The organism is Lichenibacterium minor (assembly GCF_004137685.1).
GTDB classification, from domain to species: domain Bacteria; phylum Pseudomonadota; class Alphaproteobacteria; order Rhizobiales; family Beijerinckiaceae; genus Lichenihabitans; species Lichenihabitans minor.
Genome location: NZ_QYBB01000004.1, coordinates 170,272 through 220,239 on the forward strand (window position 1 = coordinate 170,272; position 49,968 = coordinate 220,239).

Here is a 49,968-nt window from a genome sequence, read left to right on the forward strand (position 1 = left end):
CGGGCCAGGACGTTGGCGACCAGGGGGAGGGCGGGATCGGCGAGGCTGGCGCCGTCGAGCGCTTCCGCCATGGCGTCGGCGGCGGGGCGCATCAGCCCGCAATGGAACGGGGCCGACACGGCCAGGAGCACGGCGCGCTTGACGCCCCGCCCCTTGGCGATCGCGATGGCGCGGTCCACCGCGGCGGCGGAGCCCGACAGCACCACCTGGCCGCCGCCGTTGTCGTTGGCCACGTCGCAGGTTTCACCCTCGGCGGCCTCCGCCGCGATGGCGGCGGCAGCCTCGGCTTCCACGCCGATCAGCGCCGCCATGGCGCCCTGCCCCACCGGCACGGCGGCCTGCATGGCGTCGCCGCGGATGCGCAGCAGGCGGGCGGCTTCCGCCACCGTGAAGGTGCCGGCGGCCGCCAGGGCCGAATATTCGCCGAGCGAGTGTCCCGCCACGAAGGCGGCGCCAGCCTTCAGGTCGAGCCCGGCCTCGGCTTCGAGCACCCGCAGCGCCGCGAGGCTCACCGCCATCAAGGCCGGCTGGGCGTTGGCGGTGAGGGTCAGCTCGGCCTCGGGGCCGTCGAACAGCAGCCGGGACAACGGTTGGCCCAGCGCTTCGTCGACCTCGGCGAAGACCCGGGCCGCGACGGGATGGGCGTCGTTGAGCGCGCGGCCCATGCCGACGGCCTGGGAGCCTTGCCCGGGGAAGATGAAGGCCGTCGTCATGGGTCGAGCTGCCGCCTCAAAGCCGAGTCCGTCCTGACTCGGCGGATTTCGAGCGAGCCCGAGAGCACGCCCCCCTCCGGCCTGTCAAGCGAGCCGGGGCGGAACGGCGCGGGCGGAGGGCGACGGGACGCTTTGGACTTGCATTGCCGCCGACGAGCCTTTATCGAGCGCCCTTCGACAGCGACCTGGCCGGGAGCTGAACGGATATCCGCATGCCCGGGGCCTCACAGGCGCTGGCCCCGCGGACAGGGGCTTCGGCCCCGCATCCCGTGTTCCCGCCTTCGGTTCCACTCGAGCCTTCCCGAGGCTCGAAGGGCTTCGCGCCGGGCGCCGCCGATGTAACAGGAAAGGCAAAGCTCATGGCTCTCTACGAGCACGTGTTCCTTGCTCGCCAGGACGTCACGGCCCAGCAGGTCGAGACGCTCACCGAGCAACTGAAGTCCATCATCACGGCCGGCGGCGGCAAGATCGCCAAGTCGGAATACTGGGGCGTCAAGTCCCTCGCCTACCGCGTCAAGAAGAACCGGCGGGCCCACTTCACCCTCCTGAACATCGACGCCCCCGCGGCGGCGGTGGCCGAGATGGAGCGGCAGATGCGCATCAACGAGGACGTGATCCGCCTCCTGACCGTGCGCGTCGAAGAGCACGAGGAAGGTCCCTCGGCCATGCTGCGCAAGCGCGAAGACAGCGACCGCGACGATCGCGGTGAGCGCGGCGAGCGCCGCGGCGGTGGCGGCGGCCGGTTCGACCGCGAGCGTGGCGGCGGCGGCGACCGCGGCGGCCGGTTCTCGGGTCGTCCCCCCGCGGCCGCGACCCAACCCGCTGGAGAAGCCTGATGTCCACCGCCCCGCGTCGCCCCTTCTTCCGCCGTCGCAAGACCTGCCCGTTCTCCGGCCCGAACGCGCCGAAGATCGACCACAAGGACACCCGTCTCCTATCGCGCTACATTTCCGAGCGCGGCAAGATCGTCCCGTCCCGCATCACGGCCGTGTCGGCCAAGAAGCAGCGCGAGCTCGCCACCGCGATCAAGCGCGCCCGCTTCCTGGGCCTGCTGCCCTACGTGATCCGCTGAGGATCACGGGACCGAGCCCGATCCGCTGAGGATCGCGGCTCCAAGCCCGATCCCTTGAGAATCGCGGCGGTGGGGGCGCCCTTCGGGGTCGCTCCGATCGCCGCGGTCCCATGACGACGAGGGGCGCCGGACCGCGTGGTCCGGTTCCTCGACCTGGCAGGGGCCCGTCGGCGGGCCCCGGCGTCGTCCGTCCCGCCCCGTGGCGGGCCGGATCGGTTGGGACGGGTCCTCCGCTCCCTAACCCCGTGAACCACGGCGGGACAGCTCGACGATGACCAAGCTTCTCGGCATCGCGCTCGGCGCGGGTGTCACATCGGCGGTCCTGTTCGCCGTGGCCAGGACCGGTTCGCCGGCCGCGCTCCTCCTCGCCTATCTGGCGCCCCTCCCCATCATGATCGCGGGCCTCGGCTTCACGCATGCCGTGGGAGGAGCCGCGGCCCTGATCGGCGGCGGCGCGATCGGGGTCGCGATGGGGCCCCTCGCCGGCCTCCTCTTCCTGGTCGCGTTGGGCATGCCGGCCTGGCACCTGTCGCGCCTGGCGGGCTCGAGCCGCCCCGCGCCGGGCCAGCCGGCCGCGGCGCCGCTCTGGTATCCCATCCCCAAGCTGCTGCTCCACCTCGCCGGTGTGGCTGTGGTGCCGGTTCTGGTCATCGGGGTCGCGCTGGTGTGGCGCCTCGGCGGCTACGAGAAGGCCGTTTCCGTCCTCGCCGCGAAGCTGGAAGCGCTCCTCGCGCGAGAAACGATCCCGAACGCCTTTCCGTTCGCCGACCTCGTGCGGCTGGCGCCGGTCGCCATGGGGGCGTCGAGCGTGCTGATGCTCGCCGTCAACCTGTGGCTCGCGGCGCGGTCCGTTCAGGTCTCGTCGCTGCTCGTCCGGCCCTGGCCGAACCTGCCGGACGCGCTTCGCCTGCCGCGCCTCGTGGTGGCGCTCTTCGCGGCGGCGGGCGCGGCGTCGCTGCTGCCCGACCCCTACGGCATCGCCGCCGCGGTGGTGGCCGCCGCGCTCGGGATCCTGTTCGCGTTCGAAGGGCTCGCGGCCGCGCATGTGCTGACCCGCGGCCTGTCGGCGCGCATCGTGGTGCTCACCGCCATCTACCTCGCGACGGCGCTGCTGATGCCGTGGCCGCTCGTCGCCTTGGCCCTGCTGGGCTGCATCGATTGCCTCGTCCCCGCGCTGCGGCGGGGATCGGGTCTGACCATCACCAAACTGCCAACAAGGAGACAGTGATATGGACGTCATTCTGCTGGAGCGCGTCGCGAAGCTCGGCCAGATGGGCGAGCGCGTCAAAGTGAAGGACGGCTTCGCCCGCAACTTCCTGCTGCCGCGCGGCAAGGCCCTGCGCGCCACCGAGGCCAACGCCAAGCGCTTCGAAACCCAGCGCGTGCAGCTCGAAGCCCGCAACCTGGAGCTCAAGGGCGAGGCCCAGACGGTCGCCGAGGGCCTCGACGGCCAGAGCTTCACGATGATCCGCCAGGCCGGCGAGAGCGGCCAGCTCTACGGGTCGGTGTCGACGCGCGACATCGCCGAGGCCATCACGGCCGGCGGTTTCTCGGTCAACCGCGGCCAGATCTCGCTGCGCACGCCGATCAAGGGCATCGGCCTGCACACGGTGCCGGTGGAGCTCCATCCCGAGGTCGACGCCAAGGTGACGATCAACGTCGCCCGGTCGCCCGAGGAGGCCGAGCGCCAGGCCAAGGGCGAGGAAGTCCTGGCCCGCGAGGAAACCTCGATGGACGAGCTCGGCCTCGAGGTCGGCGCCGCGCTGGCGGACTTCGAAGGCGACATCAGCCGCTGATCGGCGGCCGCGCGCTTCCCGGCAACGGGAAGCGCGCCATCATGATGCGACAGGGGGCGCCACGGCGACGCCCCCCGTCCCACCCGGCTTCGCGGAGGCGGCCTCCGGCCCCACCCGCCTGCCCCGTTTCGGCGACGGGCCGGACGGGAGGGCGAGGTTCAAGCGAAGCGGTATTCGGAACGCTGCCGGTAGGTCTGCCCCGGCCGCAGCTCCGCGGACGGGAAGTGCCGGCGGTTCGGGGCGTCGGGGAAGACCTGGCATTCCAACGCGAAGCCGCCGTGGGAATCGTAGCGGGCGCCGTCCAGGCCCGGCACCGGGCAATGGAGCTTGGCGGCGTCGTAGAACTGAACGCCCGGCTGGTCCGTGTGGAGTTCCAGCGTCAGGCCGTTCTTGGGCGACCGCACCGTGGCGGCGTGCGCCAGCCCGGTGGACGGATCCGCCTGCGGCGCGATCACGAAATTCATGTCGTAGTTCTGGTCGGCCTCGTTGCGGATCGGCCGCATGGTCGTGAAGTCGAACGGCGTTCCCGCCACGCTGCGGATCTCGCCGGTCGGGATGAGGTTGGCATCGGTCGGCGTCATGAACGGGCAGTTCAACATCACCTCGTGGTCGAGCACGTCCGGGCCGCCGTCGAGGTTGAAGTAGGAATGGTGCGCCAGGCTCAGCACCGTCGGCGCGTCCGTGGTGGCCGTGAGTTCCACGACCAGCGTGCCGGGCTCCGCCAGCGTGTAGGTACAGGTGGCCCGCACGGCGCCGGGAAAGCCTTCGTCGCCATCGGGGGACTCGAGCACCAGCGCGACCGACGCTTCCTCGACGCGCTCCACGCGCCACGGCACCGCGCCGAAGCCCTTCGGGCCGCCGTGAAGCGTGTTGCCCGCCCGTTCGTTGGCGGGAAGCGTGTGGACCTGGCCGTCGAGCGTGAACCGCGCCCCCGCGATGCGGTTGGCGAAGCGGCCCGGGATGGCGCCGAAATAGGGCGAGTGGGTCCGATAGTCCTCGATCGAGTTCAGGCCCAGCACCACGCGCTGGGGCCCGCCCGCCGCGGGCACCACGAGGTCGCGCAGCACGGCGCCCCAGGTGATGACGGAGGCTGTGGCGCCCGCCGCGTTGCGCAGCGAGATCTCCTGGATCTCGACCCCGTCGGCGTGACCGAACGACCGAACCTGCATGGCTTCCTCCAACGCGCGTCCTTCGGCGAACGCCGCCGGGCCGGAAGGGTTCAGCGCGAACCGCGCGCCGTGCCCATCAGCTCGTCTGGGCGCAGGCGACGGCCGAGGCTGTCCAGCACGCCGTTGATCATGCCGACCTCGTCGCCCTCGAAGAAGGCGCCGCCGATGTCGGTGTATTCGGTGATGACGACCCGGGCCGGCACGTCCTTGCGGCTCAGCATCTCGTAGGCGCCGGCGCGCAGGATGGCGCGGAGCACGGCTTCGACGCGCCGCAGCGGCCAGCCCTCCTGCAGCGAACGGTCGACGAGCACGTCGATCTCGCCCTGCTCGGCCAGCACGCCTTCGAGGACGTTGCGGAAGAAGGCGTTCTCGGCCTTGTTGTACTGATCGCCCTCGACCTCCTGGCCGATCCAGTGCGATTCGAACTCCGCCAGCACGTCGTTGATGCCGCTCTTGGCGACGTCCATCTGGTAGAGCGCCTGCACGGCGGCGAGGCGCGCGGCCGCCCGGCGTTCCTGGCGGCTCACGTCGCGGCTCCCGCGTCGGCGGGTCTGGCCTTCAAGCGCCACAGCGCCAGCATGGCGCGCGCGGCTTCGCCGCCCTTGTCGCCGCGCGACGGCTCAGCGCGGGCGAGGGCCTGGTCGGCATCCTCGACGGTCAGGATGCCGTTGCCGAGCGGCAGGCGCCGCGCGATCGCCAGGTCCATCAGGCCGCGCGCGCTCTCGTTCGACACGACCTCGAAGTGGTAGGTTTCACCCCTCATGATGCAGCCGAGCGCGACGGCACCGCCATAGGGCCTGCCGGCCGCCGCGGCACCGTCGATCGCGATGGCGATCGCGGGCGGCACTTCGAGGGCGCCCGGCATCGTCACAACGTCGTAGGTCGCGCCCGCGGCGTCGAGCGCCGCCTTGGCGCCCGCCAGCAGCCGGTCGCCGATGTCGTCGTAGAAGCGGCCTTCGACGATGAGGAAGCGGCCGTCGGCCGCGACATGCGGCTCTGCGTCGGTGCGGCGCTGAGGTTCTGCCATGGAGGGGGACTCGTCGGAGAAAGGTCGGCGGGAAGCCGCCGTGAATAGAGGCGCCGGGGGCGCCCGGCAAGCGATCAGGCGATGCGGGTCAGCCCACCGAAGCCGACCTCGAGATAGAAGGGGGCGAGGTCGAGCGCCGGCGCCGGCGCGCCGAGGCCCGTCAGCACCGCGTGGCATTGCCCGCGGTGGTGGGTCTGGTGGTTGAACATATGGTCGAGCGCGGGCCCGACCTCGCCGACGTAGCGGCCGGGCAGGGTCAGCGGCCGGTACGTGAAGCTCGACCGCAGCGCCGCCTCGTCGAGCCCGTCGACGAAACCGATGATGCGGGTGTCTTCCGCGCCGCGGGCGGACCGGAGGGCGTCGAAGTCGTCGTGCAGGATCGAGTCGAGCCGCAGCGCCGGCGCGGAGCCTCCGGACAGGCGCTCCATCCAGATCATGTCCGACACGAGGATGTGGTTCAGCGTGCCGACGAGGCTGTGGAAGGCGACGCCGCGGTCGGCCCGGCGGTCCGCGTCCGGCAGCGCTTCCACGGCGTCGTAGAGTTTGTGGTTGGCCCAGGCGTTGTAGCGCGCCAGGACCGAAAGGCGGTCGCTCACAGGACGAGGCCCTCGTCGGCGCCGGCGTCGACGGCCGCCGCCCTCGGGAACTCGGCCAAGCGCGCCGCGTAGCGCGCCATCGTGTCGATCTCGAGGTTCAGCGCGTCGCCTTCGCGCACCTCGCCCCAGGTCGTCACCGCCAAGGTGTGGGGGATCAGCAGCACGGAGAAGGACCGGCCCTCGACCGTGTTCACCGTGAGCGACGTGCCGTCGAGCGCCACGGAGCCCTTTTCGGCGATGAAGCGGGCGAGGCGCTCGGGTGCCGCGATGTCGAAGCGCGTGGTTTCGCCGATGCGCGTGACGCGGGTCACGCGCGCCATGCCGTCCACGTGGCCGGACACGAGGTGCCCGCCGAGCTCGTCGCCGAGCTTCAAGGAGCGTTCGAGGTTGATGCGCTTGCCGGGCCCCCATGAGCCCAGCGTGGTCCGCTCCAGGGTTTCGGCCCCGGCGTCGATGTCGAACCATGTCCGCCCCTCCGCCGTGCCGGTCGCCACCGCGGTGAGGCAGGGGCCGGAGCACGCGATGGAGGCGCCGAGCGCGATGCCGGCCACGGGGTAGGAGCAGGCGATGCGCAGGCGCCGCACGCTTCCGCGCTCCTCGCCGGACACCACCTCGCCGACGTCGCTGATCAGGCCCGTGAACATGTGCGCCGCCTCAGTAGATGGGGAAGCGGGCCACCATGGCCTTCACCTCGTCGCGCACGGCGCTTTCCGCCTCGGCGTTGCCGGCTTCCCCGGCGTCGGCCAAGCCGTCGAGCGTGCGGGCGATCAGCCGCCCCACCGCCTCGAACTCGGACGTTCCGAAGCCGCGCGACGTCGCGGCCGGGGTCCCCACGCGGATGCCCGACGTGACGAACGGCTTCTCGGGGTCGAACGGGATCCCGTTCTTGTTGCAGGTGATGTGGGCGCGGCCGAGCGCGGCTTCGGCGGCCTTGCCGGTGAGGCGCTTGGGCCGGAGGTCGACCAGCATGAGGTGGTTGTCGGTGCCGCCCGACACGATGTCGAAGCCGTTCGCGCGCAGGCTGTCGGACAGCGCCCGGGCGTTGGCGACGACCTGGTGGGCATAGTCCTTGAAGGCGGGCTGCAGCGCCTCGTGGAAGGCGACGGCCTTGCCGGCGATGACGTGCATCAGCGGGCCGCCCTGCAGGCCGGGGAAGATGGCCGAGTTCAGCTTCTTCGCCAAAGCCTCGTCGTCGGTCAGGATGATGCCGCCGCGGGGGCCGCGCAGCGTCTTGTGGGTCGTGGAGGTGACCACATGGGCGTGGGGGAAGGGCGACGGATGCGCGCCGCCGGCGACGAGGCCCGAGAAATGCGCCATGTCGACCATGAAGATCGCGCCGACCTTGTCGGCGATGGCGCGGAACCGCTCGTAATCCCAATGGCGCGAATAGGCTGAGCCGCCCGCGATGATGACCTTCGGGCGCACCGCATCGGCCTTGCGTTCGACGGCATCCATGTCGATGAGGTGGGTTTCGGGGTCGACGCCGTAGGGCTCGACCTTGAACCACCGGCCCGACATGTTCACCGGCGCGCCGTGGGTGAGGTGGCCGCCGGCCGCGAGGTCGAGGCCCATGAAGGTGTCGCCGGGCTGCATCACGGCCAGGAACACCGCCTGGTTGGCCTGGGACCCGGAGTTCGGCTGGACGTTGGCGAAGCGGCAGCCGAACAGCTCGGTGGCGCGGCGGATGGCGAGGTCCTCGGCGATATCGACGAACTGGCAGCCGCCGTAATAGCGCTTGCCCGGATAGCCTTCCGCATACTTGTTCGTCATCACCGAACCCTGGGCTTCCAGGACGGCGCGCGACACGATGTTCTCGGAAGCGATCAGCTCGATCTCGTCGCGCTGGCGGCCGAGTTCGAGCTCGACCGCGCGGGCGATCTCGGGGTCCGCTTCGGTCAGGCTGGCGCCGAAGAAGCTGTTGGACAGGGCCGGGTTCGAGCGGGTGGCGTTGAAGGTCGGGACGGCGCTCATGGGGCTCTCGATCGGGGCGGCGGCCCTGGATCGGCCGCGAGGGGGAGGACGGAGTGCTGTCGTCTCCGATCCATGTCGGGGCCGTGATAGCGCGTCGCCACCCCCGCGTCACGGTGCGACGCAAAAAAGGCGTCCCCGGCGGGGACGCCTTTTTCTACCGGCCTCGCCGTCGCGGGAAGGCCGGCGCAGGTCCGTCGTCGGGACTCAGTCCTGTTGGAGCGCGGGCTCCACGGCGGAATTGTCGTCGCCCTGGTCCGCCGCCGACGCGACCGTGCCCGGCGCGCCGAGCCCGTCGCGGTTGTAGATGTCGTCGCGGAACTGCACGACGCCGTCCGGCGTCGCCCAGGCGGTGATGTACACCCAGTAGACCGGGATGTTGGCGGCCAGCTTCACGTCGATGCGCTCGCCCGAGCGGATGGCGGCGTCGATCTTGTCGCGATCCCAGCCGGGGTTGTCCTTGAGGAGCCAAGCCACGTAGTCGCGCACGTTCTGCACGCGGATGCAGCCCGACGACACGAAGCGGAAGTCGTCGCCGAACACGCCCTTCGTGGGCGTGTCGTGCATGTAAACGCCGTAGGGGTTGCCGATGTTGATCCGCACCACGCCGAGCGAATTGTTGATGCCCGGGTCTTCGCGGTACTTGTAGTTCGTCGCGTCCATCGAGTGCCAGTTGATCGAGCTCGACGCGACCTCCTGGTTGTCCTTGTTGAAGATGCGGATGTGGTTGTCGGTCAGGTAGTTCGAGTCGGCCTGCATCTTGGGGATCAGGTCCTTGCGGATGATCGAGGCCGGCACCGTCCAATAGGGGTTGAAGTTGATGTCGGTCGCCTTGGTCTGCATGACGGGCGACTGACGGTCGACCTTGCCGACGCCGGCGACGTGGTGGCTGAACACCACGCCGTTCTCGACCGTTTCCACCGAAGCGGCGGGGATGTTGGCCATGACGAAACGCTGGCCGAGGTCGCCCGAGAAGGAGCGCAGGCGGATGAGGTTGGTTTCGAGCTGCTTCAGCCGGAGGTCGGCCGGGATGTTCAGCGCCGTCACGGTTTCGCGCGACACGATGCCGGTCTGGCCGAGGCCGTGGCGGGCCTGGAAGCGCTTCACCGCCGCCTCGACATAGGCGTCGAAGACGGGCGACATGCCGGCGGCCGCTTCGAGGTCTCCCGTGACCTGGAGGCGGTGGCGCAGCGCCGCCACGGCCTGGCCCTTGGAGCCGACGTGGAGGTTCGCGACGTTGGGCACGGAGCCCCATCCGCCCTGGGCCACGATGGCCTGGTACTGCGTGACGGCCGCCTCCGTGGCGGCCACGGTGGCGGGCGACAGGGTGGGGGTCGATTCCTTCTTCACCTGCTGGCGCGCGTCCGAGTCGTAGCGCTGCGCCCATTCGGCCTGGCCGCTGCCCGCGCCCTCGTCGTCCTGCGCCACGGCGGTGCCGGCGAAGCCGGCCAGGGCGGCGGTGGACAGCATCAGGGCCGCCACCCGGCCCGCGATGGCCTTGGACGCGCGGAAGCCTCGATCGTCGTTGCTCAACAGCATGCTCCAAACCCTCGGGGTCGCGCGGGGATGACGGGTCGCAGGCCCCTGCCCCGCCGTGTCGATCGGTCCCGGTCGAGCCCTCGAACCGACGGCCGATCGACCTTTTCGACCCGCAAAACGCCGTTTCAGTTCGACCTTTTTAAGGCGTCGCCCTGGTCCGAAGCTTTCGCGGCGCTCATTCGACTTGCGACGGTTGATAAGCAGTTAAGACGTGACATTTGCGCCACGTTTGACGCCTAACCGGCTTTCATCGGGCGCCGTGCCATGGTCAACCCCGGCGCGCGGGATGCGGACGGGCGCGCGGGCGGTGCGGCGGAGAAGGATGTCGAGACTCGTCAAGCTGATGGCGGTGGCCCTGGTGGTCGGCGGCTTCGCCGCCGCGGCGGCGCCGTGGCGCATCGCGCGCGCCACGGTGTCGGGCGCCTTCAGCGGAGGCCTCGCCAGCGATGCCGGGGCGAAGGCCGTCGTGGCCGGGCCGGTCACCTTCAAGCTGCTGCCCCGCCCCCGCCTGCAGGCGGCCCAGGTTTCGGTTTCCGCCGAGGACGGCGCCGTCCTGCTCGACGCGCCGCTGCTCAAGGCCGACCTCGACATCCCGGCGCTCCTGCGCGGCGCGTGGCGGATCAGCGCCGCAACCCTGGTCGAGCCGACCCTCACGGTCGACCTCGACCGTTTGGCGGCCCGCGCGCCGGGCGGCCCCGCCGCGGGGCGCGGCGCGCCGGTGATGCTGCGCCTGCGCTCGGGGCTGCTGAGGACGCGCTCGGCGACCGGGTTCGCCGACCTGGTCGCCACGGGGATCGACGCGTCCGCGACCTGGTCGGGCGACGGCGGAAACCTCGTCCTGTCCGGCACCGCCACGCTCCGCGGCACCACGGCGCATTTCGCGGGCGCGTTGCAGAGCCCGGCACAGAGCCTGACGCCCGCGGGGTCGTCGGCGTCGCTCCAGGTGGCTTCGCCCTTGTTCGAGTTTTCCGCCGACGGCGTGCTGTCGGGCGGCACGCAGGAACAGTTCACGGGCCGGGCGTCGCTGGCCACGGCGTCGCTGCCCAAGCTCATGCGCACCCTCGACGGCTTCCCGGTGTCGCTCGCGTCGAAGCGCGCCCAGATCAGCGGCGACCTGGTGGCGAAGCCGCACGACCTGTCGCTGTCGAACGCGCAGCTGCGGCTCGACCGAGCGCGCTTCGAAGGAACGCTGGCGTGGCGCCGCGACGCCGGACGCGGGCTCGTCGCCGGCACGCTCGCGACCGACCTCCTCGACCTCGACGCGCTGGCGGGCGACAGCCTCGACGCCCCCAAGGTGGGCGACCTGTACGGCGCGCCCCTCACGGCTTCGCCCTTCGGCACCGACCTCGACATGCGCGTGTCCGCCACGGTGGCCCGGTTCGGCCGCGTCACCCTGGAAGACGCCGCCCTGGCGGCGCTGGTGCGGGGAAACCGCCTGGAACTGACGCTGGACGAGGCCGCCGCCTACGGGGGCACCGTGAAGGCGCGCGCGGTCGCGACGCTCGGCGCCGATGGCATCGACGCGCATGCGGACCTGTCGTCGAAGCACCTCGACCTCGGCCTGCTGTCCGAGGGGCTGAGCGGCCACGAGCGCGTCGGCGGCGCCATGACGGCACATGCGGCGCTCGACGGGCGGGGCGACAGCCTGCGCGACGTGGTCGCCGACCTGAAGGGCGACGGGCAGATCGGCGTCGAGGGCGGCCGCCTCGCCGGGCTGGCGCTCGCCCAGGCGCTGCGGCGGCTCGGGCGCCGGGTGCCGCTCGACGCCGACCGCCGCGGCACGCCGACCACCTTCGACCGCGCGCATTGGGACGTGTCGATCCGCGACGGCGTGGTCCGCATCCCGGACGGGAAGCTGACCGCCCCCGGCGTCAGCCTGTCCTTCGGCGCCGAAACCGGCCTGCCCGACGGGCGCGTCGACGTGCACGCCGTGGCGGCGCAGACGGACGCGTCCGGCGCCCCCCTGCGCGACGGGCAGACCATGCCCTTCGACATGCGCGGGTTCTGGGCCGGCCCCCTGACGCTGGTGGGCCGGGGTGCCGGCGGGCCCGCGGTGGCGCTTCCGCTGGTCGACGGCCTCGCGGCCGGGCGATGACCCGCATCCCCGGCATCGTCCTCGCCGGCGGCGCGTCGCGCCGCATGGGGCGCGACAAGGCGCTGGTCCCGCTCGGCGGCCGCCCCCTGGTCGCCTGGACGGTCGAGCGACTGGCCCCGCAATGCGGCGCGCTGGCGATCAGCCGCCACGACGGGCGCCTCGACGGCATCGACCTCGGCCTGCCGCTGCTCGGCGACGGGGAGCCGGGCCGGGCGGGGCCGCTCGCGGGCGTTCTGGCCGGCCTCGACTGGGCGGCGGCCGTGGACCCCGACGCGACCCACGCCGTGACGGTGGCGGTCGACTCGCCCTTCCTGCCGTCCGACTTCGTGGCGCGGCTCGCCGCGGCGCGCAAGGCCGCCGCCGGCGAAGCGGCCGTCGCGTCGTCGTGCGGGCGCCGGCATCCCGTGGCGGCGCTGTGGCCCGTCGCGGCCCGCCACGCGCTTCGGGCGGCGCTGCTCGGCGAAGGCCTGCGCCGCGTCGGCCTGTTCCTGGACCGCTTCCGCCCCGTGGCGGTCGACTGGCCCTCAGCCCCGTTCGACCCCTTTCTGAACCTCAATGCGCCCGCCGACCTGGCGGCGGCGGAAGCGGTCCGTGCTACGACGGTGCCGTGATCGAAGGAGAGCCGGACCGTGCAAGTCGCCGACGTGATGACGCGTGACGTGGAATTCGTGGATGCCGCGACGACGGTCGCCGAGGCCGCCATGGCGATGGGCGACCTCGGCGTCGGCGCCCTGCCGGTCGGCACGGCCGACGACCTCCAGGGTATCCTGACCGACCGCGACATCCTGTTCCGCGTCGTCGCCAAGGGGCTCAGCAACAAGACCGTGACGGTCGGCGAGGTGATGACCACGACGATCTTCTCCTGCCGTCAGGAAGACTCCATCACCACGGCATTGAACCTGATGGGCGCCCGCAACCTGCGGCGCCTGCCCGTGCTCGACCTCAATGGCCGCACGATCGGGCTCGTGACGCTGTCCGACCTGTCGCGCCGCATGCTGCTCGACAGCGGGGTGGTGCAGCGCGCCGTGGCGGAAATGTCGGGCGCACCGGGGTGAGGTTTCGTCCGGGCGCCGCCTGAACCCTCGCCGGCGAGCCCGCCCGGTCGGGGCGCCCCTGCGATCGGGTCGACGCCGACCGCCATGCCCGGCTTCCGTCCCCGGTCCTTTCGGACCCTCCACCCTTGGGTCCTTGCATGACGCAGCCTGACGACCGCCATTTCGCCCCGCTCCATCGCGCCTGGGATGCGGACGAAGCCATGGACGGCATCGAGGAGATCGTCGACGACGCTCTCGAACACCTGCATCCCGACAGTCTGTGGCCGGCACACCCCGACGATGAGGACGTGCCGGACGGGCATGGTTCGATATATTTCGGCGCCGCGGGGGTGATCTGGGCACTACACCGCCTCGGCACGGCAGCGTTCGAAGGTCCGCGCAGCCCCGATTTGCCACCTCGTGACGTCGCGCACGCACCCACAGAGCCGTCCACGCGCCGCCGTGCGGGCACGCCGCGCGTTCCGGCCGGGATCGATCACGCAGGGCTGCTCGGGACGGCGTTGCGCCGCAACGCCCCCTGGTTTGCGGAAGGCCCCTATCCCGCCCACGCATCACTGCTGTTCGGCGACCTCGGCATCCTGCTCGCCCGGATGCGCGTCGCGCCGAGCGAGGAGCTCGCGGAGACCATTCACGCCCGCATCGCCGCGAACGAGTCTCTGCCGACGGTCGAGCTGATGTGGGGGCTGGCAGGCTCCATGCTGGCCTGCGTGTCGATGCGGACCATGACGGAGGACGCGAGGTTCGAACACCGGTTCAGGGCGCAGGCGACACGGCTGTTGGCCGAGTTGGACGACACCGACGACGGGCGCCTGTGGACGCAGGATCTGTACGGGCAGCGGCTCCGCCTTCTGAGCGCCGTGCACGGCTTCGCCGGCAACGCCCTCGCCCTCCTGCGCGGCTGGGACTGGCTCGATGCCGGGCAGCGCGCGAGCCTCGCCGAGTTCGTGCCCCGAACCCTCGCCGCGACGGCGGTGCCGTCGAGCTCCGGCGTCAACTGGCCCCAGTCCCTGCCGGCCTCGCGGCCGATCGAGCTCTGCCAACACTGCCACGGTGCGCCAGGCATCGTCACGGCCCTCGCCGATGCACCGTTTTCCACGCCGTCCTTCGAGAACATGCTGGTCGCGGGCGGTGAGCACGTGTGGGAAGCCGGCCCCCTGCGGAAAGGGGGGAACCTGTGCCATGGGACGGCCGGAAACGGATATGCATTCCTGAAGCTGTATCGCCGGACGGACGACCGCCTCTGGCTCGATCGCGCCCGGTGCTTCGCCATGGTGGCCCTCGACCAAGTGCGCGAACGCCGATCCGCGCTGGGACGGGGCCGGTTCTCCCTGTGGACGGGGGACATCGGCACGGCCCTGTACCTCCGCGGCTGCATCACGGGCAACGCCGCGTTCCCGACGGTCGACGTATTTTGACGGCCGCGGCAGGAACGCGCTCGCCGTTCGCTCAGGTGCCCGAGTCCGGCGCGTAGCCGTACTGGCTGTGGAGGCGTTCCAGCACGGCGTGGGGCAAGCGCAGCCGGGTCGCGAGGTAATGCAGGTAGGCGCGGTTGATGTCGCCGTGCTTGTCGATCGCCAGCAGCGAGGCCGCGTAGACCAGCGAAGCGAGATGCGGGTCGCGGACGTCGCGCAGCAGCACTTCCAGCGGCAGGGGTTTCTTGATCGCGGCGGTGATGAAGCCGCCCTCGCCAGCCTGGGATTCCAGCGTCGACAGGGCCGAGCGCAGCATGCGCTCCTCGTTGTCGTCGAGGTGCCCGTCCGCCATGGCGGCCGCCACCGCGGCGCGGATCAGCAGCTCCGCCTGGTTCTGGTCCAGGTGGCCCAGCGTCGTCGGCGGCGGCCCGAGCAGCTGCTGCCGGTTGCGGAGGTGGCTGTAGGCGAGCTTCGACGCCAGCACGTCGAGCGGCGCGTCGCCGAGCCCGGCTTCGGTGTCCGCTTCGGCCGAGGCGGCGGGCTGGGCCGCGGCGAGGCCGAGGCGGCGCGCCGCCGCGGCGAGGAGGTCGATGAAGGCGCTCATCGCAGGGGCCACACCGTCAGGATCGACGCCGTGCCGACCACGGCCACGACCAGCATCAGGGCGAAGCCGAGCCGCCGGGGCGGCCGCGGCGCATGGCGATCGGCCCCCAGCGACAGGATGTTGGCGCGGGAGCCGATCGGGCTGAAGAAATCGCAGGACGCCCCGACCGCGACGGCCATCAGGTAGGGATCGGCGGAGACGCCGAGCCGCCCCGCCAGTGCGGCCGCGACAGGGCCCAGCATCAGCACGGTCGCGGCGCCGTTGATCGCCGGCGAGGCCAGCAGCGCCACCGCCAGCGTGAGGCCCACGGTCCAGCCCGCCGGCACGGTCTGGGCCAGCGCGGCGAGGTGGCCCGCCAGCATGTCGGCGGCCCCCGACCGGCGCAGTGCCGCACTGATCGGCAGCAGCGTGCCGAACAGCACCACCATCGGCCAGGCCACGCTGCCGTAAACCTCCGCCATGGTGAAGACCCGCGCTCCCACCAGCGCCGCCACGGCGCAGAGCAGCGCGACGGCGAGCGGCAGCGCCCCCAGGGCGGCCAGCGCCAGGGCGCCCGCGAGCAGCAACGCCGGCACGGCGACGAGGCGGCGGCGGCCGAGCCGGAGGCGGCGCTCGGCGAGGGTCAGGCAGCCCAGCGTCGACAGGGTCGGCGCCATGGCGTCGAGCTCGCCCTGCAGCACCAGGACGTCGCCGGCGCGCAGCTTGGTCCGGCGCAGGCGCGCCACGATGGCGCCGCCGCGCCGGCCGATGGCGAGCAGGCCCATGCGGTGGCGCTCGTCGAGCCCCGCTTCCCCGGGCGAGCGGCCGACCAGCTCCGAGGTGGGCGTCACAACCGCTTCCACGACGCCGATGCGGTCGGGGTCGAGCCCGGCCGTGCCGCCGCCCACGATGAGCGACCCCGCCCGCTCCATCAGGGCCTGCAGGGCATCCGGCTCGCAGTTCAGCACCAGCACGTCGCCGGCCGCGATCTCGAAATCGCGGCGGGGCACGATGCGGCGGTAGCCTTCCCGGATGATGGCCGCCACCGCGACGGTGCGGTCCGCGCGCGCGCGCAGCGCCGCCACGGTCTGGCCGACGAGCGGCGACCCCGCCGGCACCGCGACCTCGCTGGTGTAGCTGTCGCCGGCGAGCGAGGTTTCCTCGTCGCGCTCGCGGCGCTGCTCGCCCGGCAGGAGCCGCCACGCGACCGCGAGGAACAGCACGCCCGCCACCGCGACTGCGGCGCCGACGGGCGCGAAGTCGAACACCCCGAAGGGCGCCCCTACGACGTCGCGCCGCAGGCTCGACGCGAGCAGGTTCGGCGGCGTGCCGATCGCCGTCACGAGGCCGCCCAGCAGCGACGCGGCGCCGATGGCGGCGACGAGCGGGGCGGGCGAGCGGCGGCTGCGGCGCACCGTCGCGCGGGCGGCGGGCAGCATCGCCGCATAGGCGTCGAAGTTGTTCATCACCGCCGACAGCGCCGCCGCGACGCCGCCGATGACGCCCACCTCCAGCCCGGTCCAGCGCGGCAGCAGCGCGAAGGCGGGGCGGGGCGCGTCGAGCAGGCCGGAGTCCCGCACGGCGGCGCTGATCACCAGCACGGCGGCGATGGCGGCGACCGCCGGATCGGCGAAGCCCGCGAAGGCCCCGTCGGCCGGCACGGCGCCGAGCAGCACGGCGGCGACCAGGGACAGCAGGCCCACGAGGTCGAAGCGCCAACGTCCCCAGGCGAAGAGCAGCATGGCCACCGCGCAGACGGCCAGGATGGCGGACTGGTCGTGGGTCACGGCGCCCACCGGACGGGGGGTGCCGGCCGCGGCATCGGGCGGGGACGCGCGGCGCGGCGCGGCGACGCCATCGGGTCGACGTTCCTCACGCGGTGCGGCGCCGTCGCATCGGGGCGGAAATATGTCGATCGGGACCGTTCATCTGGCGGGGGCTCGGCGTTGGGTGCGGTGGTGGATTGTGGGAAAGCGGCATGGAATTCGTCGAGGTGCTCATCGGTCTGCTGGCGGCCAGCGTGGCCCTGGCTTACGCGGCCCGGCACGCCCGCATGCCGGCGGCGGTCGCCCTGGTGCTGGGCGGCATGGCGCTGGCCTTCGTGCCCAACGTACCCCGAGTCGAACTCGATCCCCACATCGCGCTCGCATTTTTTCTGCCGCCGCTGCTCCAGGTCAGCGCCTACCGCACCGATTGGACGGCGTTCCGCTCGGCGCTGCGGCCGATCCTCCTGCTGGCGCTCGGCGCCGTCGTGTTCACGGCCGCCGCGGTCGCGGCGGTGACGAAGTGGCTCGCGCCCGAACTGCCCTGGGCGGCCTGCGTGGCGCTGGGCGCCATCGTGGCGCCGCCCGACGCCGTCGCGGCCTCGGCGGTGCTGAAGACCACCCGCATCCCGCGCCGGCTCGTCACCATCCTCGAAGGCGAAAGCCTGCTCAACGACGCGTCCTCGCTGATCCTGTACCGCGCCGCTATCGCCGCCACGGCGGCGGGCTCGGTGTCCTTCGGCGAAGCGGGCTCCTCCTTCGTCCTGTCCGCGCTGGGCGGCACCGCCATCGGCTACGCGGTGGGCCGCCTCGCCATCATGGCGACGATGGCCCTGGAGGACACGCTGCTCGAGATTTCGGCCGGCGTGCTGGCCGGCTTCGCGGGCTATTTCGGCGCCGAAGCCTTCGGGCTGTCGGGCGTGCTCGCCGCCGTGGCCTGCGGGCTCGTCACCGGGGTGCGGCAGCACGAGGTCCTGTCGGCGCGCACCCGCGTGGCGGCCACGGCCGTTTGGGATTTCATCGAGTTCGTGCTGACGAGCCTCGTCTTCATCCTGATCGGGCTGCAGCTCCGCGACGTCGTGGGGCGGCTCGGCGCCTTCGGGTTCCGGGACCTGGCCGTGCTGGCCCTGGCGACCTCCGCGGCCCTCATCGCCAGCCGGTTCGTGTGGGTCTACGGCACGTCGGGCATCCCCCGGGCGCTCGGGTTCAAGCGGGCGACGCTTCGGCCCAGCCACCTCGCCGTGATCTCCTGGGCGGGGATGCGCGGTGTGGTGAGCCTCGCGGCCGCGCTGGCGCTGCCCGTCGAGTTCCCCGGGCGCGACCTCATCATCTTCCTGGCCTTCTGCGCCATCCTGGTGACGCTGGTGCTCCAGGGGACGACGCTGGGCTGGGTCATCCGGCGGCTCGGCGTGGTGGAAGGCCCGGCCGAGGAAGGCGTCAGCCCGGAAGCGCGCGTGCGCCACGAGGCGGCCGCGGCGGCGCTGCGCACCATCGAGCACCGCCTCTACAACGGCCGCGTCCTGGGCCTGCCGGACGCCGACATGCTGCGGCACTACCGCCAGCAGCGCGACAACGCCGAAGCGATGATCGCCGGGCACGGCCTGGCGGCGAAGCGGCGCGAAGCGCGCCTGCAGCTGGAACTCTCGGCCGCCCACGCGGCGCGCCGCGCCGTGCTCGACCGCGCCGGCACCATCGACGGCGAGCTGCTGCAGTCGCTGGAAGAAGAGTTCGATTTCGACGAGGGGCGCCTCCGCCGCGCGCTCGGCGGCGACGAAAACCGAGGCTGATCGGCGGCCGGAGGACGCCGGGCCTTCCGCGCTGCCTCGGCGCCCGCGGTGCCCGTCATCGCATCCGCGAGCCGCGGGCATCCGGACCGGCACAGGCGCGACGGCCCGCGGCAGGGCCGTTGCTCGGGATCGCGCGCCGGCCCACGGCAGGGCGGCGCGCGCCCATGTCCCCCAGGGAGCCCGCCGAAAGCCCGCGGCTTCCGGCGGACCCGGTCAGTAGAGGCCGCCGGTGCCGTCGCTGGCGGAGCGTTCCGCCGGGGCGGAGGGGGCGGAGGTTTCGCCGCGCGACGCCGTGCGGCCCGCGCTGCCGTCAATGACCGAATAGCTGTCCGGCGGCGCCGTCCCGGGCTTGAAGGCTTCGATGATGGCGTCCTTGCCGTTCGACCGCATGCCCGAGCGATAGTCGACCTGGATCAGCTTGATGTTCAGCGGCGCGCGGAACGGCACGTCGGGCTTGTCCTTCAGCGCCGCCGCCATGAAGTCGCGGAACACCGGCGCGGCATATTCGGCCGCGAAGGCGGTGGCGCCGAGCGAGCGCGGCTGGTCGTAGCCGAGGTACAGCCCCACGGTCAGGTCGGACGAGTAGCCGACGAACCACACGTCCTTGGCGTCGTTGGTGGTGCCGGTCTTGCCCGCGAGGTTGCGGTTCAGCACCTTGATGGCCGAGCCGGTGCCCCGGGTGATGACGCCCTGCAGGATCGAGGTGACCTGGTAGGCCGTCATGGGGTCGATGACCTGCTCGCGCTTGTCGACCAGCTTGGGCTCGGCCTGGTCGGTCCAGGTTTGGGCGTCGCAGCCCTCGCAGCTTCGCTCGTCGTGGCGGTAGATCGAGTCGCCCCAGCGGTCCTGGATGCGGTCGATCAGGGTCGGCTTGATGCGCTTGCCGCCGTTGGCCAGCATCGAATAGGCCGTCACCATGCGCATCACGGTGGTTTCGCCCGCGCCGAGCGACATGGGCAGGTAGGGCGGCAGCTCGTCGTAGATGCCGAAGCGCTTGGCGTATTCGACGATCAGCGGCATGCCGATGTCCTTCGCGAGGCGGATCGTCATCAGGTTGCGCGAATGCTCGACCCCGTAGCGCAGCGTGTGCGGACCGGGGGGCGCATCGTCGTCGTTCTGCGGCCGCCAGGGCTCCTGGCCCGGGCCGCCGGGCAGCTCGATGGGGGCGTCGAGCACCGACGAGGAAGGCGTGTAGCCGTTGTCGAGCGCGGTGGCGTAGACGAAGGGCTTGAAGGACGACCCCGGCTGGCGTTGGGCCTGGGTGGCGCGGTTGAACTCGGACTGGTCGAAGGAGAACCCGCCCACCATGGCGAAGACGCGGCCCGTGTAGGGATCCATGGCGACGAGCGCGCCGGAGATTTCCGGCACCTGCTGCAGCCGCCATTGGCCGGCCTTGCCCTCGGCCGGCGCCACGTAGACGACGTCGCCCGGCGTCAGGATCGAGCGGATCGAGCGCTTGCCGGTCCACTTGATGCCGTCGAGGTTGAGCGTGCCGGTGTCGCGGTCCATGACCACCTCGCCGCCCTTGTCGCGGCCCGGCTGCAGGCCGATCCGGACGGCCGCGTCGCTGCCGTCGAGCACCACGGCGAGGCGCCATGGCTGGACGTCGCCGAGGACCGGGATGGCGGCCAGGGACGGGCCCCAGTCGCCCGTGAGGTCGATGTGGCGGACCGCGCCGCGGAACCCATGGGCCTCGTCGTAGCGCACGAGGCCGTCGACCAGGGCCTTGCGGGCCATGACCTGCATCTTCGGGTCGAGCGTGGTGCGGACGGACAGGCCGCCCTCGTAGAGCTTCTTGTCGCCGTAGCGCTCGAGCAGCTCGCGGCGCACCTCCTCGGCGAAATAGCCGGCCGCGTAGGTGTTGGGCGTGAGCACGCGCGGGTTGATGCCGAGCGGCTCCGCCCTTGCCTTGTCGGCGTCCGCCCGGGTGATGTACCCGTTCTCCGCCATGCGCGACAACACGTAGTTGCGGCGATCGATGGCGGCCTCGCGATGCAGGAACGGCTGGTAGTTGTTGGGGCCCTTGGGCAGGCCGGCGAGGTAGGCCACCTCGGAGATCGACAGCTCGTTGACGGATTTATCGAAGTAGTTCAGCGCCGCCGCCGCGATCCCGTAGTTGCCGAGGCCGAGATAGATCTCGTTCAGGTACAGTTCGAGGATCTTTTCCTTAGGATAGGTCTGCTCGATGCGCAGCGCCAGCAGCGCTTCGCGGATCTTGCGGCTGAAGCTCCGCTCGCTGGTCAGGAAGAAGTTCTTGGCGACCTGCTGGGTGATGGTGGAGGCGCCCTGGGCGCGCTTGCTGCCCTGCACCAGGACGCCGAGCGCGCGCAGGATGCCCTCGGGGTCGACGCCGTTGTGGGTGTAGAAGTTCTTGTCCTCGGCCGAGATGAAGGCCTCCTTCACCAGCGGCGGGATGGCCGCCGAGGGGAGGTACAGCCGGCGCTCGTGGGCGAACTCGGCGAGCAGGCTGCCGTCGCCCGCCTGCACGCGGGTCATCACGGCCGGCTCGTAGTTCTTCAGCTGGGTGTAGTCCGGCAGGTCCTTCTCGAACTTCCAAACGGTGCCGGCCGCCACGCAGGCGAGCACGACGAACACCAGCGCGCCGGTGGCGAACAGGAAACCGAAGAACCTGGCGACATGCCGCATCGGGTAACGCCTCGCGAGCGAAAGCTCTGAACATCGGGGCGGCGGCCGGGGCACGGCTGTCGCCACGGCGGTGGATTACCCGATCCGATGAGAAGATGCTGCGGCTGTTTTGTGGTCCGAATACGACCACCCCGGCCCGAGCCCTCGATTGGGCGCGCGGGTTTCAGGCTTCCTTCACACCTGTGTCGCCCACGCCACAACGAAGGGGCGTCGCCGCGGGGCCATCACCGCATCGCCGCCGCGCCGGGCGGCACCGGGGCCGGGGCCTCGCGCCCGGCGAAGAAGGCGTCCACCGACGCCGACACGCCGTCGGCCGCCTTGGCGCGCCAGTCCGGCGATTCGAGCGACCTCACGTCCTGCCCGCTCGACAGGTAGCCGAGTTCCAGCAGCACCGACGGCACGTCCGGCGCCTGCAGCACCTTGAAGCCGGCCGAGCGTTCGGGGTTGTGGTTCAAGCGCGCGATCTTGGCCCAGTAGCCCGCCAGCGTGCGTTGAAACCGGTGCGCGTAGCTGCGGGTTTCGCGCCGCGTCAGGTCGAAGAGGATGTCGGACACGTCGGCGGAAGCCTTCGGCGCCTCGTCGAGCCCCGCCGCGGCATCGCTCTGATTCTCGGTCGCGGCGACGCGAGCCGCTTCGGCGTCGCTCGCCCCGTCGGAAGCCGTGTAGACGGTGGCGCCCGACACGCTGCCGTCCGACAGCGTGTCGGCATGGACCGAGATGAACAGCGCCGCGTCCGAATCGCGCGCGACGCGGACCCGGTCGCTCAGCGACACGAAGCTGTCGTCGCGGCGCGTCATCACCACGCGGTAGCGGTCGCCGGCCGACAGTTTCGCCGCCAGGACGGTGGCGAACCGCAGCACCACGTCCTTCTCGACCGCGCCCGACACGCCGCTGGCGCCGGGGTCGACGCCGCCGTGGCCGGGGTCGATCACCACCACGGGCCTCGGATCGGCGGTCGGCGCCGGGGCCGCCGTGACGGTCACGGTCGCGGCCTCGTCCTGCGCCGGGCGCCGCGCCGCCGCGTGGAAGGCGGCACGGTCGGTCGGCACGAGCTCGACCGTCAGGCGGGACGCGTCCCCGCCCGCGATGCTGGCGACGTCGGCGCGGCGCAGCGCGGCCGGCCCGCCGAGGTCGACGACGATGCGGGAGCGGCCGGGCGCGAACAGGCCGAACCGGAATCCCCGGATCACGCCGACGCCCCCGGGGCCGAGCCGGCCCGCCGCCGGGTCGACCTGGAAGTTGACTTCGGGGAGGTCGAGGACGAGGCGGTCCGGCGCTTCGGTCAGGGCCGCCTGGACGGCCGCCCTGGCGCCGAGGTCCACGACGAGGCGCGTGACCCCGCCCACCACCGACACCCGGGCGTCGACCGCGACGGGCACGCCCGCCGGCAACGCCCCGGACGACACCGACCCGGACGGCGGCACCGCGCCGGACGACACTGGGATGGGCGGGTGCCAGCTCGGGTTCCTGACCGAGGCCGAGGCCGGCGCCACGGGGGCTGTGGCGAGGGCGGCGGCGGCGATCAGTGACGCGGCGCGGCGATCGATCCCCATCCTCAGCCCCGCCCCCCGGCACCCCGTCGCCCGACGGGATCGCCCGTCGGTGAGGATAGGCGGTAGCGGCCCGATGGTTAACCGCCCGTTGCGCCCGGGTCGCCGTTCCCACCCCGCTGTTGCCGGAAAGCGACGGTGGACCGCCAACTTGCCAAACTGCCGCGGCTGGCGCTATATTTCGCATGTCAAGGTCCCGACTCGGGCACGCCTCGCGGCGGCTCGCCTTCCAGGACCGGCTCGGACACCGATGGCCCGGCGCGCGCGCAGGGCATTCGCTTCGCGCGATTATCGGCCCGGGCTCGATCGGGCGGCACTCCGAACCTTCGGGCTCGCGTCGGACTTCCTTGGCAACGCGGCCGCAGTCGTCGGCCGTGCCGAGAGAGTCACCGCTCATGGTCCGCCCGCTTCGGGGTCGTCACGCTTCCGCACCATCCGTCCCCGGCGCCGACGAGCGCCGGGGCGGCTGCGGGCCGCGCGCCGGCGCCGTTCGGACCCCCGCGCCGCCCGCGACGGCCGGCGCATCCGCATATCGGGAGCCGGTCCGGCTGCCGTGTCCCCCCATCCGGCCCTCAGCCTCCGCGCGACAGGCCGCTCCCACCCTCCGCCGCGCACCCCGCTCCACGCCCCTCGACGTCTCGCCAGCATCGCGCCTGCGGTCGACCCGTCGAGCCCCCGCGTGCGCCGCCTGACGAACAGAGCCCCCATGTCCAACAGCAAGATGCTCATCGATGCCGCGCACCCGGAAGAAACCCGGGTCGTCGTGCTCAAGGGTAACCGCATCGAGGAATTCGACTTCGAATCCGCCAGCAAGAAGCAGCTGCGCGGCAATATCTACTTGGCCAAGGTGACCCGCGTCGAACCCTCGCTGCAGGCCGCCTTCGTGGAATACGGCGGCAACCGCCACGGCTTCCTGGCCTTCTCCGAAATCCATCCCGACTATTACCAGATCCCGTTCGCGGACCGGCAGGCGCTGCTGGAAGAGGAAGCGCGCGCCCACCGCGACGAGGACGACGAGCCCCGCGAAAGCCGCGGCGGCGAGGGCCGGAGCAACGAAGGCCGGAGCGGCGAAGGTCGCGGCGGCGAGGGCCGGGGCGACCGCAACGGGCGGCGCGGCGGCGAAGGCCGGAGCGGGCGCGGGGAAAGCCGCGGAGACCGCGAGCCCCGGGCCGACAAGGAGAACGGGGAAGCCGGCGAGAAGAGCGTCGAACGCTCCGCCCGCGAAGGCCGCGGGGACCGTGACGGAAGGGGCGGGCGCGAGGGCCGCGGCGAGCGCGGCCAGCGTCGCAGCCGACGCCATCGGCGCGACAATGCCCCGGCCACGGCCCTCGACCGGCGCGGGCCCGCCGACGAGAGCATCTCGGAGCCGGCCTTCGAGGCCGACGACGTCGTGACCGCCGCCGCGGTCGACCAGGACGCCGCCGTGTCGATGGACGCCGCCGCCGAAAGCGGCGAGTCCGCGCGCCTGGACGCCGATGCCGAAGCGCACGACGGCGCGGTCGCGCTCGGCACCGACGACGCCGTCGCGGACGAGCGGGTGTCGACCGCCGAGGGCGAGCCGGCCACGGGCGCCGACGAGACCACCGCGGACGACGGCGCGCCGCGATCCGAGATCGCCGCCGTCGAAGCGCAGGGCGCCGAGCCGCCCGCCTCGGACGTCGACGTCGTGGCCGCCGAAGCCCCGGCCGAGGATGCCGCCGAAACGGTGACGGCCGCCGCCGAGGAAAGCTACGTCGCCGAAGCCCATGCCGACGATGCGCCGCATGCCGGCGAGGCGCCCCATGAAGACGAGGCTGCCGACGTCGAGCCGGCGGTCGGGTCGGACCTGGCCGACGGCGGCGCGGCCCCTGCCGACCCCGTCGCCGAGGAGGCGGAGGTCGTCCCGGCCGAAGCGCGCGACGCCGACGAGGCGCGCGCCCCCGAGGGGGATGGTGCCGAGCACGAGGAGGAGCACGTCGAGCAGATCGGCGGCGACGCCCTGTCCGACGTGGCGCCGCGCCCCGTGCGCCTGCGCCGCCACTACAAGATCCAGGAGGTGATCAAGCGCCGCCAGATCCTGCTGATCCAGGTCGTCAAGGAGGAGCGCGGCAACAAGGGCGCGGCCCTCACCACCTACCTGTCCCTGGCGGGCCGCTATTCCGTGCTGATGCCCAACACCGCCAAGGGCGGCGGCATCTCGCGCAAGATCACCGACGGCGAGGACCGCAAGCGCCTCAAGGCCATCGCGGGCGAACTCGACGTGCCGGAAGGCATGGGGGTGATCCTGCGCACCGCGGGCGCGTCGCGCTCGCCGATCGAGGTCCGGCGCGATTTCGAGTACCTGCTGCGGATGTGGGAATCCGTGCGCGAGCTGACGCTGAAGTCGTCGGCGCCGACGCTGGTCTACGAGGAAGGGTCGCTGATCAAGCGCTCCATCCGCGACCTCTACTCGAAGGAGGTCGAGGAGGTCGTGGTGTCGGGCGAGGCGGGCTTCGCCGAAGCGCGCGACTTCATGCGCATGCTGATGCCCGGCAACGTCAAGGCCGTGCAGGAATACCGCGATCCCCAGCCGATCTTCGCCAAGTCCGGCGTCGAAGCGCAGCTCGACGCGATGTTCTCGGCCCATGTGACGCTGAAGTCCGGCGGCTACCTGGTGATCAACCAGACCGAAGCGCTGGTGGCCATCGACGTGAACTCGGGCCGTTCGACGCGCGAACATAACATCGAGGACACGGCGCTGCGCACCAACATGGAGGCCGCCGACGAGGTGGCCCGCCAGCTGCGCCTGCGCGACCTCGCCGGCCTCATCGTGGTCGACTTCATCGACATGGAGGAGGGCCGCAACAACCGCGCCGTCGAGCGCCGCATCAAGGAAGCGCTGAAGAACGACCGGGCCCGCATCCAGATCGGCCGCATCTCCCACTTCGGCCTGCTGGAGATGTCGCGCCAGCGCATCCGCACCGGCGTGCTCGAAGGCTCGACGGTGGTGTGCCCGCATTGCGCCGGCGCCGGCACGGTGCGGTCGACCGCCTCGATCGCGCTCCACGTGCTGCGCCTCGTCGAGGACGCCCTGATCAAGGACGCGGCCTACGACCTCGTGGTGCGCAGCCGCGGCGAGGTGGCGCTCTACATGCTGAACCAGAAGCGCGCCAAGCTGGTCGAGCTCGAGCAGCGGTTCGGCGTCACCATCACGGTCGAGGGCGACCCGGCGCTGACCGGCATGGTCTACCATGCCATCGAGCGCGGCGAGCTCGCCACCCCGGCCGAGGCGCCCGCGCCGCGGCAGGACCTCGTGCGCGTCGACTCCATCGCGCCGATCTTCGAGCCCGGCAGCGAGTTCGAGGACGAGGCCGTCGAGCCGGCGGCCGAGGAGGTCGAGGCCGAGAGCGACGCCGGCAGCGAGGGCGGTGAGACCGCTTCGGCCGACGCGGCCGAGGGCGGGGAGCGCCGCCGCAAGCGCCGCCGCCGGCGCCGCGGGCGGGACCGGGACGACGCGGGCGAGGTGTCGGGCGACGCCGCCCAGCCGTCCGACGAGGGCTTGGCCGCAGCGGCGGAGATCGACGGCGACGTGGCGCCGGAGCCCCTGCCGGCCATCGGCTTCTCGGCCGAACCGGACGGGACCGACGCCGTGGACGCGGAGGCGACCGTCGGCCTCGCCGACGACGCCGTCCCGGCCGAGGCGGCGACGGCGGACACCGCCCGCGTCGACGCGGCGGTGCCGGATGCGGTCCCGGTCGAAAGCCCCGCGTCGCCCGTCGAGGCCGAAGCGCCCGTGGTCGAGGAAGCGCCGAAGCGCCGGCGCTCGCGCCGCACCGCCGTGCGCGTCGAGGACGAGGCGGCCCCGGCCGCCGAGCCCGAGGCGACCGTCGAGGAGGCGCCGAAGCGGCGCAGGCGCCCGTCCCGCGCCCGGGATGCCGAGGTCGAGGCGACGCCCGCCGTCGAAGCCGCGCGCGAGGAGGAGCCCGTGGGGGCCCGCCCGTCCGCGGACCGGGACGTCGGAGCCGACACGGTCGAGCACCACGCTCCGGCGGACGACGCGGCCGTGACCGCGGCGCCGGCGGAATCGACGGTCGACACCCTCGCGACCGCCGCCGATGCCGCGCCCGATGCCGCCTCCGCCGAGCCGCAGCCGGACCAGCCGAAGCGCTCGGGCTGGTGGCAGCGGGCCAAGTCGTCCTTCGGCGCATGACCGGAGCCGCCGCGCGGGGAGCACCTCCCCGCGCGGCGGGCTCGCGGCGGATCGCGGCGGCGAGCCTTGGAAAGGCCGCATCGGCGCATCATGGACGTGAGCGAATCATCCGGGCCTGTCGCCCGCGCGGCACCTGAAGGGACGAGAATGATGGAAGCTCGAAGCCGGCCGATCCCGGCGATCCGCTCCGCGCTCGCGGGACTGGGCCTGCTGGTCGCCGGCGTCCTCGGCACCGGTCCGGCCGCGGCGGCCGAGTTCACCCCGGCCCAGAAGGCCGAGATGGGCGGCGTGATCCGCGACTACCTGTTGCAGAACCCGGAGGTGCTGCAGGACGCGATGGCGGAGCTGGAGCGCCGCCAGAAGTCGCAGGAGGAAGCGAAGCGCTCCCAGGTGGTCGACGGCAATGCGGGCCAGCTGTTCGGCGGTCCGGGCGACGTCGTGCTCGGAAACCCCAAGGGCAAGGTCACGCTCGTCGAGTTTTTCGATTACAACTGCGGCTACTGCAAACGCTCGCTCGACGACATCGCCAAGCTGATGAAGACCGAGCCCGACATGAAGCTCGTGCTGAAGGACTTCCCCGTGCTCGGCCCGGGCTCCGTCGAAGCCGCCTACGTGGCCGGTGCGGCGCGCAACCAATTCAAGGGCGAGCAGTTCTGGCAGTTCCACCAGAAGCTGCTCGGCGGCCAGCACGGTCCCGTCGGCAAGGCGCAGGCGCTGGCCGTCGCCAAGGACATGGGCGCCAACATGGACCAGCTGGCGAAGGACGCGGCGAGCCCCGAGGTCAAGAGCTCGATCCAGGGCACCATGCAGCTCGCCGACGCCCTGGCCCTCACCGGCACCCCGTCCTTCGTGGTCGGCCACGACGTCGTGGTCGGTGCCGTCGGCTACGACGAGCTGAAGAGCCGCGTCGACAGCGTCCTGAAGTGCGGCAAGGCCGTCTGCTCCTGACCGCGGCACCGGTTGGCTTTGTGGCCGATCATTCATTATGAGGACGTGACGCGCGCCGGGGCTTCCGCCCCCGGCGTCCTTCCATCCTCGCGGGGCTCCGCAGGCGGCCCGCCCACCCCCATCAGAAGACCTTTATGCCCATGATCCGAAACGGCCTGCGGACGCGCCCCAAGGGGACCAAACCGACGCCCGCCGGCACCGGCCCGACCGCCATCGACCCCGACCTGGTCCGCACGCTCGCCACGCTGCTGTCCGACAGCGACCTGGCCGAGATGGAGATCGAGAAGGGCGACCTTCGCATCAAGCTCGTGCGCCACACGGCCGTGACCTACGCGCCGCACATGCAGCAGCCCGTGATGGTGTCCGCCGCGCCCGCGCCGGCGTCCTTCCCGGCCGCCTCGGCTCCCGAGGCTCCCGCCGCCGACCACCCCGGCGCGGTGAAGTCGCCCATGGTGGGCACCGTTTATCGCCGGGCGAGCCCCGACGCGAAACCCTTCGTCGAGGTGGGCAGCGCCGTGAAGGCCGGCGAGAAGATCCTGCTCGTCGAGGCCATGAAGACCTTCAACGAGATCGTGGCGCCGCGGGCCGGCACCGTTTCCGCGGTGCTGGTGGAGGACGGGCAGCCGGTCGAATACGGGCAGCCGCTGCTCGTGATCGAATGACGCGGCCCATGTTCGACAAGATCCTCATCGCCAACCGGGGCGAGATCGCGCTGCGCGTCCTGCGGGCCGCGAAGGAGCTCGGCATCGCCACCGTGGCGGTGCACTCGACCGCCGACGCGGACGCCATGCACGTGCGCCTCGCCGACGAGAGCGTGTGCATCGGGCCGCCCCCGGCCCGCGACAGCTACCTCAACATCCCCGCCCTCCTGTCCGCCTGCGAGATCACCGGCGCCGACGCCATCCACCCCGGCTACGGCTTCCTCAGCGAGAACGCCCGCTTCGCCGAGATCCTGCAGGACCACGACATCGCCTTCATCGGCCCGAAGGCCGAGCACATCCGCACGATGGGCGACAAGATCGAGGCGAAGCGCACCGCGCGCGCCCTCGGCATCCCCTGCGTGCCGGGCTCGGACGGCGGCATCACCGACGACGAGACGGCGCAGGCCGTCGCCGCCGAGATCGGCTTCCCGGTCATCGTCAAGGCGGCGGCGGGCGGCGGCGGGCGCGGCATGAAGGTGGCCCGCACCGAGGCCGACCTGTCGGACGCGCTCGGCACAGCGCGCTCCGAGGCCAAGGCGGCCTTCGGAGACGATGCCGTCTACATCGAGAAATACCTCGAGAAGCCGCGCCACATCGAGATCCAGATCCTCGGCGACGGCCAGGGCAACGCCATCCACCTCGGCGAGCGCGACTGCTCGCTGCAGCGCCGCCACCAGAAGGTGTGGGAGGAAGGTCCCTCGCCGGCGCTCAACGCCGCCCAGCGCGCCGAGATCGGCGAAACCTGCGCGGCGGCGATGCGCAAGCTCGGCTACCGCGGGGTGGGGACGATCGAGTTCCTGTACGAGGACGGGAACTTCTACTTCATCGAGATGAACACCCGCATCCAGGTCGAGCATCCCGTCACCGAGATGATCACCGGGATCGACCTCGTCAACGAGCAGATCCGCATCGCGGCGGGCTCGCCCCTCACGTTGAGCCAGGCGGACGTGCGGCTCGACGGCCACGCCATCGAGTGCCGCGTGAATGCCGAGCACCCGGACACGTTCAGGCCCTCGCCGGGGCGGATCAGCTACTTCCACCCGCCGGGCGGGCTGGGGGTGCGGGTCGATTCCGCCGCCTACCAGGGCTACACGATCCCGCCGAACTACGATTCGCTCGTCGGCAAGCTGATCGTCCACGGCCGGACCCGGACGGAAGCGCTGATGCGGCTGCGGCGTTCGCTCGACGAGTTCATCGTCGACGGCATCGACACCACGCTGCCGCTGTTTCGCACGCTGGTGCGCAACACGGACGTCCAGAACGGCGACTACGATATCCACTGGCTGGAGCATTTCCTCGCCGCCCAGAACGGGTGATCCCCGGTCTCCACGCCCCTGGGCTGTGGACGACCGGGCCGGACCGCCCCGCGACCGGTGCCCGCGGGCGCGCGGCGTGGCATGGGTTTCGCTCGACGCGACGGAACGCGTCCTCCGGGTTCCGCCCGCAGGATCCCGGAAGCCGGCGGCTTCCGGGTGCCGAGCCATCGCAAGGGGAGAACACCGTGAAGCGCGAAGACCTGACCGAGAAGCTGCTCGACATCAAGCGCGAGAAGGGCTGGACCTGGAAGCACATCCAGGACGAGATCGGCGGCCTGTCGCCCATCCTCATCACCGCCGCCTGCATGGGGCAGATGAAGTTGCCCAAGGCCCAGGCCCGCAAGGCGGCCGAGCTGTTCGGCCTCACCCTGTCCGAGGAGCGCATGCTGAACGAGCCGCCCTACCGCGGCTCCATCCCCAGCATGCCGCCGACCGACCCCCTGATCTACCGCCTCTACGAACTCGTGATGGTCTACGGCACGACCTTCAAGGAGCTGATCCAGGAAGAGTTCGGCGACGGCATCATGTCGGCCATCGACTTCAACATGACCATGGAGCGCGAGCCCAACAACAAGGGCGACCGAGTGAAGCTCGGCATGTCGGGCAAGTTCCTGCCCTACAAATACTACGGCAACGAGGACGGCGTGCCGGACTACGGCTTCAAGGAGCCGTGATCGACGCGGCGCGGCCGCCCTTCTCAGGCCGCGCCCCGTTCTTTATCGTCGCGGCGCCGGGGCCGTCCCGGCGCCGACGAGGCCGCGACGCCATGGGACGATTGTCCACGCATGTTCTCGACACGGCGCGGGGCCGTCCCGCGGCCGGCATCCCGGTCGCGCTGCACCGCATCGCCGACGACGGCGCCCGCATGCCGCTGGCCGACGCCGTCACCAACCGCGACGGCCGCACCGACGCGCCGCTCCTGGCCGGCGACGCCTTCGCGCCCGGCACCTACGAGCTGACCTTCTCGGTGGGGGCGTATTTCGAGGCCATCGCGCCCGGCGCGCCCTTCCTCGACAGCGTGCCGCTCCGCTTCACGCTGTCGGAGGCGGACGGCCACTATCACGTCCCGCTCCTCGTCTCGCCCTGGAGCTACTCCACCTACCGGGGATCCTGATGGCAGACGGCTACCCGCGCGACCTCGTCGGCTACGGCGAGCACCCCCCGCACCCGCGCTGGCCCGGCGACGCGCGCATCTGCGTGCAGTTCGTCATCAACTACGAGGAGGGCGGCGAGAACAACGTGCTGCACGGCGACGCCGCGTCGGAAGCCTTCCTGTCCGAGATCGTCGGTGCCCAGCCCTGGCCGGGCCAGCGCCACGCCAACATGGAGTCGATCTACGAATACGGGTCCCGCGCCGGCTACTGGCGCCTGCACCGCATGTTCACGGAACGAGACATTCCCGTCACCGTCTACGCCGTGGCGTCGGCCCTCGGGCGCTACCCGGGCATCGTCGAATCGATGCAGCGTGCCGGGTGGGAGATCGCGTCCCACGGCCTGAAATGGATCGACTACCGCGACCACGCCCCGGAAGCCGAGCGTGCCGATATCGACGAAGCCGTGCGGATCCACACGGAGCTGACCGGCGAGCGGCCGCTGGGGCTGTACCAGGGCCGGACCTCGATCAACACGCTGGGGCTCGGCTGCGAGGAAGGCGGTTTCCTCTACCTGTCTGACGCTTACGCGGACGAGCTGCCCTATTGGATCGAGGGCGCGCCGGGGCCGCAGCTCGTGGTCCCCTACACGCTCGACGCCAACGACATGCGCTTCGCGACGCCCCAGGGCTTCAACAGCGGCGACCAGTTCTTCGCCTACCTGAAGGACAGCTTCGACACGCTCTACGCCGAAGGGGCGACTGCGCCCAGGATGATGTCCGTGGGGCTGCACTGCCGCCTCGTGGGGCGGCCGGGCCGGGCCGCCGCCCTGGGGCGCTTCCTCGACTACGTGCGCGCGCACGACCGGGTGTGGCTGGCGCGGCGCGTCGACATCGCCCGTCATTGGATCCGCACGCATCCGCCCGCCGGTGGCTATCGCCCGAGCCGCATGGGCGAAGCGTTGTTCGTGGACGTGTTCGGGGACGTCTTCGAGCACACGCCGGAGATCGCCCGGCGAGCTCACCGCGCCGGGCTCGGGGCGACCCAGGACACGGCCGATGGGCTCCACGCCGCGATGGTCGGAGCGCTGCGCACCCTGCCGCGCGACGCCCAGCGCGCCCTGCTCGACGCGCATCCCGATCTCGCCGGCCGCCTGGCGCTGGCGAAAGGGCTGACGCCGGACTCGACGGGGGAACAGGCCGGTGCCGGGCTCGACCGCTTGAGCGCCGTCGACCTCGCGCGCTTCACGGACCTCAATCGGCGCTACCGCGAGCGCTTCGGGTTTCCCTTCATCATGGCGGTGAAGGGCCGGAAGGCGGACGACGTCATGTCCGCCTTCGAGGAACGGCTGGAGAACGAGGCGGGCGAGGAGTTCAACCGCGCCGTCCTCGAAGTGGAGCGCATCGCGCTCCTCAGGTTGAGGGACCGCCTGCCCGCGACGGGATAGGATCCCAAACCTCCTCCGCGACGGACAGGCCGATGCGCCTCCGTCGCGCCTCGCGAGCGGCCGCGCGCGTTCGCGCCTGCCGCCCGTCGAGACCTTCGACCGCTGGTATCAGAGCGCGCGCAGGATGCGGCGGATCGGGTGGCCGGGGAGACCGCGGCGGTAGCCGTAGCGGCGATGGCCGAAGGGACGGCGATAGCCGAAGCCGCGACGGAAGCCGAAGCCGCGGCGGTGGTAGCCGCGGCGGAAGTAGACCTGCTCGGTGGCCGCGGAGGCGGCAGGAGCGGCGGCTTCGATGGCGGCGGCACCGGCCATGGGCGTGGCGGCGGCCGGCTCGGCAGCCAGGGCGGCGGCGCCGAGGGCGAGGGCGGCGATCAGCGTTGTGGCGAGGGAACGGGACAAGGTCGAACACTCCATCATGGGACAGCGCCCATCGAATGCCCTGCCCCGAAGGTCAGTTCCCGGTTCCTCCACGGCATGACGCGGAATGTGCCACTTCAGTAGACGTCATTGCGCACGAACCATTCAGCGGCGGGCCTGTGCCCCTGCCCCAGCGCGTCCTCGTAATAGGTCGTGATCGATTCGACGGCACGCGACAGGGCATGGTGCGGGCCGGCATGCGTTTCGGCGGTCAGCACGTTCGCGGATTCCTGCACCGGCGTCCGAATGTAGTGGCTCTGCTCGAAGAAGTAGCGACCGTCGTCGGTCTCGTAGACCCTGATCGATACCCGGAACCGTTCGGCCCCGGTCTGAAAATAGATATGGTATTCGGAGAAGAATTTATGGAACGCGACGACGTGCGGGTGTCGCAGCGCGTGCAGTTCATGGGCGGACATCATCTTCGCTCTCTCGACATCCCGCCATCCTTCCACACGCGGCGCGGGTTGAAAAGCCGAGCTCACGTCTTCAGGCGATAACCGGTCCGGAAGATCCAGGCGATCAGCCCGGCACACAGCGCCAGGATGGCCAGCGTCATGCCGAAGCTCACCTCGGGCGGCACGTCGGCGTGGCCGAGGAAGCTCCAGCGGAAGCCGTTCACGAGGTAGACCACCGGGTTGAGGTAGGCGACCTCGCGCCAGGGCGAGGGCAGCGAATCGATGGAGTAGAAACTGCCGCCGAGGAAGGTGAGCGGCGTCACGATCAGCAGCGGCACGAGCTGCAGCTTCTCGAAGCCGTCGGCCCAGATGCCGATGACGAAGCCGAAGGCGCTGAAGGTCACCGACGTCAGCACCAGCGCGACGAGCATCCACAGCGGATGCTCGACGTGCAGCGGGACGAACAGCGCCGAGGTGGCGATGATGATGAGGCCGAGCACGATCGACTTCGTCGCCGCCGCCCCGACATAGCCCGCCACGATCTCGAAGGCGGAGATCGGCGCCGACAGGATCTCGTAGATCGTGCCGGTGAAGCGCGGGAAGTAGATGCCGAACGACGCGTTGGCGATGCTCTGCGTCAGGAGCGACAGCATCACGAGGCCGGGCACGATGAAGGCGCCGTAGCTCACCCCGTCGACGGACTGGATGCGGGAGCCCAGCGCGGCGCCGAAGACCACGAAGTAGAGCGAGGTGGAGAGCACCGGCGACACGATGCTCTGCGTGACGGTGCGCAGCGTGCGCGCCATCTCGAAGCCGTAGATCGCCCGGACGGCATGGACGTTCATGCGCGGGTCCTCACGGCGCGGGTGGACACGGCGACACCCATTCAGCGCCCCTCCACGTCGGCCGGCGCGCGCCCGGGCGGGGCCGGTTCGGCGGGTGATCTGACGAGGTCCACGAAGATGTCCTCCAGCGTATTCTGCGACGTCGTGACGTCCCGCACCGCGACGCCGGCCGACGCGAGGTCGACCATCAGGGCGCGGATATCGACGGGGCCGCCGCCCGGCTCGTAGGTGTAGGTGAGGCGGGCGCCGTCGGCGGAAGGCTTCAGGCGGTGGCGCGCCAGGGCGGCCGGCACGGCGGGCAGCGGCGCCGCGAGGTCGAGCACCAGGCGCTTGCGGCCGAGCTTCTGCATCAGCGCGGCCTTCTCTTCGACCAGGATCAGCTCGCCGCCGCGGATCACGCCGACGCGGTCGGCCATCTCCTCGGCCTCCTCGATGTAGTGGGTCGTGAGCACGATGGTGACGCCGTCGCGCCGCAGCCCGTCGACGAGGCGCCACATGTCGCGGCGCAGCTCGACGTCGACGCCCGCGGTCGGCTCGTCGAGGAACAGCAGCCGCGGCTCGTGCGACAGCGCCTTGGCGATGAGCACGCGGCGCTTCATGCCGCCGCTGAGCTGGCGGAGCTGGCTGTCCTTCTTTTCCCACAGCGACAGGTCGCGCAGCACCTTTTCGATGTGGGCGGGATCACGCCGCTTGCCGAACAGCCCGCGGCTGAACGTGACGGTGTCCCACACGGTCTCGAAGGCGTCGGTGGTAAGCTCCTGGGGCACGAGGCCGACCATGCCGCGGGCGGCGCGGTAGGCGCCCGCGATGTCGTGCCCCCCGACCGTCACACGGCCGGACGTCGCACGGACGAGCCCGCAGGCGATGGAGATCATCGTGGTCTTGCCGGCGCCGTTGGGGCCCAGCAGCGCGAAGATCTCGCCTTCGCGGACGTCGAGGTCGATCCCCTTCAGGGCCTGGAAGCCGGTCGCGTAGGATTTGGTCAGCTTGGAAATCGAAAGGATCGGCTGCATGACCGTGCTGGTAGCCGATCCCGCCGTCAGGGGGAAACGGGAAAACCCGATCTCGGCGGTGCCGACGCCGCCCGCGACCGGCGAAGCGGGGCGCCAGGCCGGCGCGGGCGGCCCGGGCCGCCGGCGCGCCGGACGGGCGCTTCGCCGGCTCAGCGCCGGTTGGCGACCAGGTCGTCCACCACCGAAGGGTCGGCCAGCGTCGAGGTGTCGCCGAGCGAGCCGAGTTCGTTCTCGGCGATCTTGCGCAGGATCCGCCGCATGATCTTGCCCGAGCGTGTCTTGGGCAGGCCCGGGGCGAACTGGATCACGTCCGGCGACGCGATCGGGCCGATCTCCTGGCGGACGTGGGCGACGAGCTGCTTGCGGAGCGCGTCGGACGCCTCGATGCCCTCCATCAGCGTCACGTAGGCGTAGATGCCCTGCCCCTTCACGTCGTGGGGGTAGCCCACCACCGCCGCTTCCGACACCGTGTCGTGCGCCACGAGCGCGCTTTCCACCTCGGCCGTCCCCATGCGATGCCCCGACACGTTGATGACGTCGTCGACGCGGCCGGTGATCCAGTAGTCGCCGTCCGCGTCGCGGCGGCAACCGTCGCCGGTGAAGTATTTGCCCGGGTAGGCCGAGAAATAGGTGTCCTCGAAGCGCTTGTGGTCCCCGTAGACCGTGCGCATCTGGCCCGGCCAGCTGTCGGCGATGACGAGGTTTCCCTCGCAGGCCCCCTCGAGCACGTTGGCTTCGGCGTCCATCACCTCCGGCTTCACGCCGAAGAAGGGCTTGGTGGCCGAGCCGGGCTTGAGGCGGGTGGCGCCGGGCAGCGGCGTGATGAGGATGCCGCCGGTCTCGGTCTGCCACCAGGTGTCGACGATGGGGCAGCGGCCCTCGCCGACGACGCGGTGGTACCATTCCCAGGCTTCCGGGTTGATCGGCTCCCCGACCGAGCCGAGCAGGCGCAGGCTGGCGCGGCTGGTGCGCTTCACCGGCTCGTCGCCCGAGCCCATCAGGGCGCGGATGGCGGTCGGGGCCGTGTACAGGATCGACACCGAATGCTTGTCGACCACCTCCCACAGGCGCGACACGGTGGGATAGTTGGGGATGCCCTCGAACATCAGGGTCGTGGCGCCGTTGGCGAGCGGCCCGTAGACGATGTAGCTGTGGCCCGTGACCCAGCCGACGTCCGCCGTGCACCAGTAGACGTCCTGCTCGTGCACGTCGAAGACGTATTGATGCGTCATCGACGCGTAGACGAGGTAGCCCCCGGTGGTGTGGAGCACGCCCTTCGGCTGGCCGGTCGAGCCCGACGTGTAGAGGATGAAGAGCGGCGCTTCCGCGTCCATCTCGACGGGCTCGCACTCGGTGCCGACGTCGGCGGCGAGCTCGTCGTAATAGGCGTCGCGGCCCGCCTGCATCGCCACGGCGCCGCCGGTGCGCTTCACCACGATGACACGCTCGACGAGGCCGGACTTGGCGATGGCGGCGTCCACGTTCTTCTTCAGCGGCACGACCCGGCCGCCGCGCAGCGATTCGTCCGACGTGATGACGACCCTGGAATCGCAGCCGGTGATGCGGCCCGCCAGCGCGTCCGGCGAAAAGCCGCCGAACACGACCGAGTGGATCGCGCCGATGCGCGCGCAGGCCAGCATGGCGAAGGCCGCCTCGGGGATCATCGGCATGTAGATCGTGACGCGGTCGCCCTTGGCGACGCCCTCGCGCTTCAGCACGTTGGCGAAACGGCACACCTCGGCGTGCAGCTCGCGATAGGTGATCCGGCGGGAATCCTTCGGGTCGTCGCCTTCCCAGATGATGGCGACCTTGTCGCCCTTGTCGGCCAGGTGGCGGTCGATGCAGTTCATCGCCACGTTGGTGGTTCCGTCCCCGAACCACTCGATGGCGACGGCGCCGGGCGCGAAGGAGGTGTTCTTGACGCGGGTGTAGGGCTTGATCCAGTCGATCCGCATGCCGTGCTCGCCCCAGAACCCTTCCGGGTCCTTCATCGAGCGGGCGTACATCTCACCGTAGCGGTGCGCCCCGATCAGCGCCTTGTTCTTGAACGACTCCGGCACATCGTGAACGTGCTGGGACATCGATTTCCTCCTCGACCCTGTGGCCTTATCGCACCGGCCTCTGGGGACCGCCTGCGGAAAGCTTACAAAGTGAAAAGCTTCGTCACAAGGGCGAGGCACGCCGGCCCCGGGGTCCGGCGCGCAAAAGAGCTTTGCGCGCCGGATCGGTCAGGAGCAGTCCTTGGCGACCCGATCGAGCGCCGGACCGAGGCCGTTCAGGGAATAGGAATCGGTCGCCACCGCGCCCTTGCTGCTCGGCGCCTTCACGACGAGGCGGCCGTGCTTCTTCATGGTGCCGACGAGCTGCCCTTCCTGCGCGGAATCCTTCATCCACGCGTTCTGGCCCTTGGTGACGAGGTCGAAGCCGGTGGTGCCGACCTCCGCCTTGGCGTCGCCGCTGCCCTCCTTGAGGGGCAGGCCCATGATCACCGACACTTCGTTCCTGACGTGTTCGCCGGGGCGGGTCGAGATGAAGATGTAGCCCTGTTCGCGCTTCAGCGACGAGGGGGTGCGCTCCTTGGGCTGGGCCAAGGCATAGCAGATCTTGCTCTTCGCGCCCTGGGCCTCGTAGGCGCCCCAGTCGCCGTAGGTGCCCACGAGCTGCGGCTTGGACGACAGCGCCGGCTTGGCATCCGCCTTGGCGTCCTGCGCCTTTTCGGCCGCCTTGACGGGCTTCTTGTGGCTCGCCGCCAGGGCGGGACAGCCGGCGAGCAGGCTCACGACGGCCGACGCCGCGACGATCGAGCGGCCCTGCCCCTTCAGCACACGGATCATGGTGTTGGCCCCTTCACGGTCGACGGAGAACGCGGGCGGACCCTAGTCCGCGATGCGTAAAGATTGAATGATCTCCCTCATGGCCGACCGTCGCGGCGAAATTCGGGTGGTGTGGCGCGGCGGCGTCGCGGCGGCGGGGCCCCGGCGTGCCACGATGCCGCGTCGCGGAGTCTTCCCGGGGATGGGACGAGGCGGGCGGGATGCGGCGCGCGACGGCGCGGGAGGGTCGACAGGCCGGCCCCGACGCGGCAGCATCGCCCCTGGCATGCCCCGTGCAGGCCGGACCGGACGTCGGGAGCGAGCGCGTTGGACCTGAACGGCATCGACGAGGTGATCGAGCGACCGGACCGCGGCAGCCTCGCCGGCTTCCGGCCCGGCGACGCGTGGCTCGGCGGCGGCACGTGGCTCTTCTCCGAGCCGCAGCCCGGCCTGAGCCGCCTCATCGACCTCCGCGGCTTCGGTTGGGCGCCGCTCGCCGCCGACGCCGACGGCCTGACCGTCGCCGCCACCTGCACCATCGCCGAACTGGAGCGCTGGAGCGCCCCGCCGGGGTGGCGCGCCGCCGCGCTGGTGCCGCTCTGCTGCCGCGCCCTTCTGGGCTCCTTCAAGGTGTGGAACGGCGCGACGGTGGGCGGCAACATCTGCCTGGCCCTCCCCGCCGGCCCCATGACGGCGCTGGCCGCGGCGCTCGACGCGACGTGCCGCCTGTGGGGGCCGGACGAGGACCGCGCCCTCCCGGCGGCCGCCTTCGTCACCGGCGACCGCCGCACCGCGCTGCGCGCGGGCGAGCTGTTGCGCGAGATCCGCATCCCCGCCGAGGCCCTGCGGCGCCGCGCCGCCTTCCGGCAGATCTCGCTCACCCCGCAGGGCCGTTCCGGCGCGCTGCTGATCGGCACGCTCGACGAGGGCGGCGCGTTCCGACTCACCGTCACGGGGTCGACCGTGCGCCCCCTGTGCTTCCCTTACCCCGCCCCGCCCGCCGCGGACGCGCTGCTGTCGGACCTCGCCGCGATCCCCGACGCGCTGGTCTTCGACGACGTCCACGGCCGGCCGGCCTGGAGGCGGGCCGTGACGGCCCACCTGGCGGGCGAGATCCTCGACGAGTTGGCGGCCCCATGAGCTTCTCGATCAACGGCGTCCCGTCGGCGGACGCGCCCCGGCCCGGCCAATGCCTGCGCACCTTCCTGCGGGGGCTCGGCTGGTTCGGCGTCAAGAAGGGCTGCGACGCCGGCGACTGCGGGGCCTGCACGGTGTGGCTGGACGGCGAGCCGGTCCACAGCTGCATCACGCCGGCGTTCCGGGCGCGCGGCCGGCAGGTCACCACCATCGAAGGGCTGGCAGGCGCGAGCGAGGGGGGGCTGCACCCGATGCAGCGCGCCTTCCTCGACGCGCAGGGGTTCCAATGCGGGTTCTGCACCGCCGGCATGATCATGACGGCGGCGGCGCTGGACCAGGGCCAGCGCGCCGACCTGCCCGGCGCCCTCAAGGGCAACCTGTGCCGCTGCACGGGCTACCGTTCGGTGGCGGACGCCGTGGCGGGCGCCCGCAACGCCGACGGCGCCCGCAACCTCGGCGCCCCGGCCGGCCACGGCGTGGTGACGGGCGCGGCGCGCTTCACCGCCGATGTGGCGCCGGACGGCCTGCTGCACGCCAAGCTGCTGCGCTCGCCCCATGCCCATGCCCGCGTGGTGTCGATCGACCGCGCGGCCGCGTCGGCGGTGCCGGGCGTCGTCGCCGTCCTGGCGCACGATGACGCGCCCGCGGCGCTGTTCTCCACCGGCCGCCACGAGCTCGACGGCGACGACCCGTTCGACACCCGCGTCTTCGACACGGTGATGCGCTTCCACGGCCAGCGCGTCGCCGCCGTGGTGGCGGAAACCGAGGCCGCCGCCGAGGCGGGCTGCCGGGCGCTGGCGGTGCGCTACGAGGTGCTGCCCGCCGTGTTCGACCCCGAAGCCGCGATGGCGCCCGGCGCGCCGGCGCTGCACGGCGACAAGCGCGACGGCTCCGGCATCCACGATCCGTCGCGCAACGTGGTGGCGGAGTTCCATTCCGAGATCGGCGACACCGAAGCGGGCTTCGCCGAGGCCGACGCGGTCCACGAGGACACCTACCGGACGCAGCGCGTGCAGCACGCGCACCTCGAAACGCACTGCGCCATCGCCTGGACCGACGCCGAAGGGCGGCTCGTCGTGCGGACGAGCACGCAGGTGCCCTTCCTCACCCGCCGTGCCCTGGCGCGCGTGCTCGACCTGCCGGCCGAGCACGTGCGTGTGCTGTGCGAGCGCGTCGGGGGCGGCTTCGGCGGCAAGCAGGAGATGCTGGTCGAGGACGTCGTCGCGCTGGCGGCCCTGCGCACGGGCCGGCCCGTGAAGCTGGAGCTGACGCGCGAGGAGCAGTTCACCGCCACCACGACGCGCCATCCCATCGCGGTGCGGGTGAAGATCGGCGCGCGCCGCGACGGGCGTCTCACCGCCATCGCGCTCCGCGCCGTGTCGAACACCGGCGCCTACGGCAACCACGCCGGCGGGGTGCTGCACCACGGCTGCGGCGAGTCGATCGCGGTCTACGACATCCCGGCCAAGAAGGTCGACGGCTATGCCGTCTACACCAACGAGGTGCCGGCCGGCGCCTTTCGCGGCTACGGGTTGAGCCAGCTCATCTTCGCGGTGGAATCGGCGGTCGACGAGGTGGCGCGGCAGCTCGGCATCGACCCCTTCGAGATGCGTCGCCGCAACGTCATCCGGCCCGGCACCCCGATGGTCGGCACCTCCACGGACCAGGGCGACGTCGAATACGGGTCCTACGGGCTCGACCAGTGCCTGGCGCTCGTCGAGGCGGCGCTGGCGCGGGGCGACGGCGCCCCCGCGCCGGACGGCGACTGGGCGGTCGGGCGCGGCACGGCGTTGAGCATGATCCACACGATCCCGCCGCGCGGCCACTTCAGCGAGTCGCGCGTCGCGCTCGACGGAGACGGCCGCTTCCGCCTCACTGTCGGCACGGCGGAGTTCGGCAACGGCGCCACCACCACCCACGTGCAGATCGCCGCCGGGGTCCTGTCGGCGTCGCCCGGCGACATCGCGGTGCGGCAGTCGGACACCGACGCCGGCGGCCACGACACCGGCGCCTACGGCTCGACCGGCCTCGTGGTGGCGGGCCGGGCCACGCTGCGCGCCGCCGAAGACCTGCGCCGCCGCCTGCTCGACGCCGCCGAAGCGCTGTTCGGCCGGGCGGGCGACGGCTGGGCGCTGGCCCCGGGCGCCGTGGTCGACGGCGCACGGCGCGTGCCCCTCGCCGATGTCGCCGCGGCGGCGGCCGGGGCGGGCCTGGCCCTCGAAGGGACGGGATCCTTCGACGGGACGCCGCGCTCGATCGCCTTCAACGTGCACGGCTTCCGGGTGGCGGTGCACCGCGTCACCGGGGCGATCCGCATCCTGAAGAGCGTGCAGGCCGCGGACGCCGGTTTCGTGGTGAACCCGATGCAGTGCCGCGGGCAGGTCGAAGGCGGCGTCGCCCAGGCGATCGGCGCCGCGCTCTACGAGCACCTCGACGTCGAGGACGGGCGCGTCACCACGCCGGTGTTCCGCGCCTACCACATCCCGGCCTTCGCCGACGTGCCGCCCACGGAAGTGCTGTTCGCCGACACCAGCGACAGGCTCGGGCCGCTCGGCGCCAAATCGATGAGCGAAAGCCCGTTCAACCCGGTGGCGCCCGCGCTCGCCAACGCGGTGCGGGACGCCACGGGGGTGCGGTTCACCGCGCTGCCGCTGGCGGCGGACCGGATCTTCGCCGCCGTGCAGGCCGCGGGCCGCGGCTCGCGGGAAACCGCCTAGGCGGCGCGGCCGCTACCCCATGTTCTCCTTCACCTTCTCGACCAACCCCTTGAGCGAGAAGGGCTTCGCCAGGAAGTCGTAGACCGCGCCGTCGGGCAGGTTCCGCTTGAAGGCATCGTCGGCGTAGCCGGACACGAAGATGACCTTGATGTCGATGCCGCGCTTGCGCAGCTCCGCGAACATGGTCGGGCCGTCCATCTCGGGCATCACCACGTCCGACACGATGAGGTCGATCGTCGGCTGGTCGGGGTCGAGCGCGATGTCGAGCGCTTCCGCACCCGACGCCGCCTCCACCACGGTGTAGCCGCGCGACGTCAGCGCCCGGGCGCCGAAGGCGCGCACCGCGTCCTCGTCCTCGACGAGGAGGATCGTGCCCCGCCCGGTGAGGTCGGTCGAGACGGGTTTGGCGACCTCCTTGCGGACCGTCTCGTCGACGGGGGCCGGGACGTGGCGCGGCAGGAAGATGCGGAACAGCGTGCCGCGACCGACGACGGAATCGCAGAACACGAAGCCGCCCGTCTGCTTGATGATGCCGTAGACCATGGACAGGCCGAGGCCCGTCCCCTTGCCCACCTCCTTGGTGGTGAAGAAGGGTTCGAAGATCTTGGGCAGCACGTCGGCGGGGATCCCGGAGCCGGAATCCTCGATCTCGATGAGGACGTATTCCGCCGGCGTCAGGGTCTTCTCGTTGAAGCCCGCCACTTCGGGCTCCGCGACGTTGCGGGTGCGCACGGTGATGCGGCCGCCGTCCGGCATGGCGTCTCGGGCGTTGACGACGAGGTTCACGAGAACCTGCTCGAGCTGGTGCACGTCGGCGCGCACGATCCACAGGTCGCGCCCGTGGTTCACGTCCATCTCGATCTTCTCGCCGACGAGCCGGCGCATCATGTTCTGCAGTTCGGCCACGACGTCGCCGAGCTGCAGGTCGGTGGGCTGCAGCGTTTGCCGGCGCGAAAAGGCCAGGAGCTGCCGCACGAGGCCCGCCGCCCGGTTGGCGTTCTGGCGGATCTGCATGATGTCCTGGAAGGACGGGTCGGTCGGCCTGTGATTGGAGAGCAGCAGGTCCGAATAGCCGATGATGGCGGTCAGCACGTTGTTGAAGTCGTGCGCCACGCCGCCGGCGAGCTGCCCGATGGCCTGCATCTTCTGCGCCTGCAGGAAGCTTTCCTCGAGGGTCCGCTGCTCCGTCGTGTCGAGTGCGAACAGGTCCACCGTCCGCCCCTCGTTGCCGCGCGCCTCGTTGCCCGACACGAACAGCCGCACCGAGCCCTTCGCGCCGCCCCCCAGCGTCGCGTCGACGGGCGGGATGTCGCCCCGCCCCTGCGCGGCGGCGTCCACGGCGGCCCGCAGCGCCGGCCGATCGTTCTCGGACACGCCGGCATAGACGGACCGGTCCCCCCCGCGCAGCGCGTCGCCGAACAGCCGCACGAAGGCGGCATTGGAGCGCAGGATCCCGCCCGCGCCGTCGAGCGACGCGATGGCCATGGGGGTGGAGTTGAAGAAGCGCGCGAACCGCACTTCGGCGGCGCGCAGGTCCTCGGCGGGTTCTTCGCCGGGCGCACGGCTGATCACCAGGGTGCGCGACGGGCCCGGCATCCGGTCCTCCGCGAAGGCGATGCGGTGCAGCAGCCGGACCGGCAGGCTTTGGCCGCCGCGGCGGCGCAGGTCGACGTCGAACTGCTCCGTCTTCACCTCGCTGGGCGAGCCCGGCACGGCGGACAGCATGGCGGCGCCGTCGCCCGCCATGATGTCGCCGAGCGTCAGCCCGCCCGAGCCCACCTGAGCGAGGTCGTAGTCGAGCCAGCCCGCCAGCGTGGCGTTGAGGTAGGACACGCGGCCGTCCGGCTCGGCCGAGAAGAAGCCGGCCGGCGCATGGTCGAGGAAGTCGATGGCGTGCTGGAGTTCCTGGAACACGTTCTCGTGGCGCTCGCGCTCGCGCGTGACGTCGGCCACGCTCCACAGCACGGCACGCTTGCGCCCGGCCCGGTCGAGCGGGCGGACCTTGACGCGGTACCAGCCCACGGCCGACACGCCGTCGAGCGCGGGGGACAGGCGGATCTCCTCCGCGGCCCGGCGGCCGTCGCGCGCCGCCTGGGCCAAGCGGTACACGGCTTCGGAGATCTCGGCCGGCCCGGAGAAGAGCCGCTCGACCGGGCGGATCTGCGCGACGTCGAGGGCGCCCGACATGCCGAGGTAGGTTTCGTTGGCGTAGAGCACCCGGGCGTCGCCCTCGGTGACCAGCAGGCCCTCGCCCCCCGAATCGGCGATCAGCTTGGTGATGTCGTTGCGGGCCGCCTGCCCCGAGAACTGCAGGAACCCGATCGCGTAGAAGAAGAGGGAGATCAGCCCCACCACGGCCAGAACGGCGAGCAGCACGAGGGTGAATCGCCCCGCCTGGTCCTGCGGCAGGAAGGAGTAGGACGCGGCGGCCCCCACCAGCAGCACGGCGATCACCAGCACCAGGAGGGGGCTGCCGGTGCGCTCGGTGCGGTCCACCGCGGACAAAGGCGCGTCCGTCATGCGTCCCCCGTCGGCCGCGCGCAGGGCGCGGCGAAGCCGCGCCGCCCGCGACGACGCGCTGACAAGGAGCCCCGAACCCGGCTATGCATCTCGCACGAGGGGCCGGGGACGATCACCCCCGGGCCGGACCTCACCCCGTTAACCATTGATTAACCTTATTGAAGCGCACCTCGCACCTCGTGCTACAATTCAGCACTTGAGTGGGGCCTGTGTCGAGAGGCGAACGGAAGCATGCAGTCTTTGGCCAGTTTTTTCGAGGAGAACAGGCTCCTGGCCTCGGGTGCCGTGCTGGCGGCGGTCGTCGTGCTGCTCATCGTGGTGACCTTGCTGTACCGGCTCGTTTTCGGCCGGCGCCCGCGCGCCGCCGCCAACGGGCGCAACCGCCAGCCGCGCCTCGGCATCGTCGACGCCTACGACCTCGACCGGCAGCGGCAGCTCGTGCTGGTGCGGCGCGACAACGTCGAGCACCTGATCATGATCGGGGGGCCGACCGACGTGGTCGTGGAATCCTCCATCGTGCGGACGCAGGCCGCAGGCGCCCCGCGCGACAAGGAGGTGACGGGGCCGCTCGTCGGCACCGTGGCGGCGCCGTCCGCCCTGCCGTCCGCCCCCGCGCCGGCCGCTCTGGCCTCGTCGCCGCAGGCCGTGGCGCTGCCCCCGGCCACGTCGAGCCTGCCGCCAGTCACCGCGCGGATCGAGCCCACCCGCGCCGAGCCCGCGCTCCAGCCAACCCGCACCGAGTCCGCGCTCCAGCGCACCGAGCCTTCGCTCCGGCCAGAGCCGGCGCCGCGGGCGGAAAACCAGGGCCGCACGGAACCGGCCCTCGGCGTGCCGATGCCGCCGCCGTCGCCCGAGCGCGCCGCGCCCGAGCGGTCCCCGCGCCCGGTCGCGGTGCCGGATCCCGCCGCGCCCCCGACGCCGGCCGAGCCGGTGGTCCAGCCGATGCGTCCCGCGCCGCCCCGCCCCGCCGGGCTTCCGCCGCGGCCGGCGCCCCAGCCGATCCCGATGCCGCCGTCGGCTGCCGGCGCGCCGCCGGCCACCGCCCTGGACCGCCCCGTGACGCCCCGGCCGCCCCTGCCGCCGCGCCCGCCGACGGCGCGACCGCCGCTGCCGCCCCGCCCGAGCCTCGCGTCGAGCCTTCCGCCCCGCCCGCCGCGGCCCGCGCCGACGGTGAGGACGGACGCGCCGATGCGCCCGGACAACGCCCGTGCGGACACTTCCCGCCCCGACGCCGCCCGCCCCGACCCTGCCCGCGCAGATGTCGCCCGTCCCGACGTCGCCGGCCCGGACATCGCCGTCGCGGCGGCGCCGGACCCGTCGGCGGCGGCGGAGCCGCGGGCGACGCGCGGTCCCGAGCCTGTCCCGCCGCCGCCGGAGCCCGCCGCCGCCGCCATCCCGGCGCCGCCCTCGCCCGCACCCGCGCCGCCGGCTCCCCCGCCGGCCAAGAACATCGAATCGCTCGAGTCGCTCGAGGAAGAGATGGCCAAGCTCCTCGGCCGTCCCGCCCCTCGCCGCGACGCTTGAGCCGCTCCACCGTCACGCGGCCCGCGCCGCGCCGGCGGTCAGCGCCGTCCAACGCCGCCCGAGCCCGAGCGCGCGGTTCAACCCGCGCGTGATCGGCCGTTCGAGCCAGCGATGGACGGCGAAGGACAGGGCGATCGCGCCGAAGAAGCACAGGGCGCCGTAGAGCGCGGGCGGCAGCGACGGGACGGAGGTGTACCGGCCCAGGGCGTCCCCGAGACCCACGAAGAAGGCGTAGTGGACCAGGTAGAGCGCGTAGGACGCGTCGCCGAGCCGCTCCAGCGCCGCCCGGACGATGCCGCCCCTTCGCGGGCGGTAGAGGGCAGCCGCCGCGACGACGGCACAGGCCGGCGGCCCCCACACGAGGCCGCGATAGGGCAGCCAATCGTCGACCGACGCCACCGTGACGACGAAGGTGGCGAACCCCGCGGCGGCCAGCACCACGGCGACGGGCAGCGACACGCGGAAGCCGCGCGCATGGACGACGGCGAGGCCCAAGCCGAGCACGAACTCGAGGATGTTGGTATTGGCCCAGCGGTCCACCGGCCACGGCAGGGCGACGACGAGGCCGAGGCCGCTCAGGGCCACCAGCCCCACGGCGAGGCCGCCCAGCGCGGCCGCGCGCCTGAACGGCAGGACGGCCGCGAAGCAGGCGTAGAAGAACATCTCGAAATTCAGCGTCCAGCCCTGGGCGTAGAGGGGGAAGTCGCCCTGCTCGGCGCCGTGCGGATAGAACAGGAAGGCGTAGGACGCCGCGATCCACCGCCCCGTCTCGCGCGACAGCCCCCCGTGGCGCGCCTGGTGGAGCATCACGACCACGAAGACGGTGGTGACGATCCAGTAGAGCGGCACCAGGCGGACGACGCGCCGCGCCAGGAACAGGCTCGGCGCGCCCGGAGCGCCGAAGGCGGCAGCGGTCGAATGGACCATGATGAACCCGGACACGACGAAGAAGATGTCGACGCCGGCGGAGCCCGCGCCGAAATCCGGCAGGCTGCCCGGAAAGGCGCGGTCCGAGAACTCGTTGCCGATGTGGTACACCAGCACCATCAGGGCCGCGATGCCGCGCAGGACCTGGATGTTGGACAGGTGGCCGGGCGGGGCCGGGGGGGCCCGCTCGGGTCGTGGCTGGGTGGGGGTCAACGGCGTTTCGGCTCCGGCGGGTGTGGCGCGCGGCGTCGACGTCGGTCCGGGCGCGCGACGTCCAGGGGCGGCCTGCCCCGCAACCGGACCGGACGGGCGTCGCGCCGGTCAGAAGGTCGGCATGCCGGCCGGCAGCGGGACGTCGCCGCGATCTCCACCGGGCACGACCGGCGGCACGGCCCAGCCGGGGGGATCCGACACGTCCGGCCCCGGGCGCGGCGCGCCGCCGGGCACGTCGACGGAGTCCTCGCCGCCCGCGGGCGGGAAGGCCGGGACGGCGCCGGGCACGGCGGGGTCCGCCGGATCGGCGGGATCGTCGATGGGCCGGGGCTTGTAGTCCGGGGGGAGATCGGTGGGCATGGCGCGTTTCCCATGGGCGGCCGAGGCGGCCGTCCCCGCCCTTCCAACGCGGCGAGGCCGGATCGGGTGCAGCGGCACGGAAAAGCTCGCCCCCGCGGTGGGTGGGCGCGGATCGGCAGAAGGGAAGATCGGAGCCGAACTGGCGCACCCGTCAGGATTCGAACCTGAGACCTCTGCCTTCGGAGGGCAGAGGCCACACGATTTCCGGTGCTTACCTAGAATTTCTCCAGCTTGCTAAGCCTCTGCCAAAGAGAGCAATATCCGCTGCCCTGAAGGTGGCGAACGTTTCCGATGCGTTCCCGAGTTCGCCGCCGCCCGCTTACCCGGTGCTTACCGCGATGGTGAAGCTGACGAAACGGATCATCGATGCGACAGCGGCCAAAATGGCCGGTGACGCCATGTTGTGGGACGACGACCTACCCGGGTTTGGGCTCCGGATTAAGCCGAGCGGCGCGAAATCCTTCGTAGTGCAATACCGCAACGCCAACGGCCGCAGCCGGCGACTGACAATCGGTCGGTACGGCGTGCTCACCCTGGAGCAGGCTCGCGGCGACGCCCGCCAGATCCTTGTTTCTGTAGCGCGCGGGCAGGATCCCGCCGAGCAGCGCCAGTCTGAACGGCAAGCCATCACGGTCGGCGAGCTGTGTCGGGATTACCTGGAAAAGGCGGAGTCCGGCCTCATCATTACACGTCGGCGGCAGGCGAAAAAGGCCTCGACGCTGGCGACCGACCGCGGGCGCATCGAGCGGCACATTGTGCCCCTGCTCGGTCACAGGCCAGTCAAGGACGTGACCTCGGCCGACATGAGAGCCTTTCTGCGCGACGTAACGGCGGGAAAAACAGCGGCTGACGTGAAGACCGGTCTCCACGGACGTGCGATCGTCGAGGGCGGCCGGGGCACGGCGAGCCGCACGCTCGGGCTGCTCGGCGGCATCTTCACCTACGCCGTCCAGGAAAGCTACCGGCCCGACAACCCCGTCACCGGCGTCATCCGCCCCGCGGACCGCAAAAGGAAGGTCAGGCTCGACGATGGCGGCTTCCGCCGCCTCGGGCGCAGAATCAGGGCTGCGGAACACCTAGCCTACCGATGGCAAGCGACTGACGCTGTTAGGCTCCTCGCTCTCACAGGGTGCCGAAAGGGCGAGATCGAAGATCTCAGACGATCCGAGGTCGACCTCGCAGGCCAAGCCCTGCGGCTCGGGGACAGCAAGACGGGGTACAGCGTGCGGCCGCTCGGCAGCGCGGCCATCGGCGTGCTGCGCACCGCCATGGCACGCACAAAGGGGCAGTACGTCTTCCCGGCCACGCGCGGAGACGGACCCTACCAGGGCTTGCCGAAGGCGTGGAAAGCCATCGTGGCGCGCCGCATGCCGGACGTGACGGCGCACGTCCTCCGCCACTCCTTTGCCTCGGTGGCAGAGGACCTCGGGTTCACGGTGCCGACCATCGCCGCGCTACTCGGCCATGCGGCCGGTGGTGTGACAGCCGGCTACATCCACAAGCTCGACGCGGCGCTGGTCGCCGCGGCCGACCGCGTGTCGGCGCACATCGCCGGGCTGATGAACGGCGAGGTTGAGCCGGAGAAGGTGGTCAGCCTCAAGCGAAAGGTGAGCTGATGCCGTCCGCTCCCCCTCCTCCGCGCAAGCCGTTCGGCCCCACCGCGGCCTTCCACTTCGAGGTCGGCACGGATTCACCGATTCTCACCGCCCTCGACAAGGCCGGCAGCGGCCCGCTTCATCAGCCGCTAGCCGACATCAAGGGCGCCCTCTCGGCGGCGGTCAGCGCCCTCATGGACGCCAGGGCGACCGCACAGCCGCGCGCAGATTTCGCCGCCGAGATCCTGAGTTTCAAGAAGGCCCTGGACGCGTTCGTACCAGAGATCCCCGACGCGCTGTCGGCGGCCGGGGCCGCCATCGTCGACAGATGGAACGAGAGCGCGGTTGCAGCGATCGAGTCTGGCCAGCGCGACATGCGCGGCGTCGACCCAATGCGGCCGGTCTCGATCGCGTTCCCGGATACTACGGCACTGTGGATTTTGCGCGATGGGCTGCAAAGGCTGTCGGACGCAGTCCACGAGCTCGCGGTGGAGGAGCGGATTGGCATGCGTGGAAGTCCGCCGGCGGATAGGAGCCGCGCCGACCACCAGTTCGTAGCGGCACTTAAGGTGATATTCGAACAGTCTACCGGCAAGAAGGCATCGGCCGGCACCAACCACAAAGGCTCTACACAGCGAGAGCGTGTCGGCAGCGATTTCGGGCATTTCGTTCTCGCCGTCGAAGACGAGGCTGTACGGCAAGAAAGGGAGAGGTTGCTCGGCCTCAGGATCAAGAAGGCCGGTGGAGGACATCTGCCGCCGATCACCCCCGACGACGCCGAAAGGTTCGCCGATCAGCTACGTCTCGAAGGGCCGCATCACCTGATCCAAACCGCTTGCCCCACCCCGAAACAGAGGACGAAACCGCCTAAATACGGCGATTAGATCCTATTCGAGCTCATTCACGGCATCTGTCACTTTCCTCGTGCTGCTCGTCACTTCGAGCATCATCTGCATGAGGATCACATGCCCGCGTAATTGCTCACGAGGTCGTGCTGCCGTTCAGGCCGGCACGGCGATTGGCTGGCCTCGCAGCGTGAGGCGGATGGCA

42 protein-coding genes and 1 tRNA gene (1 of these 43 only partly in view) are annotated in these 49,968 nt (G+C 71.8%); 21 read left to right on the forward strand and 22 right to left on the reverse strand.

Going from position 1 to position 49,968, the window contains the following annotated elements; all coding sequences use genetic code 11:
* Nucleotides 1-713: the 5' portion of an ACP S-malonyltransferase gene (gene fabD / locus D3273_RS06040; RefSeq protein ID WP_129224519.1), read on the reverse strand. Its footprint begins 235 nt before the window's first position; the window shows 713 of its 948 coding nt (coding positions 1-713); the start codon lies at nucleotides 711-713; its stop codon lies off the left edge, out of view.
* A 359-nt stretch (nucleotides 714-1,072) separates the two neighbouring features.
* Here fabD and rpsF point away from each other — a divergent pair, with 359 nt between their 5' ends.
* From rpsF to rplI, 4 genes are all read left to right on the forward strand, one after another.
* On the forward strand, nucleotides 1,073-1,549 hold the full coding sequence (gene rpsF / locus D3273_RS06045) for a 30S ribosomal protein S6 (RefSeq protein ID WP_129224521.1): 477 nt from the start codon (nucleotides 1,073-1,075) through the stop codon (nucleotides 1,547-1,549).
* Nucleotides 1,549-1,785, forward strand: a complete 237-nt coding sequence (gene rpsR / locus D3273_RS06050) for a 30S ribosomal protein S18 (RefSeq protein ID WP_129224523.1) — start codon at nucleotides 1,549-1,551, stop codon at nucleotides 1,783-1,785. The genes rpsF and rpsR overlap by 1 nt, the downstream gene beginning before the upstream one ends.
* Nucleotides 1,786-2,056: 271 nt before the next feature.
* Nucleotides 2,057-3,013, forward strand: a complete 957-nt coding sequence (locus D3273_RS06055; protein ID WP_129224525.1) for a DUF2232 domain-containing protein — start codon at nucleotides 2,057-2,059, stop codon at nucleotides 3,011-3,013.
* Between the two features lies 1 nt (nucleotide 3,014).
* Nucleotides 3,015-3,581: a 50S ribosomal protein L9 gene (rplI, locus tag D3273_RS06060; protein WP_129224527.1), complete on the forward strand. Its 567-nt coding sequence runs from the start codon at nucleotides 3,015-3,017 to the stop codon at nucleotides 3,579-3,581.
* Nucleotides 3,582-3,739: 158 nt separating this feature from the next.
* Here the strand turns inward: rplI and D3273_RS06065 are convergent, their stop codons facing one another.
* The 7 genes from D3273_RS06065 to D3273_RS06095 form a co-directional block, all read right to left on the reverse strand.
* Nucleotides 3,740-4,750: an aldose epimerase family protein gene (locus D3273_RS06065; RefSeq protein ID WP_129224529.1), complete on the reverse strand. Its 1,011-nt coding sequence runs from the start codon at nucleotides 4,748-4,750 to the stop codon at nucleotides 3,740-3,742.
* 50 nt (nucleotides 4,751-4,800) lie between these two features.
* Nucleotides 4,801-5,277, reverse strand: coding sequence for a transcription antitermination factor NusB (gene nusB, locus D3273_RS06070; RefSeq protein WP_428977757.1), 477 nt, complete (start codon nucleotides 5,275-5,277; stop codon nucleotides 4,801-4,803).
* Complete coding sequence (gene ribH / locus D3273_RS06075) at nucleotides 5,274-5,777, reverse strand: 6,7-dimethyl-8-ribityllumazine synthase (RefSeq protein ID WP_129224533.1); 504 nt, start codon at nucleotides 5,775-5,777, stop codon at nucleotides 5,274-5,276. Before ribH ends, nusB begins: the two co-directional genes overlap by 4 nt.
* A gap of 74 nt (nucleotides 5,778-5,851) precedes the next feature.
* Complete coding sequence (locus D3273_RS06080) at nucleotides 5,852-6,373, reverse strand: DinB family protein (protein WP_129224535.1); 522 nt, start codon at nucleotides 6,371-6,373, stop codon at nucleotides 5,852-5,854.
* Entirely contained in the window at nucleotides 6,370-7,017 is a 648-nt protein-coding gene (locus tag D3273_RS06085) for a riboflavin synthase (RefSeq protein ID WP_129224537.1), read from the reverse strand. Before D3273_RS06085 ends, D3273_RS06080 begins: the two co-directional genes overlap by 4 nt.
* A 10-nt stretch (nucleotides 7,018-7,027) precedes the next feature.
* The gene (gene glyA, locus D3273_RS06090) at nucleotides 7,028-8,344 is read right to left on the reverse strand and encodes a serine hydroxymethyltransferase (protein WP_207210701.1); all 1,317 of its coding nucleotides are present in this window, start codon (nucleotides 8,342-8,344) and stop codon (nucleotides 7,028-7,030) included.
* A 204-nt stretch (nucleotides 8,345-8,548) separates the two neighbouring features.
* Entirely contained in the window at nucleotides 8,549-9,811 is a 1,263-nt protein-coding gene (locus D3273_RS06095; protein ID WP_129224621.1) for a L,D-transpeptidase family protein, read from the reverse strand.
* A 391-nt stretch (nucleotides 9,812-10,202) separates the two neighbouring features.
* On the opposite strand from D3273_RS06095, the gene D3273_RS06100 reads away from it, so the two are divergent.
* The 4 genes from D3273_RS06100 to D3273_RS06115 all read left to right on the forward strand — a co-directional run bounded on the left by D3273_RS06100 (nucleotide 10,203) and on the right by D3273_RS06115 (nucleotide 14,445).
* Nucleotides 10,203-11,975, forward strand: a complete 1,773-nt coding sequence (locus tag D3273_RS06100) for an AsmA family protein (protein WP_129224539.1) — start codon at nucleotides 10,203-10,205, stop codon at nucleotides 11,973-11,975.
* Entirely contained in the window at nucleotides 11,972-12,586 is a 615-nt protein-coding gene (gene mobA, locus D3273_RS06105) for a molybdenum cofactor guanylyltransferase MobA (RefSeq protein WP_129224541.1), read from the forward strand. Before D3273_RS06100 ends, mobA begins: the two co-directional genes overlap by 4 nt.
* A gap of 18 nt (nucleotides 12,587-12,604) precedes the next feature.
* Complete coding sequence (locus D3273_RS06110; protein ID WP_207210703.1) at nucleotides 12,605-13,030, forward strand: CBS domain-containing protein; 426 nt, start codon at nucleotides 12,605-12,607, stop codon at nucleotides 13,028-13,030.
* A gap of 200 nt (nucleotides 13,031-13,230) precedes the next feature.
* The gene (locus D3273_RS06115; protein WP_245501023.1) at nucleotides 13,231-14,445 is read left to right on the forward strand and encodes a lanthionine synthetase C family protein; all 1,215 of its coding nucleotides are present in this window, start codon (nucleotides 13,231-13,233) and stop codon (nucleotides 14,443-14,445) included.
* A 31-nt stretch (nucleotides 14,446-14,476) separates the two neighbouring features.
* Here the strand turns inward: D3273_RS06115 and D3273_RS06120 are convergent, their stop codons facing one another.
* Together D3273_RS06120 and D3273_RS06125 are read right to left on the reverse strand one after the other, a co-directional pair.
* On the reverse strand, nucleotides 14,477-15,046 hold the full coding sequence (locus tag D3273_RS06120) for a DUF533 domain-containing protein (RefSeq protein ID WP_129224544.1): 570 nt from the start codon (nucleotides 15,044-15,046) through the stop codon (nucleotides 14,477-14,479).
* The gene (locus D3273_RS06125; RefSeq protein WP_129224546.1) at nucleotides 15,043-16,812 is read right to left on the reverse strand and encodes an SLC13 family permease; all 1,770 of its coding nucleotides are present in this window, start codon (nucleotides 16,810-16,812) and stop codon (nucleotides 15,043-15,045) included. Before D3273_RS06125 ends, D3273_RS06120 begins: the two co-directional genes overlap by 4 nt.
* Before the next feature lie 191 nt (nucleotides 16,813-17,003).
* Between D3273_RS06125 and D3273_RS06130 the strand changes: the two genes are divergently transcribed.
* Nucleotides 17,004-18,575 (forward strand): Na+/H+ antiporter, encoded by a 1,572-nt coding sequence (locus tag D3273_RS06130; protein WP_129224548.1) that lies wholly within the window; start codon nucleotides 17,004-17,006, stop codon nucleotides 18,573-18,575.
* Nucleotides 18,576-18,788: 213 nt separating this feature from the next.
* Here the strand turns inward: D3273_RS06130 and D3273_RS06135 are convergent, their stop codons facing one another.
* Together D3273_RS06135 and D3273_RS06140 are read right to left on the reverse strand one after the other, a co-directional pair.
* On the reverse strand, nucleotides 18,789-21,221 hold the full coding sequence (locus D3273_RS06135; protein WP_129224550.1) for a penicillin-binding protein 1A: 2,433 nt from the start codon (nucleotides 21,219-21,221) through the stop codon (nucleotides 18,789-18,791).
* Nucleotides 21,222-21,445: 224 nt separating this feature from the next.
* A complete protein-coding gene (locus tag D3273_RS06140; protein ID WP_129224552.1) occupies nucleotides 21,446-22,774 on the reverse strand; it encodes an N-acetylmuramoyl-L-alanine amidase in 1,329 nt (442 codons plus the stop codon).
* Between the two features lie 703 nt (nucleotides 22,775-23,477).
* Between D3273_RS06140 and D3273_RS06145 the strand changes: the two genes are divergently transcribed.
* The 7 genes from D3273_RS06145 (at nucleotide 23,478) to puuE (ending at nucleotide 32,442) form a co-directional block, all read left to right on the forward strand.
* On the forward strand, nucleotides 23,478-26,939 hold the full coding sequence (locus D3273_RS06145) for an Rne/Rng family ribonuclease (protein ID WP_129224554.1): 3,462 nt from the start codon (nucleotides 23,478-23,480) through the stop codon (nucleotides 26,937-26,939).
* A gap of 150 nt (nucleotides 26,940-27,089) precedes the next feature.
* Nucleotides 27,090-27,887, forward strand: coding sequence for a DsbA family protein (locus D3273_RS06150; protein ID WP_129224556.1), 798 nt, complete (start codon nucleotides 27,090-27,092; stop codon nucleotides 27,885-27,887).
* Nucleotides 27,888-28,027: 140 nt separating this feature from the next.
* Nucleotides 28,028-28,549, forward strand: coding sequence for an acetyl-CoA carboxylase biotin carboxyl carrier protein (accB, locus tag D3273_RS06155; protein WP_129224625.1), 522 nt, complete (start codon nucleotides 28,028-28,030; stop codon nucleotides 28,547-28,549).
* A gap of 8 nt (nucleotides 28,550-28,557) precedes the next feature.
* Nucleotides 28,558-29,904, forward strand: coding sequence for an acetyl-CoA carboxylase biotin carboxylase subunit (gene accC / locus D3273_RS06160; RefSeq protein WP_129224558.1), 1,347 nt, complete (start codon nucleotides 28,558-28,560; stop codon nucleotides 29,902-29,904).
* Nucleotides 29,905-30,089: 185 nt separating this feature from the next.
* Entirely contained in the window at nucleotides 30,090-30,578 is a 489-nt protein-coding gene (gene cynS / locus D3273_RS06165) for a cyanase (protein ID WP_129224559.1), read from the forward strand.
* Nucleotides 30,579-30,670: 92 nt separating this feature from the next.
* The gene (uraH, locus tag D3273_RS06170; RefSeq protein WP_129224561.1) at nucleotides 30,671-31,018 is read left to right on the forward strand and encodes a hydroxyisourate hydrolase; all 348 of its coding nucleotides are present in this window, start codon (nucleotides 30,671-30,673) and stop codon (nucleotides 31,016-31,018) included.
* The gene (puuE, locus tag D3273_RS06175; RefSeq protein WP_129224563.1) at nucleotides 31,018-32,442 is read left to right on the forward strand and encodes an allantoinase PuuE; all 1,425 of its coding nucleotides are present in this window, start codon (nucleotides 31,018-31,020) and stop codon (nucleotides 32,440-32,442) included. Before uraH ends, puuE begins: the two co-directional genes overlap by 1 nt.
* A 108-nt stretch (nucleotides 32,443-32,550) precedes the next feature.
* Here puuE and D3273_RS06180 read toward each other — a convergent pair whose 3' ends face one another.
* The 6 genes from D3273_RS06180 to D3273_RS06205 form a co-directional block, all read right to left on the reverse strand.
* Entirely contained in the window at nucleotides 32,551-32,841 is a 291-nt protein-coding gene (locus tag D3273_RS06180; protein WP_245501025.1) for a hypothetical protein, read from the reverse strand.
* A gap of 95 nt (nucleotides 32,842-32,936) precedes the next feature.
* Nucleotides 32,937-33,275: a hypothetical protein gene (locus D3273_RS06185; RefSeq protein WP_129224565.1), complete on the reverse strand. Its 339-nt coding sequence runs from the start codon at nucleotides 33,273-33,275 to the stop codon at nucleotides 32,937-32,939.
* Nucleotides 33,276-33,337: 62 nt separating this feature from the next.
* Complete coding sequence (locus D3273_RS06190) at nucleotides 33,338-34,099, reverse strand: ABC transporter permease (protein WP_129224567.1); 762 nt, start codon at nucleotides 34,097-34,099, stop codon at nucleotides 33,338-33,340.
* 41 nt (nucleotides 34,100-34,140) lie between these two features.
* Nucleotides 34,141-35,112 (reverse strand): ABC transporter ATP-binding protein, encoded by a 972-nt coding sequence (locus D3273_RS06195; protein WP_129224569.1) that lies wholly within the window; start codon nucleotides 35,110-35,112, stop codon nucleotides 34,141-34,143.
* Nucleotides 35,113-35,261: 149 nt separating this feature from the next.
* Nucleotides 35,262-37,193 (reverse strand): acetate--CoA ligase, encoded by a 1,932-nt coding sequence (gene acs / locus D3273_RS06200; protein WP_129224571.1) that lies wholly within the window; start codon nucleotides 37,191-37,193, stop codon nucleotides 35,262-35,264.
* Between the two features lie 147 nt (nucleotides 37,194-37,340).
* Nucleotides 37,341-37,946: an invasion associated locus B family protein gene (locus tag D3273_RS06205; RefSeq protein ID WP_129224573.1), complete on the reverse strand. Its 606-nt coding sequence runs from the start codon at nucleotides 37,944-37,946 to the stop codon at nucleotides 37,341-37,343.
* Between the two features lie 306 nt (nucleotides 37,947-38,252).
* Here D3273_RS06205 and D3273_RS06210 point away from each other — a divergent pair, with 306 nt between their 5' ends.
* Together D3273_RS06210 and D3273_RS06215 are read left to right on the forward strand one after the other, a co-directional pair.
* Nucleotides 38,253-39,065 carry an FAD binding domain-containing protein gene (locus D3273_RS06210; RefSeq protein ID WP_129224575.1) on the forward strand — a complete coding sequence of 271 codons (813 nt, stop codon included), beginning with the start codon at nucleotides 38,253-38,255 and terminating at the stop codon, nucleotides 39,063-39,065.
* Entirely contained in the window at nucleotides 39,062-41,779 is a 2,718-nt protein-coding gene (locus tag D3273_RS06215; RefSeq protein ID WP_129224577.1) for a molybdopterin-dependent oxidoreductase, read from the forward strand. The genes D3273_RS06210 and D3273_RS06215 overlap by 4 nt, the downstream gene beginning before the upstream one ends.
* Before the next feature lie 12 nt (nucleotides 41,780-41,791).
* Here D3273_RS06215 and cckA read toward each other — a convergent pair whose 3' ends face one another.
* Nucleotides 41,792-44,299: a cell cycle histidine kinase CckA gene (gene cckA, locus D3273_RS06220; protein ID WP_129224579.1), complete on the reverse strand. Its 2,508-nt coding sequence runs from the start codon at nucleotides 44,297-44,299 to the stop codon at nucleotides 41,792-41,794.
* Nucleotides 44,300-44,530: 231 nt separating this feature from the next.
* On the opposite strand from cckA, the gene D3273_RS06225 reads away from it, so the two are divergent.
* Nucleotides 44,531-45,823, forward strand: a complete 1,293-nt coding sequence (locus tag D3273_RS06225; protein WP_129224581.1) for a flagellar biosynthetic protein FliO — start codon at nucleotides 44,531-44,533, stop codon at nucleotides 45,821-45,823.
* 12 nt (nucleotides 45,824-45,835) lie between these two features.
* Here D3273_RS06225 and D3273_RS06230 read toward each other — a convergent pair whose 3' ends face one another.
* The 3 genes from D3273_RS06230 to D3273_RS06240 all read right to left on the reverse strand — a co-directional run bounded on the left by D3273_RS06230 (nucleotide 45,836) and on the right by D3273_RS06240 (nucleotide 47,569).
* Nucleotides 45,836-46,963: an acyltransferase family protein gene (locus tag D3273_RS06230; RefSeq protein ID WP_129224583.1), complete on the reverse strand. Its 1,128-nt coding sequence runs from the start codon at nucleotides 46,961-46,963 to the stop codon at nucleotides 45,836-45,838.
* 108 nt (nucleotides 46,964-47,071) lie between these two features.
* A complete protein-coding gene (locus D3273_RS06235; protein ID WP_129224585.1) occupies nucleotides 47,072-47,323 on the reverse strand; it encodes a hypothetical protein in 252 nt (83 codons plus the stop codon).
* A gap of 140 nt (nucleotides 47,324-47,463) precedes the next feature.
* A tRNA-Arg gene (locus D3273_RS06240) sits at nucleotides 47,464-47,569 on the reverse strand.
* A gap of 92 nt (nucleotides 47,570-47,661) precedes the next feature.
* Between D3273_RS06240 and D3273_RS06245 the strand changes: the two genes are divergently transcribed.
* Both D3273_RS06245 and D3273_RS06250 read left to right on the forward strand, forming a co-directional pair.
* Entirely contained in the window at nucleotides 47,662-48,939 is a 1,278-nt protein-coding gene (locus tag D3273_RS06245) for a tyrosine-type recombinase/integrase (RefSeq protein ID WP_129224587.1), read from the forward strand.
* Nucleotides 48,939-49,802 carry a hypothetical protein gene (locus tag D3273_RS06250; RefSeq protein WP_129224589.1) on the forward strand — a complete coding sequence of 288 codons (864 nt, stop codon included), beginning with the start codon at nucleotides 48,939-48,941 and terminating at the stop codon, nucleotides 49,800-49,802. The genes D3273_RS06245 and D3273_RS06250 overlap by 1 nt, the downstream gene beginning before the upstream one ends.
* Nucleotides 49,803-49,968 lie beyond the last annotated feature (166 nt).

What these genes read in the sequence shown, in the direction of transcription:
- D3273_RS06150 (WP_129224556.1), top strand. Translation starts at nt 27,090, where the DNA reads ATGGAAGCTCGAAGCCGGCCGATCCCGGCGATCCGCTCCGCGCTCGCG.
- acs (WP_129224571.1), bottom strand. Translation starts at nt 37,193, where the DNA reads ATGTCCCAGCACGTTCACGATGTGCCGGAGTCGTTCAAGAACAAGGCG.
- D3273_RS06185 (WP_129224565.1), bottom strand. Translation starts at nt 33,275, where the DNA reads ATGTCCGCCCATGAACTGCACGCGCTGCGACACCCGCACGTCGTCGCG.
- puuE (WP_129224563.1), top strand. Translation starts at nt 31,018, where the DNA reads ATGGCAGACGGCTACCCGCGCGACCTCGTCGGCTACGGCGAGCACCCC.
- D3273_RS06065 (WP_129224529.1), bottom strand. Translation starts at nt 4,750, where the DNA reads ATGCAGGTTCGGTCGTTCGGTCACGCCGACGGGGTCGAGATCCAGGAG.
- glyA (WP_207210701.1), bottom strand. Translation starts at nt 8,344, where the DNA reads ATGAGCGCCGTCCCGACCTTCAACGCCACCCGCTCGAACCCGGCCCTG.
- uraH (WP_129224561.1), top strand. Translation starts at nt 30,671, where the DNA reads ATGGGACGATTGTCCACGCATGTTCTCGACACGGCGCGGGGCCGTCCC.
- rplI (WP_129224527.1), top strand. Translation starts at nt 3,015, where the DNA reads ATGGACGTCATTCTGCTGGAGCGCGTCGCGAAGCTCGGCCAGATGGGC.
- D3273_RS06250 (WP_129224589.1), top strand. Translation starts at nt 48,939, where the DNA reads ATGCCGTCCGCTCCCCCTCCTCCGCGCAAGCCGTTCGGCCCCACCGCG.
- D3273_RS06140 (WP_129224552.1), bottom strand. Translation starts at nt 22,774, where the DNA reads ATGGGGATCGATCGCCGCGCCGCGTCACTGATCGCCGCCGCCGCCCTC.
- accB (WP_129224625.1), top strand. Translation starts at nt 28,028, where the DNA reads ATGATCCGAAACGGCCTGCGGACGCGCCCCAAGGGGACCAAACCGACG.
- accC (WP_129224558.1), top strand. Translation starts at nt 28,558, where the DNA reads ATGTTCGACAAGATCCTCATCGCCAACCGGGGCGAGATCGCGCTGCGC.
- D3273_RS06055 (WP_129224525.1), top strand. Translation starts at nt 2,057, where the DNA reads ATGACCAAGCTTCTCGGCATCGCGCTCGGCGCGGGTGTCACATCGGCG.
- D3273_RS06145 (WP_129224554.1), top strand. Translation starts at nt 23,478, where the DNA reads ATGTCCAACAGCAAGATGCTCATCGATGCCGCGCACCCGGAAGAAACC.
- D3273_RS06190 (WP_129224567.1), bottom strand. Translation starts at nt 34,099, where the DNA reads ATGAACGTCCATGCCGTCCGGGCGATCTACGGCTTCGAGATGGCGCGC.
- D3273_RS06245 (WP_129224587.1), top strand. Translation starts at nt 47,662, where the DNA reads ATGGTGAAGCTGACGAAACGGATCATCGATGCGACAGCGGCCAAAATG.
- D3273_RS06215 (WP_129224577.1), top strand. Translation starts at nt 39,062, where the DNA reads ATGAGCTTCTCGATCAACGGCGTCCCGTCGGCGGACGCGCCCCGGCCC.
- mobA (WP_129224541.1), top strand. Translation starts at nt 11,972, where the DNA reads ATGACCCGCATCCCCGGCATCGTCCTCGCCGGCGGCGCGTCGCGCCGC.
- rpsF (WP_129224521.1), top strand. Translation starts at nt 1,073, where the DNA reads ATGGCTCTCTACGAGCACGTGTTCCTTGCTCGCCAGGACGTCACGGCC.
- D3273_RS06235 (WP_129224585.1), bottom strand. Translation starts at nt 47,323, where the DNA reads ATGCCCACCGATCTCCCCCCGGACTACAAGCCCCGGCCCATCGACGAT.
- rpsR (WP_129224523.1), top strand. Translation starts at nt 1,549, where the DNA reads ATGTCCACCGCCCCGCGTCGCCCCTTCTTCCGCCGTCGCAAGACCTGC.
- D3273_RS06205 (WP_129224573.1), bottom strand. Translation starts at nt 37,946, where the DNA reads ATGATCCGTGTGCTGAAGGGGCAGGGCCGCTCGATCGTCGCGGCGTCG.
- D3273_RS06115 (WP_245501023.1), top strand. Translation starts at nt 13,231, where the DNA reads ATGGACGGCATCGAGGAGATCGTCGACGACGCTCTCGAACACCTGCAT.
- cckA (WP_129224579.1), bottom strand. Translation starts at nt 44,299, where the DNA reads ATGACGGACGCGCCTTTGTCCGCGGTGGACCGCACCGAGCGCACCGGC.
- ribH (WP_129224533.1), bottom strand. Translation starts at nt 5,777, where the DNA reads ATGGCAGAACCTCAGCGCCGCACCGACGCAGAGCCGCATGTCGCGGCC.
- D3273_RS06135 (WP_129224550.1), bottom strand. Translation starts at nt 21,221, where the DNA reads ATGCGGCATGTCGCCAGGTTCTTCGGTTTCCTGTTCGCCACCGGCGCG.
- D3273_RS06120 (WP_129224544.1), bottom strand. Translation starts at nt 15,046, where the DNA reads ATGAGCGCCTTCATCGACCTCCTCGCCGCGGCGGCGCGCCGCCTCGGC.
- D3273_RS06095 (WP_129224621.1), bottom strand. Translation starts at nt 9,811, where the DNA reads ATGCTGTCCACCGCCGCCCTGGCCGGCTTCGCCGGCACCGCCGTGGCG.
- D3273_RS06085 (WP_129224537.1), bottom strand. Translation starts at nt 7,017, where the DNA reads ATGTTCACGGGCCTGATCAGCGACGTCGGCGAGGTGGTGTCCGGCGAG.
- D3273_RS06100 (WP_129224539.1), top strand. Translation starts at nt 10,203, where the DNA reads ATGTCGAGACTCGTCAAGCTGATGGCGGTGGCCCTGGTGGTCGGCGGC.
- D3273_RS06130 (WP_129224548.1), top strand. Translation starts at nt 17,004, where the DNA reads ATGGAATTCGTCGAGGTGCTCATCGGTCTGCTGGCGGCCAGCGTGGCC.
- D3273_RS06225 (WP_129224581.1), top strand. Translation starts at nt 44,531, where the DNA reads ATGCAGTCTTTGGCCAGTTTTTTCGAGGAGAACAGGCTCCTGGCCTCG.
- D3273_RS06195 (WP_129224569.1), bottom strand. Translation starts at nt 35,112, where the DNA reads ATGCAGCCGATCCTTTCGATTTCCAAGCTGACCAAATCCTACGCGACC.